Here is a 46331-nt window from a genome sequence, read left to right as displayed (position 1 = left end):
GCCCACCCCCGCCACCGGGCGGCGGCGCACCCCACGGCACACCCCCTCCTCCGCCGCCGCCAGGCGGCCCAACCCCCTACCCACCTCCGGCCCACGGCGGCCCACCTCCAGCCCACGGCGGACCGCCCCCGGCCCACGGCGGGCCACCTCCGGCTCCCGGCGGACCGCCCCCGCCCGCTCCGCACTACCCGCCCGCGGCGCACGGGCACCCGGGCCCGCCGCCGATGCCCGTCCACCATGCCCCGCCCGGCTACCGCGGCCACCGCGGCCACGGCGTAGCCGCGGCCGGCCTGGTGGGCGGCGCCGCCGCTGCCGGGATAGCCGGCGGCATGGCCGTCGGCGCCATGGGCGACGCCGCCGGATACGCACAGAACGCCGCGGGCTACGTCGCCGGCGCACCCGTCGACGCCTTCGGCAACGCCGTGGCCGGCTACGCGGGCAACGTCGCCGGCAACGTGATCGCCGACGCCGCCGGCGGAGTGGCCGGAGACATCGCCGGCGACGTCGCCGGCGAACTGGCCGGCGGAGCCGCCGAAGTCCTCGGCGGCCTCCTAGGCGGCCTCTTCGGCTGACCAGACCGGTTCTGATCCCCGAGCAGATCGACGGGTTGACCGAGCGGTTCGCCCGTCGAGAACGCCACGCTCCGGCTGAAGACGCTGCCGGCACGCTGCCCTGAACTGGAAGCCGTCTCCGCCTGCGTGGACTCCTTCGCGAAGGTGATGGCCCAACTAGACGGACGCCTGTACTGCTCTACCACCTGACAACCGCACGCCGCCGCACGCCCGCAGCACCCCAGCCGGCCCCCTCCACCCCCACCCACGCCCGGCCACCCACACCGATGGACGCCGACCGGGGCTGACATCGCGCGGTCCACGCTGACTGCTCCTGTTTGGCGGCTAATTCGTTCGTCCAGCGCAGGTGCGGTGGGGGTGCCTGGGGCGGGGGTGTGGCGGGTGGAGGGAAATGGGGGGCGATTCGGACGAGATGCGGTGGGGGGTCGGCCAATCCGGCCGCGGGTGGTTATCGTCGAGAGCGCAGCCCGCTTCTCGAGGAGTCACATGACCACCGTGATCCTGGTCCTGCTCTGCCTTGCGATAGCCGGGCGCGAGCTTTATCTGGCCTCCGACAAGCGGCTCCCCCAGGCTCAGGCGGAGCTGCGGAACCTGCGGAAACAGCTCAACGACCTCGTCCGGGAGCATGAGGCCCTCAAGCGGGTGGTCGACGAGGCGACGGAACCGGTCGGCATTCCCATCCCGCCGGCGGAGCCGGAGACGCCGTCGAGCGACGTCGTCGAGCGGCTCGATTCGGTCACCGGCCGGGTCGAGCGGCTGGAGAAGCAGTTCGGCGACTTCTCCGACGAGCTGGCGGGCGTCGACCTCGACCGCGAGGCCCAGCACGCGTTGGCCCGGTCGCTGGACGCGGTCGAGCAGGACGTCCAGCAACTGCACCGGGAGATGCTCGACCGGCTCGACCGGGAGGAGGGCGTCGTCACCGGCGTGCTGCTGAGCGAGGAGGGCGAGGGGGAGGCGCTTCTCGCCGAGGCGTACGAGCAGTGCGCGGCCGAGTGCGGGTTGCGGGTCCGGGTGCGGGACCAGCGGTCGGCGCGGGCCACGGGCACCTACTGGGGGACCGTGTACCAGATGTCCGGAAGGCGGTCGGACGTCCTCGCGGAGGACCTGTTCTCGTACGTCCGCGGCCTGTACGACCCGCAGGACGAGTCCGCGGTCAACGCGTTGCTCACCGAGTTGGCGGCCCTGCGCGGCGGAGGGATCGCGCAGTTCGGGCCGTTCGTCGCGGTCAGCACGCAGAGCGCGCTCCTGTGCGGCGTCCTGCCGGACGAGGGCACGCCACCGACCGAACCGTGGCAGCTCGTGGACCACATCCGCGAGCTCCCCGCCGACCGGCAGCGCGACCTGTCCTGGCTGCGCTCCGACGACTGATCAGGGACGGACGAACCGGGGCGCGCCGGACGCCCGGTCCACGCTGAACGCCAGCAGGCACCGCGGCACCCGCGCCGCGTCGATCTGCAGGCACAGCCCGAGTCCGAGATCCGGGTCGACGAACACGACGCGCCGCAGGGCGTGCAGGGCTCGGCGGGCCCTGGCACGGGTGCGCGGATGTTCCGGCTCCCGCAGCGTCCCCGTGACCACCCGGCCCGCGTACCGCCAGAGCGCCGCCGAATCCAGCACGCGCACCCCCGCGGACGTCAGGTCGGCGACGATCACGACGCCGCTGTCGTCGTCCTCCGCCGTCGGCGAGACGGACAGGCCCCCTTCTCGCGGCAGGTCGCGCGGCGCCTGCGGACCGCCCACCGCGCGGTGGTAGCGGAGCGGATCCAGCGTGTCGATGACGAACGCACCCGCGTAGGGCCTGGACGCACGCGGTGGACGGGTCGGCTCCGGCATCTGCGCCCGGACCGTCCGCACACCCAGCTTGGCGCTGAGGTCGAACACCATGCCGGCGTCGTCCAGCCATGCCGGGACTCCGAGCCTGGCGGCCGCCCTCCGGTCGAGCGCGTCCGTCGTCCGCCGCAGGTCGTCGGCGCGCCGCGTGAGCGTCGCCGCCAGTCCGAGCCCGGGGAACGCGCTCTCCAGCACCGCCAGCGTCGCCCGCCACGTGGTGCTGTCGACGAACTCGGCGACGAACGCGTCGGCCATGGCACCGCGGCGCCCCGGGTCCGCCATGGGCCGCGGTCGCGGCGGCGGCGTCCACCTCGCCGCCTTGGCGGCCCCCGGCGGCGGCTCGGCGGACAGTCCCTTGCGCGGCAGGAACGGCTCGTCGTCTTCCGCACGAGCATGCCGTCCCGTGGCCGGACCACCCGCCCCCTCCCGCAAGGCCTCACTCTCCGCAGCGGGAGGCACCGCCCCCGGCGACGGCCACCCACTTGCGGCCTCGACGCCCGAGTCTTCCCTGGTGGACGACGGCTCACTACCTGGCTGGGCCGCTCCCGAAGAACCTGCGGCCGCCGTCCAATCCGACGACTGCTCGGAAGGCCCAGGACCCGACGCCGTGTGCGGTGTCCAGAGTTCGGACGATCGCTCGGCAGGAGGGGGCTTCCCGGATGGCTGTGCGCCCGCTGATGGATCGGCCGCTGCCGTCCGATCCGTGGACGGCTCAGGTGTCGGCTCGCCGCCCGACGTCGGGTGCGGCGACCACGACTCCTGCTCACCCAAGGACGCCTCACCGCCCGGCTGGGCAGAACCGGCAGGTGGCGTCCAGTCCGTGGACGAGTCGGGAGGCGGCCCGGTACCCGCAGGAGGTTCCGAGCCCTGCGGCGCGCCGCTCTCCGAGGGCCGCTCATCGCCCGGCCGGCCTCCTCCAGACGAAGCGGTTGCCGCCCAATCCGTGAGTGGCTCAGACGCCCCACCGCCCGATGCGGGAGGGACCGGCCCCGACTTCGGGTGCGGCGACCACGACTCCTGCTCACCCAAGGACGCCTCACCGCCCGGTTGGGGTGAACCGGTGGCTGGTGTCCAGTCGCTGGATGGCTCGGGCAGCGGACCAGCACCTGGTGGCGGTGGTGTCGAGCTCGATGGCGGCGACCATGAGGGGCTCTGGTCGCGCCAGGACGGGTCGGTGGGAGGCCCGCCGGCCGGGGCGGGAGGTTCCGAGTCTGACGGCGCGGGCTGCTCACCCGGGGGTTGCCTGCTGCTCGGCCGGGGTGGGCCGGTAGGTACCGGGCCCCTTGGTGGGTGCTGTGTCCAGGGTTGGGAGGACGGGACGCCCGGGGTGGTCTCGGGTTCGGGGGTCCACGCCGGTTGCTGGAGGTCGGGGGCCGTTGTCCAGGGTGCGGGTTCGGTCAGTGTCCGGGGGTCTTGCGACGTTCGCCTGCCCGCCACGTGGACGTCCCCGGGGTGGGGTGGACGCGGGGCGGGGTCCTCGGGGTCGGGTGAGGAGCCGGAGTCCTCGGGTTCGGGGGTGCGACGGTCACGCGGGCCGAATCTCACCTGTCGATCCTGCGCTCAGTTCAAGATCATCGGCAAGCTCATCGGTGGCTTTCCGGCGCGCCGAAGAGGGCCGCGCACAGGGCTTCCAGGCGGTCGGGGCCGTCCTCGGCGGGCAGGACGGTGAGGACGGGACGGGGACGCGGGTCGAGGCGCAGCCGGACGGAGACCTCGCGCCGCATCGGCTCGTCGAGGCCCTGAGCGGCGGCGATGTCCTGGAGGCCCACGGGGACGAGTTCCGGGATCTCGACGACTAGGGGCTGCTCGCCGGCGGGCAGCTCGTCCAGCCAGAGGTCGAGGACGCGGCGGGCGAGGCCGTTGAGGAGGCGGCCCCAGGGGTCGACGAGGCGGTGCGGGACGTCCTCGGTCTGGAGTTCGGGGAGGCCGAAGCGGGCGAGGCCCTTGGTGGTGAAGTAGAAGCCGCCGGGGGCGGCGGTGTGCGGCAGGAGCATCCAGTCGATGAGCCGGAAGGTGCCGTCGGGGTCGGGGAGGGAGCGGAAGAGGTGGTCCTGCGAGAGGACCTGCGGGGTGAGGACGTCGATCACCGGGGCGGCGGAGACGGCGGCCAGGGCTCCGGCGACGGCGCGGGCGGACCATTCGTGCGCCGGCGGGCGGCCCGGGCGGTACGCGGCGCGGACGGCGAGGACGTGTGCGGCGGCGTCGACGGTCTTCAGGGTGGACGGGGAGGCGCCGTAGGCGGCGAGCAGCTCGCCCGGCAGGGGCGGGAAGCCGCTCGCGGGGCGCTGGTCGAGGGTGAGCATGGGGCTGTCGAGCATGCCGAGGACGAGGTCGCGCAGGGGCGGTGACAGGCGCCGGGTGACCTCGGCGTGCGCGAGGGCGGCGGGGTCGGGGATCGGGTCGGCGAGCGCCAGGGCGTAGGTGCCGTAGAGGGTCTCGGGAACCGGCAGCGTCAGAGTCTCACCCAACTCGTTCCCCCGGTGGGCCTCGGTGAAGGTCGACACTTCCGATCAGAACCAAGGGGACGTTGGAAAGTATCTGGCGCGAACGCGACATTTACCTCACAGAACCGCGAGGCGGGCGGATGCCCTGCTCGAACCAGACGATCTTGCCGCCCTCGACGCGGTGCGTGCCCCAGCGCGCCGCGAGGTGGCTGACGAGCTGGAGCCCGCGGCCGGACTCGTCGGTGGCGTCGGCGTGCCGGAGGTGCGGCAGGTCGGCGCCGTCGTCGCGTACCTCGCAGAGCAGCGTCCGGCCCCTGACCATGCGGAGGCCGAGGGAGCCGGCGCCGTGCACGAGCGCGTTGGTGACGAGCTCGCTGACCAGGAGCTGCGCGGTGTCGGTGAGGGATTCCAGGCCCCAGCCGGCGAGCCTGGCGGCGACCTGCGCGCGGACCCACCGGACGGTGCCGGGTTCGGGGTCGAGGTCCCAGGCGGCGATGTCCTGGGCGGGGATGCCGTCGAACCCGACCGCGACGATGGCGGTGTCGTCGACGGGGGTGGGGGCGGCGAGCGTGTCGAGGAGGTCGTCGCAGGTGCCGTCCAGGTCGGCGGACGCGCCGGTGAGGCGCCCGCGCAGTTCCTCCAGGCCCGCTTCGATGTCGCGGTCGCGGCGTTCCAGGAGGCCGTCGGTGCACAGGACGAGCTGGGCCCCGTCCTCGACCTTGACCTCCACGGCCTCGAACGGCTCGCCGCCGACACCGATGGGCACTCCGGACGAGACGGGCAGCACGCGGCTCTCCCCGCCCGCCGACACCAGGACGGGCGGGACGTGCCCGGCGTTCGCGAGCGTGCACCGCCGCTCGACCGGGTCGTACACCGCGTACAGGCAGGTGGCGAGGTAGTCCTCGCCGAGCCGGCGGGCGAGCCCGTCGAGCTGGCGCAGCACCCGGCCGGGCCGCATGTCCTCGGCGGCGAGGGTGCGGACGGCGGTGCGCATCTGCCCCATGATCGCGGCGGCGGTGAGGCCGTGCCCCATCACGTCGCCGACGACGATGCCGAGCCGGCAGCCGGGCAGCGGGATGGCGTCGAACCAGTCGCCGCCGACCTGCGCGGCCTGCCCGGCGGGCCGGTAGCGGTACCGGACGCGGGCCCCGGCGACGTCGGGCGGGACGTCGGGGAGCATGCTGCGCTGCAGTTCCTCGGCGACGTGGACCTCACGCCGGTACAGCCGCCCGTTGTCGATGCAGAGGGCGGCGCGGCGGGCGATCTCGTCGACCATCGCGAGGTCGAGCTCGTCGAACCCGGGCCGGTCGGGCCTGCGGAGCAGCTTGAACGTGCCGAGCACCCGGCCGCGGGCGATCAGCGGGGCGATCAGCAGCGTCCGGCCGGTGAACAGGGACCCGAGGTCCCGGTCGCCGAGCGCGGCGGAGAACCGGGCGGCCTGCTCGGCGTCCACCCGCGGAAGGTGGACGGGACGCCCGGTCCGCATGGCCTGGACGAACGGCGTGCCGGACGGCAGGAGCAGCGCCTCGTCCTCGGGGACGGCCTCGTCCCAGCGGCCGGGCTCGTCGTTGTGGACGACGGCGACGCGGCGCATCGGCGTGGTCTCGTCGACCTCGTCGGCGGGCGGCGCCGAGTCGGTGACGACGCCTTCGAGCAACTCGACGGCCGCGAAGTCGGCGAGGCGCGGGACGAGCACCTCGGCGAGCGTCCGGGCGGCCTGCAGATGGTCGAGGGAGCTGCCGATCTGCTCGCCGGCCGCGCTGATGTAGCTGAGCGGTTCCAGTGAGCGCGCGATGTCGTCCGGCGCATGGGAGGGCCGGTCGTCCGCGGGCCGCGGCGGCGGCACGCAGGGAGTCGTCCGCGAGACGAGGGCCGGGGGCGGGACGGGGTCGGAGTGCGGGACGATCGGCAGGCGCATGGTCAGGCCCAGGGAGACCGCCGGGGAGCCGAGGCCGAGCACCCGGGACGTGATCCGGGCGGCGGCGGGCGGGTCCAGGGCTGGGAGGAGGGCTGCGAGGCGGGTGGCGAAGGGGCCGGTGAGGGGGTCCGGTTCATCGCCGGACGGGGGCGCGAGGGCGGGCTCGACCCGCAGCAGGCGGGCGGCGTGGCGGCGGTCCCGGTCGGACGGGGCGAGCAGGAGGTCGCCGATGGTGATGCCCATGCCGTTGCGGCGGAGCCCGCGCAGGTCGGCGGCGAGCGCGAGCACCCGGACGCCGTGGTCGCCCAGGTCGCCGTCGATCGGGTAGACCCACCAGCCGACCTCGGCGGGTGCGCCGTCGTCGACGCGCGTCAGGGTGCTGGCACCGCACCAGACGTGTCCGAACTCCGCCGGCTCGAAGGCGCCGCGGTGTTCTCGGGGGAGGCCGAGCAGGGCGGCGGGCCGACGGCCGACGGCCTGCGCGCGCCCGGCGCCGAACAACTCCGCGGCGGTGCCGTCCCAGTGGCTGATCCGGCCGCTCTCGTTCAGCGTGATGGCGCTCATCCTCGCCACTCCCAGCAGGTCCGCGATGACCATGCGGGTCCCCCTCTCCCGGCGCGGGGTTCCGTTCCGTCCCCGCGACTCCCGGTGAAGGGGAAGTTACCTGCTGTGAGAATGGTTCGCTGAGACTCTCCGAAAATGTATCGGGTGAGCGCTCACTCATTGCCGTCCGCACATGCTAGCGTCCAGGGCGAAGGGACGGTGACGCGAGGTTGGCGACAGGCACGGAGACGATGCGGGAGCGGATCCTGGCCGCGGCGGTCACGGTGATCCGGTCGCGCGGGATCGTCGCCGCGACGACCAAGGAGATCGCGCGCAGCGCGGGCGTCTCGGAGGGCAGCCTCTACAACCACTTCGCGAACAAGACCGCCCTGTTCGCGGCCGCCCTCGCCGAGGTGACGGGGACGGCGCGGGCCGCGATGGCGACGCTGCTCGCCTCCGCCGGCCGGAACACGGTCGAGGAGAACCTCGTCCGCCTCGCCACCGAGATGGTCGGCTTCTACGGCGAGCTGCTGCCGATGACCGGGCCCGTGCTGGCCGATCCGGAGCTGATCGCGTGGCTTCGGGACGACGGCCCCGCCAAAGCACAGAAGGAGGCGGCCGCCAAGGCGCGCGGGCGGGCCGGAGGTGGCCAGGCCGCCGCCGCGGCGCCCGGCGGTCCTCCCGCGGGGCATCCCGGAGGGGCGGCGGCCGGGCCGGTGATGGGCCACACGGCGTTGATCGGGTACCTGGAGGCCGAGCAGCGGGCGGGCCGGCTGGCGGCCGGCGCGCCCCTGCCGTACATCGCGGCGGCCCTGCTCGGAGGGTGTCAGCAGCACGCCTTCCTCACCCGGCTGGCCGGGCCGGAGGCGGTCGAGGCGGGCGCCGGGCTGCCCGCCGCCGCGGAGGAGTTCGCGGTGCGGCTCGTCCGGGCGGTCCTGGCGGGCCACACCGGCACCCCGTGACCGAAAGCGGGCATAAGGCACTCACGCCCCATTGACGACACTCGCCTCCCGGCGGACGATCGCGCGACCCCCGTTGTGATCCCTGCCAGGAGGGCGCAATGCCGCGCAACCTTTTCCGGCCGCGCGATCTGTTTCGGAACAGACGACTCACCCCCACCCTCGCCACGGCGGCGCTCCTCATCGGGATGGTCACGGCCGCCCCCGCCGCCGCGGCGCCGAAGAACCCGCCGTCCGGCGCGGCCGTGGACGTCTACGCCGCCGACCTCACCCAGGACCAGGTGCGGGTCCTGAACCGGTCCGCCCTCGACCGCGAGGACGTCAGCGTCACCAAGAGCGCGAAGAAGGACCGCGTCCACGTCGAGGCCGTCCTCAGCGGCACCGAGGCCGCCGCGCTCAACAAGCTCGGCCTCGGGCTGACGGTCAAGAAGGTGGACGGCAAGGACGCGCGCCAGCGGTCCCTCGCCGCCGCACCGAAGGTGTTCCGTCCTTACAGCGGCCCCGGAAACCTCCGCGAGGAGCTGCTGAAGGTCGCCGCCGACCATCCGTCCATCGCGACCGCGGTGGACATCGGGAAATCGGGCGAGGGCCAGCCGATCACGGCCGTCCGCGTCACCAAGGACGTGCGGCACAAGCACCACAAGCGGCCCGTCGTCGTCTACCAGGCCGCCCAGCACGCCCGCGAGTGGATCACGCCGGAGATGGTCCGCCGGCTGCTGCACCACTACGTCGGCGGCTACGGCACGGACGCCCGGCTCACCAAGATCATCGACACGACGGAGCTGTGGTTCGTCCCGGTGGTGAACGTGGACGGCTACGACCTCACGTTCGAGGAGGGCTTCCGGCTCTGGCGCAAGAACACCCGCGACAACAACGGCGACGGCCAGATCACCGGCGCGGACGGCGTCGACCTGAACCGCAACTTCCCCTACAAGTGGGGCTACGACAACGAGGGCTCGTCCGACCAGCCCACCAGCCAGACCTACCGCGGGCCGTCCCCGACGTCCGAGCCCGAGACGGCGGCGCAGGTCGGCCTCTACAAGCGGCTCCGGCCGGCCTACCTGATCAACTACCACTCGGCGGCGGAGCTGCTGCTGCACGGCGTCGGCTGGCAGGCGCTCACCCGCAGCCCGGACGACGCGATCCACGACGCGCTCCTCGGCGACATCGACCACCCGGCCGTCCCCGGCTACACGCCCGAGCTCGGCGCGCAGCTCTACACCACCAACGGCGAGACCGACGGCCTCGCGGACAACGCCTACGGCGCCCTGTCGATCACGCCGGAGATGGCGACCTGCACCACCGCCGCGAACGAGGACCCGGACGACGCGTGGGAGCCGGGCGACTGCGGCAGCGACTTCGAGTTCCCGGACGACGAGGCGCTGGTCCAGAGGGAGTTCCAGAAGAACCTGCCGTTCGCGCTGGCGGTCGGGCAGTCCGCGCACACGCCGGACGAGCCCGTCTCGCCGGTCGGGCGCACCACGCCGGACTTCGAGACGGACGCGTTCAGCACGTCCTACGGCTCGTCGCAGGAGGTCGCGTCCGTGATCCGCAGGTCGCTGCGGGGCAAGGAGCTGCGCTACCGGATCAACGGCGGCCGGACGCGCCACGGGCACCTGCGCGAATGGCGCGGGGGCGAGCGCTTCGGAGACGAGAACGACACCTACTACGCCGAGTACCGCGGCGAGATCGGGCGGCAGCGTCCCGGTGACAGGGTCGAGGTGTGGTTCACCGGCCGGAAGGGCCACCGGCAGGTCGAGAGCCCGCACTTCACCTACACGGTTCGGGACCGGCACAAGGCCGATGTCCTGGTCATCGCGGACGAGGACTACACCGGCATCAACCCGACGTACCCGGCCGGGACGAACCAGCCCCGCTACGCCGCGCAGTACGCCGACCTGGTCAAAGCGGCCAAGCACCGGCCGCTGGTCTGGGACATCGACAAGAACGGCGTCCCGCACGACCTCGGCGTCCTGAAGCACTTCAAGGCCGTCGTCTGGGAACTCGGCGACAACCGCCTGACCCAGGATGCGGCCGACGACCCGGTGAAGACCTTCCTCGGCGACGCCCCCGACTCGCAGGTGGCCGACCGCGCGAAGGACCTGGTGCTGTCGGTCCGGTCGTACCTGAACGAGGGCGGGAAGCTGCTCCACACCGGTGAGACGACCGGCTACTACGGTCCGATCAGCCGGCTGAACGGCGGCGGCATCTACTACGGGCTGAAAGGCCACCCCGAGAAGCCCTGCGTGGTCACCGGAAACTTCCGGGACGACTGCGAGCTGCTGTCGGACGACTTCTTCCAGTACTACCTGGGCGCCTACGACAGGCAGCGCGTCGGGGCTCCGACGGGTTTCACCGGGTCCAAGTCGCCCTTCGACGGGGTCACGGCCAAGGTCGGCGGCACCGCGACCAACCCCGTGAACGAGGCGGGCGGCTTCCAGGTCACCTCGACCGTGCTGCCCAAGGCCGACTTCCCGCAGTTCACCAGCTGGAAGGCCGGTGACTACACGGGCGCGGCGGCACCCACCGAGCCCGTCGAAGGCCAGTGGTACGTCGCGGGCCCGCACCAGGACGGCTCCTACCGGAGGCTGACCCGGACGATCGACCTGTCCGCGGTCACCGCCGCGCAGGCGCCCACCCTCCAGGCCCAGCTCTCCTACAGCACCGAGACGGGCTTCGACAACATCATCGTCGAGGCGCACACCACGGGCGCCGAGGACTGGACGACGCTGCCCGACAAGAACGGGCGGACGAGCACGACCGTCCCCGAACAGTGCGAGCAGGGCTACTACCTCGCCATGCACCCGTTCCTCACCCACTACCTCACGGGAGGCAACCCTTGCGGGAACACCGGGACGTCCGGTGCGTGGAACGCGTTCACCGGCAACTCCAACGGCTGGGTCCCCGCCGCGTTCGACCTGTCCGCCTACGCGGGCAAGAAGATCGAGGTGTCCATCTCCTACGTCAGCGACCCCGCCACCGGCGGGACCGGACTGTTCATCGACGACACCAGGCTGACGACGTCCGGCGGCCAGATCGACGCCGAAGGCTTCGAGACCGGCCTCGGCCCGTGGGCGATCCAGGGCGCCCCCGCCGGTAGCCCCGGCAACGGCACCGAGTTCGTCCGCTCGCAGGCCCTGATCGACTCCGTCTCGTCGGTGGCGACCAGGGACACCGTCCTCCTCGGATTCGGCATCGAGCAAAGTCCTGAAGGGCGGATCCTGGTGACCAGGGCCCTGAAGCACCTGCTCGACTGACCCCTCACGTCCCCGGGAACCCGCCGCCCGCGGGCTCCCGGGGACTTCGCCGTATACCGCCCGATGAGCACCGCTTGATCCGCGCCGGTACCCGGTGTGACAGACAACACGCGTTTCCTGGCAACCTTTTGGCCCGTTCCAGGCGTCTTACATAGCAGGAAGACCCCACCGGCGGGTGGGGAGCGCCGATCGGGCATGGCCCGCGACGTCCCTGACACCGGGGTCGCTCTGGCAACGCCGAAGCGCGCACACAACCCTCGGCCCACCTACCACGCGAGGCCGAGGCCCCTCCGAACCCGCCGGGAACGGTGGCACGTACCACTTGACGGGGGGCGGTTCATCCGCCCGGTCCGCGCGTGCCCCCGAACACGCGCCATGCAATCCGCCCTCACCGGGCACTACTACGGGGAGCGACGATGACCGCTGTCACCACGCCTGTCCGCCGCACGAGCCGCGACGCCGCGGGCGCCGCGACGGCCGAGAACGCGCGGCGCTACGAGCGCGACGTCCTGCCGCTCGCCGACCCGCTGTACGCCAGCGCCGTCCGCATGACCCGCAACTCCGCCGACGCCGAGGACCTGGTCCAGGAGACCCTGGCCAAGGCCTACGTGAACTTCCACCAGTTCCAGGAGGGCACGAACCTCAAGGCCTGGCTGCACCGCATCCTCACCAACAACTTCATCAACACCTACCGCAAGAAGCAGCGCGAGCCCCAGCGCGCCGGCTCCGAGGAGCTGGAGGAGTGGCAGATCGCGCACGCCGAGGCGCACTCGTCCGGGTTCCGGTCCGCCGAGTCCGAGGCCCTCGACCGCATCCCCGACTCCGAGGTCATCGCCGCCCTGCGCGCCCTGCCGAAGGACTTCCGGGACGCCGTCTACCTCGCCGACGTCGAGGGCTACCCCTACAAGGAGATCGCCCAGCTGATGGGCACCCCCATCGGCACGGTCATGTCCCGCCTCCACCGCGGCCGCAAGCAACTCCGCGAAACCCTCTCCGACCATGTGCTTGCTGCTTAGCATTTCTCTCCTCCTTCGGGCCTGGCGGCCCTCCATCGTCGAGAAACGCGGGCGATCGCTGGCATCGCTCCGACTCGCCTAGCGGCTCGCTGCGCGATCAGGTTCTCGCTTCGCTCGCCCCTGCCTTCGGACGCGATCGCAACCATTGAGGTTGTGGCGTGGTCCGGCCGTGGCTGGGCGCCGTACCGGGCCTTACTTCGTGATCGTGATCCCGCAGCTGCCCCGTGGCTGCGGGATCGCCCGTTTTCATGCACGTTCCGTCATGGCGTCGATACACTTCGCGACGAAGTCTCTTCGCGTCGGGAGTGTCGATGCCTAATCTGGCCGCCGGTGTGGTCGTGGGTGCCGTGGTCGCTCTCCTGGTGGCCGCGCCTCCCGGGGCGGAGACGTCGCTGCGGCTCTCCGTCACGCATCCGGGGCAGCAGTCCTCCGGGGCCAGGGCGGTCACGTTGCGTTGCGACCCGCCTGGGGGCGGGCATCCGGACGCGGCGCGGGCGTGCCTGGAGCTGAGCGGGTCTGGCGGGGCGTTCGAGCACGCGCCGGACGGGCGTATGTGCGCCGACGTGTACGCCCCCGTCATCGCCCAGGCCAAGGGGCGGTGGCGCGGGAAACCCGCGCGGTTCAGGGCCGAATACGGCAACGACTGCGTCATGCGGTCGCGCACCGGCAGCGTCTTCGCGTTCTAAACATGCAGGTCGTGACGTGATATCGAACGGTCCGCATAGGCGCGCCGACCGTGGGTAGGGCGCGCACACGGGCCACGCGAGCCGCCGGCTAGACGGGAGGATGTGCGCGCGATGCCACCAAAGGTCGGTGACGTGATGACGGCGTCACCGAAGTCGCTTCCGCTGGACGCCACTCTGTACGAGGCCGCCCGCCTCATGCGGGACCAGGGCATCGGCGACGTGCTCGTCACCTTCGCGGGACGCCTCTGCGGTCTCGTCACCGACCGCGACATCGTCGTCCGCGCGGTCGCCGAGAGCCGCGACACCGCGCTGACGCCGCTCGGCGACGTGTGCACGGCCGAGCTGACCACCATTCACCCCGAGGACGACACCGACACCGCGGCCCGGCTGATGTGCGAGCAGGCCGTCCGGCGGCTGCCCGTCGTGGACGCCGAGCAGCGCCCCGTGGGCATCGTGTCGATCGGCGACCTCGCCGTCGCGAACGGCGAGGTCGGCCCCCTCCCCGAGATCAGCAAGGCCCCGCCCAACAACTAGGACCCCCGATGCCCCCACCGGGACACGCGCCCCCGCCCTGGCAGTCCGCCCGCCAGGATAATCTCGAAAAGGTGACGTCCACCGAAACGGTCCTCACGGACCAGCTCGCCCTGGAGATCGCCCGGCTGGGGATGGTCGGCGAGTCCTCCGACGTGGGCACCCTGCACCGGGTGACCGACCTCGCCGCGCGCGCCGTGCCGGGGTGCGCGGGCGCGAGCAGCGTGCGCTGGGCGCTGCCGGACGGCGCCGCGGTCGACCAGCCCGAGCCGCTGGCCTCCGCGGCGAGCCATCCCGACCTCGCCGAGGTCGTCGACCGGCAGCTGTCCCGCGGGCACGGCCCGATCTTCGACGTGGTGCAGGGCCGGGCCGTCCTGACGTCCGACGACATCCTCGGCGAGACCCGCTGGCCCGAGGCCATGTCGGACATGCTGCGCCGCGGGGTGCGCTGCTTCACCACCACCCCGCACCTGAACCCGCCCGTCATGGTCACGCTCTCGCTGTACGGGGTGAGCCCGAAGGCCCTCGGGCACGGGCAGCACGCGATCGCCGCCCTGCTGATCGCGCAGGGCAGCGCGGCCGTGTCGAACTCCCGGCAGTACGACGACGTGCACCGCACCGCCGTCCAGTTGCAGGCGGCCGTCGAGGCCCGCGCGATCGTCGACCAGGCCAAGGGAATTCTCATGCACGCGCTCGGCTGCGACGCCGACGAGGCGTTCGCCGAGATGCGCCGCATCTCCCAGACGCGTCACGTGAAGCTCACCGCGCTCGCCCAGCGTATCGTCGGTCATCAAGGGCTGCCCTAGGTGCGGATGTGGAGCATAGGCTGCGTGGTGCGGCCCCGACGATCGTGGTCCGGCCCTGCCCGGGCGCGAGCCGCCCTGGTTCCACCGCTTGACGCGGACGAGAGGAGACCAGATGCACGATCAGCGTGACCAGCTCGAACCCGGGTCCCTGCCGCAGGAGATCTCGGAGCTCGAAGGGCGCATCGGCGAGCTGCGGCAGGCCGCCGGCGTGCCCGAACCCGACCTGCGCGCCACGCTGGACGCCGCCCTGGTCGAGCTGGAGCTCGCGCTGACCGTGATGCGCACGATGGGCGGCGGGCAGGCCGGCGAGGCCGGCGACTCGACCGCCGCCGAGAACGAGCGCCGCGTGCTGCGGACCGTCTTCCAGGACGCCCCGGTCCCGCTGTTCCTGCTGGACCGGACGGCGAGCGTCCGGCGGGTGAACCGGCAGGCGGCCGCGCTGCTCGGCACGTCGTCGGGATACGTGTCGGGCAAGCAGTTCACGGCCTTCTGCGACCTGGCGACCCGCGCGGCGGTGCGGTCGCAGCTCGCGGCGGCGGTCCGGACGGGACGGCGGCGCCGCGTCAGCGTCCGCTTCCTCGGCCGCGACCACCCGGTCGACGCCGTGGTGACGATGGCCCGGGTGTGGATCCGCGGCGAGCCCGACCCGATGGTCGTGGTGGCCGCCGGGCCGACGACGACCCCCGCGAGCGACGAGGCCGCCACGAGCCCCCGCGCCAAGGGCGGGCGGGCGCGGACCGTCGAGGGCGGGCCCGGCGACGACGAGGCCGTGGCCACGATCGTGCACCGGATGGACGTCCTCGCGACCGCCAGCGAGCTGCTGCTGGACGAGCCGGTCTTCAACGAGACGGTGGCCGTCCGGCGGTGCGCCCGGCTGCTGGCCGCCGAGCTGGCGGACTGGGCGTTCATCGACCTGACCGGCCCGGGCAACGGAGTCCCGGGCGGGCCCCCGATGGGCGGCGTGCACGCGGCCGGGACGGCGCCGAGGCTGCGCCGCCAGGTCGTGATGGGCCCGGAGGACGAGCGCTCCGTCGAGGCCGCGCGGCTGCTGGAGCAGGTCGACCCGGCCGAGGACACGCTGCCGCACACGGTGTTCGTCACCCGGCAGAGCGCGCTGCGGCCGCACGTGGAGAACGTCGACGTGCTCGGCGTCTGCCCGGACGGGCAGCCCGTCTGCGCCAAGATCGGCGCGACGTCGCTGCTCAGCGTCCCGATCGAGGACGGCGACCGGGCCATTGGAACGATCACGCTGGCGACGGGCGGCGAGTACGGGCCGTTCGACCTCATGGACCTCGGGGTCGTGCAGCGGCTCGGCCGCTACCTGGCCTTGGTGATCCGGGCGGCGCGGCTCTACCGGCGCCGCGCCGAGGTGGCCGACACCCTGCAGGCGGGGCTGCTGCCGAAGCGGCTCCCGGCCATCCCGGGCGTGAGCGTGGCGGCGCGCTACCTGGTGTCCACGCACGGCGCGGACGTCGGCGGCGACTTCTACGACGTGTTCCGCACCGAGACAGGGTGGGGCCTGGTCCTCGGCGACGTGTGCGGCAAGGGCGAGGACGCCGCGGCCGTGACGGCGACGGCCCGGCACTGCGTGCGGCTCGCGTCGCGGTGGAAGGCCCGCCCGGCCGACGTCCTCGGCATCGTGAACGAGGCGCTGCTGGACGAGGACCGGTTCGTCACGGCCGTGATGGCGGGCGTGACGCTGGAGACCGAGCGGGTCATCGCGTCGCTCGGCACCGCGGGGCATCCGCCGGCCATCGTGGTGCGCGCCGACGGGGTGATCAGGTCGGCGTCGCGGGGCGGCGTCCCGCTCGGCCTGTTCGAGGACTTCGAGGCCGGGCTCGACACGATCGACCTGTCCGTGGGCGACACGCTGATCCTGCATTCGGACGGGGTGCTGGAGGCGTGCGACATGACGCGGCAGGAGTTCGGCCAGGAGCGGCTGCTGGAGACGCTCGCCGCGCACGCGGGCAAGGGCCCGGAGGAGATGCTCGCCGCCGTGGAGAGCGCGCTGCTCGCCTACTGCGACGGTGATCTGCGCGACGACGTGTCGATGCTCGCGCTGAGGGTGGAGCCGCCGAGCCTCGACTAGGCCGCGCCTCTGGACTGATCCAAACTTTGCCGGGTAAATGGCATTTATGACCGTCGACCCCGCGGACAAGCCCCGCAACGAGACCGAGCACGAACGGCTCGACCGCCAGTTGATGGAACTCCTGCAGGGCTTCCGCGTGGCCACCACCGGTGTGCAGGTGCTGTTCGCGTTCCTGCTCACCGTCCCGTTCTCCACCAACTTCGACCGCAAGGTCGACGACACGGGCAGGATGCTGTTCTACATCGCGCTGTTCGGCGCGGCACTCGCCTCGATCTGCTTCATCGCCCCCGTGTTCCAGCACCGGATCCTGTTCCGGCTCGGGCAGAAGCCGCTGCTGATCCACCGCGCGAACCAGTTCGGCATCCTCGGCGCGTTCGCGCTGGCGATCTCCATCACCGCGTCCACCACGCTGATCGTGCACGCGATGTCGGACGTGGACGGCGCGGTGATCGCCACCGCGGTGGTCGTCCTGGTGCTGTGCGGATGGCTGTGGTTCGTCCAGCCGTACCTGGCGAGGCTGAAGGCGAGCCGCTCGATCGGAGCCGACGGCTCCTGACGCGCGGCCCGCCCCCTGGTACGCCTCTAGTACGCCTTGCCGAAGATGACGCGCTTGCCGTAGGCGGACGGGCGGCCGCACTTCACGCAGTCGCCGGTCTCCTCAGGCGCGTCGGCCGGGATGACCCGGGGGGTCGCCGCGGTCTCGGCCTTGATCTCGTCCTCGCACGCGCCCTCACCGCAGTGGAACGCCCGCGCCCAGCCGGTCGCGACCTGCTCGGCGAACGCGTCCCAGGAGTCGACGACCGCGGTGTGGTCCTCGCGGAACCTCTCGGCCCTGGCCAGCAGGAACGACTGGAAGTCGGCGAGCATCCCGGGCAGCAGCTCGGGGACCTTGTCGAGCGGGATCTGCTCCTTGCCCTGCCCCTCGACGGTCGGCAGCCGCCGGACGACGGTCGCGACGCCCGCCTCGATGTCGCGCTTGCCCAGCTCGACGCGGATCGGGACGCCGCGCATCTCCCACTCGTTGAACTTGAAGCCGGGCGACAGCTGCGGGCGGTTGTCGTCCACGTGCACGCGGACCCCGGTCGCCTTGATCGCGGCGCCCAGCCGGCGGGCCTCGGCGGCGGCCTGCTCGCCCTGCTCCTTGCGCCCGATCGGGACGACGACCACCTGGTAGGGCGCCATCCGCGGCGGCAGGACGAGCCCCTTGTCGTCCCCGTGCGCCATGATCACGCCGCCGATCATGCGGGTGCTCATGCCCCAGGACGTCGTGTGGGCGTGGGTGAGCTTGCCCGCCTCGTCCTGGTACTGGATCTCGAACGCCTTGGCGAAGTTGGTGCCGAGGTAGTGCGACGTGCCGGCCTGGAGCGCGCGGCCGTCCCGCATCATGCCCTCGATCGTGTACGTGCGGACGGCCCCGGCGAACCGCTCGCCGGGCGTCTTCTCCCCCGCCACGACCGGGATCGCCGCGAGCTCGCGCGCCACGCTCGCGTAGGCGTCCAGCGCCCACATCGTCTCGCGCATCGCTTCGTCCTCGTCGGCGTGCGCGGTGTGGCCCTCCTGCCAGAAGAACTCGGTGGTGCGCAGGAACAACCGGGGCCGCATCTCCCAGCGGACGACGTTCGCCCACTGGTTCAGCAGCAGCGGCAGGTCGCGGTGCGAGTCGATCCACTTGGCCATGTACTCGCCGATGACCGTCTCGGACGTGGGCCGCACGACGAGCGGCTCCTCCAGGTCCTTGCCGCCGGCGTGGGTGACGACCGCGAGCTCCGGCGAGAAGCCCTCGACGTGCTCGGCCTCGCGCTTGAGGTAGGACTCCGGGATGAACATCGGGAAGCACGCGTTGTCGTGGCCCGCGTCCTTGATGCGCCGGTCCAGGTCGGCCTGGAGCAGCTCCCACATCCGGAAACCGTACGGGCGGATGACCATCGTGCCGCGCACCGGTCCGCGGTCGACGAGCTGGGCCTGTACGACCACCTCGTTGTACCAGGCGGAGAAATCCTCGCTCTGCGGCGTCACACCTTCTCGGCTCACGGCATACAAGGGTACTGACCGGCGGCACCAGGTCATGACACTTCGCGCCACCGGGCGCTTCGCTACCCTCGCGGGATGCGCTGGTCCCGGCTGTTCGTGCCCACCCTCCGCGACGATCCCGCCGAGGCGGACGCGCCGAGCCACCGGCTGCTCCTGCGGGCGGGCTTCGTCCGGCAGCTGACCGCCGGCCACTACTCGCTGCTGCCGATGGCCGTCCGCGTCCGGGCGAAGATCGTCCAGATCGTCCGCGAGGAGATGGACGCGATCGGCGCGCAGGAGATGCTGCTGCCGGCGCTGCATCCGGCCGAGCCGTGGCGGCGGTCGGGCCGCTGGGAGCTCATGGGGCAGGAGATGTTCCGGCTCCGCGACCGGCGCGGCGCCGAGCATGCCCTCGGCATGACGCACGAGGAGATCTTCGCGACGGTCGCGCGGGAGCTGAGCTCCTACCGGCAGCTGCCGCAGCAGTGGTACCAGTTCCAGACGAAGTTCCGGGACGAGCCGCGCCCCAAGGGCGGCCTCATGCGGACCCGCGAGTTCACCATGAAGGACGCCTACAGCTTCGACATCGACGGCGCGGGTCTCGACGCGTCGTTCGACGCCTACCACGGCGCCTACGTGCGGATCTTCGAGCGGCTGGGCGTCCCGGCGCTGCCGTGCGAGGCGTCCAGCGGCACCATGGGCGGCTCCGGCTCGACCGAGTTCATGTGCCCCGCCGAGGTGGGCGAGGACCTCGTCGTCCACTCCCCCGGGTGCGGGTACGCGGCGAACATCGAACGTGCCGTGTCCGTGCTGTCGCCCGTGCAGGACGGGCCGGGCCTTCCGGCGCCCGAGCGTTTCGACACGCCCGGCGTCCGCACCATCGAGGACCTGCTGGCGTACGACGCCCCGGCCGACCGGCAGATCAAGACGCTCGTCTACGTCCTGGACGGCACGCTCACGCTGGTCCTGCTCCGCGGCGACCATCCGCTGAACGAGCAGAAGCTCGTGGACGCGACCGGTGCCGCCGGGATCCGCGCCGCCGAACCGGCCGAGATCCGGGACGCCCTGGGCGCGCTCCCCGGCAGCCTCGGCGCGGTCGGAGTCGCGCTCCCGGTGATCGCCGACGAGGCGCTGCGGAGCCGCCGCGCCATGTTCACCGGCGCCAACACCGACGACGTCCACCTGCGCGGCGTCGAGGTCGACCGGGACATCGAGGTCGGGACGTGGGCCGACCTGCGGGAGGTCGCGGAAGGGGAGCCCTGCGTCCGCTGCGGCGAGCCGCTGCGGATCCTGCGGGCGATCGAGGTCGGGCACATCTTCAAGCTCGGCGACCGGTACTCCCGCGCGCTCGGCGCCGAGGTCCTGGACCCGGACGGGCGGCGCGTCCCGCTGGTCATGGGCAGCTACGGCATCGGGGTGGAGCGCGCGATGGCCGCGATCGTAGAGACCCACCACGACGAGCGCGGCATCGTCTGGCCGCCCTCCGTGGCGCCGTTCCAGGTCGCGGTGGTCGCCGCGCAGTCCGATGACGCCGCCGTGGCCGGGGCCGCCGAGGACGTCTACACCGGGCTCGCCGGCGCCGGTGCGGAGGTGGTGATCGACGACCGTCCCGAACGGGCGGGCGTGAAGTTCCGCGACGCCGAGCTGACCGGCATCCCGTTCCGCGTGACCGTCGGCCGCCGCGGCCTGGCCGAGGGCGTCGCCGAGGTCACCGTGCGGGCCACCGGCGAGACGTCCAAGGTCGCGCTGGACTCCGTCGTGGAGCACGTGCGGTCGCTGCTCATGTAATTCGTTTGACGCTGTCCGCGGGCCTCTCGAAACTCGGGGACCATGGGACACGTCGAGGTGGGGCACATCCGCCATGTACTGCCGGACGGCCGGACGCTCCTGGACGATGTCTCCTTCCGGGTCGGCGAAGGCGTCACCGCGGCGCTCGTGGGCCCGAACGGCGCCGGGAAGACGACCCTTCTCCGGCTGATCGCGGGCGACCTGGCGCCCCAGTCCGGGACCGTCGCGCACAGCGGCGGCATCGGCGTGATGCGCCAGTTCATCGGGAGCATGCGGGACGACTCGTCCGTCCACGACCTGCTCCTGTCGCTGGCGCCGCCGCGGGTGCGCGAGGCCGCGGCCGCGGTGGAGGCGGCCGAGCTGGCGATGATGGAGCGCGACGACGAACCGGCGCAGCTCCGCTACGCCACGGCCCTCGCGGGCTGGGGCGACGCCGGCGGCTACGAGGCCGAGGTCCTGTGGGACGCGTGCTGCGTCGCGGCCCTGGGCGTCTCCTACGACTCGTGCCGCTGGCGGGAGGTCCGGACCCTGTCGGGCGGTGAGCAGAAGCGCCTCGCCCTGGAGGCGCTGCTCCGCGGCCCCGACGAGGTCCTGCTGCTGGACGAGCCCGAGCCTTCGACCGCCACCTGATCTTCGGCGCCGACGGCTCCGTCTACGAATCCGCCGAACCCGTCTGGGACGAGCCCCGCGTGGCCCGCCCCCGCTGACCCGACGCCGACCGGTTGCCTCGATCGGCGGCCGTGCGGGTCAGAGATCCAGTTCGTCCTGCTTGACGCGGCTCAGGAGCCGGGCGAACCCCTCGGTGGTGAGGGCCAGGTACCCGGCGTCGGGCGCCTTGCTGTCCCTCACACCGCACCCCTCGGTAAGGGCCGCGACCTCCACACATTCCTCACCGGACGCGTTGCTCCGGCTGGACTTGCGCCACTCGATCACTGAAAGCCCTCCATGGTCCGCTCGATATGAGCACGTGAGGTGGACGCCGACAACGCTTCGGAGCCGATGAGGTCGAAGCGCCGATGGAGATCGTCCAGCCTTGTCGGGTCATGGGTCAGTCTGCCACCCGCGTTGGCGTCCATGTAGGCCGCGGAATTCTCCGTCCCATAGAGGATTGCGAACGAGCCGTCCAGGCCGATGTGCGCGCCGACGCTGCGGGGCACGACGCGCAGGATGACGTTGCGTCGGTGGCTGAGCGTGATGAGGTGGGCGAGCTGTTCTCTCATGACCTCCGGTCCGCCGACGGGCTGGTCGAGTGCCGACTCGTTGATCAGTGCCCGCAGCTCGGGCGGCCTGTCCCGGTTCAGGACCTCCTGCCGGGCGATGCGCGCGTCGACCGTCGCCTCCACGTCCTCGATGATCTGGCCGTCTTCCAGGAGCGCACGGGCGTAGTCGACCGTCTGGAGCAATCCGGGAATGATCGCGAGAGCCCAGTAGCAGATGCGGGAGGCTCGCGCCTCGATCGGCGTGTACCGGTTCCACCAGCCCGGGTCGTGCGCCCGCTCCGCAAGACGGCGAAGTCGGGTGAAATGCCCGCATGTACGCCAAACTCTGTCCAAAGTTTCGGCGTGCTTCAGAGGCAGGTTTTCGCGAGCCGATTCCCAGTTCGAAACCTGAGCCTTTGTGACGCCAAGGATCGTGCCCACCTCGGTCTGCGTCATATTCCGCTCGACCCGCCATATCCGCAGGTCAGATGCCAGCCAATGCCAATGATCGTGATCAGGATCGAGATCATTCCGCGCGCCCATATGTGATCCCTTGAGTACAGATTGTCGTATTGAACGGAATGAACCGTAGCGCGAGCCGTCACGCTGTGACCGGAGAACGCGCGAGGAGGGAGCGGAATGCTCGCATTCAAGGCAAATGTCGAGGAGATCAAAGCGGCTCGGGATTATGTCGCGGTGCTCGCCGCGCAATGGCCCGTCGATGCCTATAACGTGCGGGTGGTGGTCTCGGAACTGGTCAGCAACGCCGTCCGGCATGCGGTGACCGATGAAGTGCGGGTGGACGCGTACGCGGACGGCGACGTGCACGTGGTGACGGTCTGGGACGCCGATGGAACGCTCCCGGTGCCGCGCGGTGCCGGTCCGGATGCGCTGAGCGGCCGGGGGCTGGTGATCGTCGAGGAGCTGACGTCCTGCTGGGGCGCGCTGCGGGACGAGGCGGGCGGCAAGGTCGTCTTCGCCGAGTGGAGCGCCGCCCCGCCGACGTGCCCTCCCGCGAGACGCACAAGCCCGAAGATCGGCGGCAGGCGGACGATCGACGATCCGATCATGATCAACGGCTGGGACTTCGGTCCGGGGCAGCTCCTGACGCCCGGAGACGTCGCCACGATGTTCCGCGTCGACCCCAAGACCGTCACCCGCTGGGCCGACGACGGGAAGCTGGCGTCCGTTCGCACGCTCGGCGGCGTCCGCCGGTTCAGCCGCCGGCAGGTCGAACACCTCATGTTCGGGGGCGGTGCGAAGTGACGGAAAGGGCGGGTAAGGACCTCGTTCTGACCGGGGCGAGTGCGGTGGAACCGGTGTTCCCATGGTCGGGTAGGGGCGGCGCGCTGCGGCTGGGCACGCGTACATCCCCGCTGGCGATGGTGCAGGCGCGCGGTGTCGCGGCGCGTCTGGAGGAGCTGGCGGGCGTTCGGGTCGAAGTCGTCGGCATTCAGACGGCCGGGGACCGGCACCGGGGTCACCTGGGTGATCTGGGCGGCAAGGGCGCGTTCATGCGGGAGATCGACCGGGCGCTGCTGACAGGCCGCGTGGACGTCTCGGTGCACTGCCTCAAGGACGTGCCCGGCGATGTGCCACGCCCGGACGGCCTGGTGTTCGCCGCCTACGTCGCACGCGAGGACACGGCCGATGTGATGCTCTTTCCGATGGCGAGCAAGGTGCAGAGCATGGCCGATCTAGCACCGGGCGCGCGGGTGGGGACGTCGGCCGTGCGGCGGCGTGCGCAACTCGGGCGGATCCGGCCCGATCTGCGGGTGGAGTACCTGCGCGGCAACGTCAACTCACGACTCGGGCGACTGGACGCGGGCGAGGAGTTCGACGCGATCGTGCTGGCGCGGGCGAGCCTGGCGAGGCTCGGGATCGACCGGGCGGGCGAGGCGCTCGACATCGTCCCGGCCGTGGGGGCCGGTGTCCTGGCCGTGGACTGCCGACGCACCGATACCGACATCGTGGAGCTGGTGCGGCTGCTGGACGACGGCGACACTCGGCGGTGCGTGAGCGCGGAACGCACGATGCTGCATGGGCTCCAAGGGCACTGCAACAGCCCGATCGCGGGACATGCCAGGCTGGAGAGGGACGGGCAATTGACCTTGCGCGGGATGGTCTTCACCCGTGACGGGTCCGCGTTCGTGCACTCGCAGGAGTGGTCGGCGCCGGACAAGGGCGAGGATCTCGGCGCTTACGTGGCGGGCGACCTGTTGCGCAAGGGCGCGCGTGACCTGATCGGCGGTATCCCGCATTGAGGCTCTCCGCGGCGCGACGATGAGTTCTGCGACCCGGGATGGTCGGTATCTGTGGCGAAGTCATGCCGGACGCCCAACGGAGGGAGCAGTCATGACCGGAGTACGGGTCCTCGTCGGCACGCGGAAGGGCGCGTTCATCCTCACCGCGGACGGGGCGCGCAAGGACTGGGAGGTCAGCGGGCCGCACTTCGGCGGCTGGGAGATCTACCACGTGGCGGGGTCCCCGGCCGACCCGTCGCGGCTGTACGCGTCGCAGTCCACGGGGTGGTTCGGCCAGCTGATCCAGCGGTCGGACGACGGCGGCTCCACCTGGCGGCCGGTAGGCAACGAGTTCGCCTACGAGGGCGAGCCCGGCACCCACCAGTGGTACGACGGCACGCCGAGACCCTGGGAGTTCAAGCGGGTCTGGCACCTCGAACCGTCGGCGGCCGACCCGGACACGGTCTTCGCCGGGGTCGAGGACGCCGCCCTGTTCCGCTCGGACGACGGCGGCGCGTCCTGGCGGGAGCTGCCGGGCCTGCGCGAGCACGGGTCGGGGCCGTCCTGGGCGCCGGGCGCCGGCGGCATGTGCCTGCACACGATCGTGCGCGACCCGTCCGACACCGCGCGGATGTACGCGGCGATCTCCGCGGCGGGCGTCTTCCGCACCGACGACGCGGGCAGGACCTGGGAGGCGATCAACCGCGGCCTGCGCTCGGAGGGCATCCCCGACCCCGATGCCGAGGCCGGCCACTGCGTGCACCGCATCGCGATGCACCCGGCGCGTCCCGAGGTGCTGTTCATGCAGAAGCACTGGGACGTCATGCGCAGCGACGACGCGGGCGGGACGTGGCACGAGATCAGCGGCGACCTGCCGAGCGACTTCGGGTTCCCGGTCGCGGTCCACGCGCACGAGCCCGACACCGTCTACGTGGTGCCGATCAAGAGCGACTCCGAGCACTACCCGCCGGAGGGCCGGCTGCGCGTGTACCGCAGCCGCACCGGAGGGAACGAGTGGGAGCCGCTGACCGACGGCCTGCCGCAGCAGAACTGCTACGTCAACGTCCTGCGGGACGCGATGGCCGTCGACCCGCTCGACGAGTGCGGCGTCTACTTCGGCACGACGGGCGGGCAGGTGTACGTGTCGGCCGACGCCGGGGACTCCTGGGCGCCGATCGTCCGCGACCTCCCGGCCGTGCTGTCGGTCGAGGTCCAGGCCCTGCCATGATCCGCGTCGTGCTGCCCGCGCATCTGCGGGTCCTCGCCGGTGTCCGCGGCGAGGTCGAACTGGACGTCCCCGGCCCGGTCACGCTGGCCGCGGTGCTGGACGCGCTGGAGGCCCGCCATCCGGTGCTGCGCGGGACGATCCGCGACCGCGCCACCGGCCGCCGCCGCGCCTTCGTCCGCTTCTACGCGTGCCAGGAGGACCTGTCCCACGACCCTCCCGCGACCCCGCTGCCCGAGCCGGTGGTGAAGGGGACCGAGCCGTTCATGGTGGTGGGCGCCATGGCCGGCGGGTGACCGGACGGGGAGTAAAGCCCTGTTCACGGTGAGGAAAGTGTGGATAAAGTGCCTCGCGTGCGGGTGGTCGTTACTGGTGCGGCGGGGTTCATCGGAAGCCATGTGGCCGAGGCGCTGTCGGGGGCGGGGCACGAGGTGCTCGCCGTCGACGCGCCCGGACGGTCGCTCGCCCCGCACGTCGCGCGCCGGACGTGGGCGCACGTCGCCGCCGGGCCGGGCGTGACCGCCGCCGAGATCGACCTCGCGGTGGACCGCCTCGACGACGTCGCCGCCGCGGACGTGCTGGTCCACCTGGCCGGACGCCCCGGGGTGCGCGACTCGTGGGGGCCGGGCCGGGCGGTCGTGGAGCGCGACAACGTCCGCGCCACCCGGCGGCTTCTCGAGGCCTGCCTGCGGAGACCGGCCGGGCTGCGCCCGAAGGTCGTCGTCGCGTCCAGCTCGTCGGTGTACGGGACGGCGGGGACGCGGCCGAACCGGGAGGACGATCCGCTGAACCCGGCGAGCCCGTACGCGGCCAGCAAGGTCGAGGTGGAGCGGCTGGCGGTGCGGGCCGCGGGCGGCGGGCTGCGCACCGTCCTGCTCCGGTACTTCTCGGTCTACGGTCCGCGGCAGCGGCCCGACATGGCGTTCCACCGGTTCGTGGAGGCCGCGCTGGACGGGCGCCCGCTGCCCGTGTTCGGCGACGGCCGCGGCTCCCGGAGCTTCACGCACGTCCGGGACGTGGTCGCGGCCACGCTCGCGGCGGCGGCCGCGGACCTGCCGCCCGGCATCGCCGTCAACGTCGGGCACCGCGAGCACGTGGCGGTGCGGGACGCGATCGCGCTGCTCACCCGGACCCTGGGCGTCCGGACCGAGATCCGCCGGGAGACACCGGTGGCCGGGGACGCCGCCCGGACCTGGGCCGACACGACCCGCGCCGAGGAACTGCTCGGCTGGACGGCCGCCACCGGCCTGGCAGAGGGGCTCGCCGAGCAGATCGCCTGGCACCGCGCCCGCCGGGCCGTTCCGGAGCGGGCGGGGGTCGGATGACGCACAGGGCGGCGTATGTCGCGTTCGACCGGTTCCCCTCGAGCAAGGGCTCCGCCGTGCACATCGCGCAGATGGCCGACGAGCTGTTCGACCACCATGGCGGCGGGCTGCTCGCCGCGATCGGCGGCGGCGACCTGCCCCGCTACCAGCGCGAGGGGACGCGGGAGATCGCCCGGTTCGACGAGGCGGTCCCGAACCTCATCGACCGGGCCGAGGCGTTCTCCGCCTGGGTGGCCGCGCACCTCGAACCGCACTGGGACACCCTGGAAGTCTGCCACGTCCGCGACCCGTGGAGCGCGCTGCCCGCGGTCGCGGACGACCGCCGCCACCGGGTCGTCTACGAGGTCAACGGGCTGCCGTCCATCGAGATGGCCCACACGTGGCCGTGGGCGGCGCCGGCGACGCTCGCCAAGATCCGCGAGCTGGAGCGGCACTGCCTGGAGCGCAGCGACGCGGTGGTCGTGCCCTCGCGCGTGATCGGCGACGCCGTGCGGGCGCGCGGCGTCCCCGAGGACCGGATCCACCTCGTCCCGAACGGCGCCGAGATCCCCGGCGAGACGGCGCGTCCGGCGGGCGCGCCCGCCCGCTACCTGGTGTACGTGGGCGCGCTGCAGCCCTGGCAGGGCCTGGACGTGCTGATGCGCGCGTTCGCGCGGCTCGCCGACCTCGACGATCTGCGGCTGGTGGTCTGCTCGTCCGTCCCGGAGCGGCGGGCGAAGCCGGTGCGGCGGCTGGCCGAGCGGCTCGGGGTGGACGGCCGGATCGTCTGGCGGTTCGCGCTGCCGCACCACGAGGTGGCGGCGTGGCTCGCGCATGCCGAGGCGTCGCTGGCGCCGCTGACCGGCTGCGCCCGCAACCTCGACCAGGGCTGCGCGCCGCTGAAGGTGATCGAGTCCATGGCGGCGGGCGTGCCGGTCGTCGCCTCGGACCTGCCGGCCGTCCGGGAGCTGATGGCGGACGGGACGCACGGGCGCCTGGTCCCGGCCGACCGCCCCGCCGAGCTGGCCCGGGCCGTCCGGATCCTGCTGGAGTACCCGGACGAGGCGGCCGCGATGGGGCGCGCCGGCCGGCGGCACATCGAGGAGAGCCTGACCTGGGCGCGGTCGCGGGAGCGGCTGGCCGGCGTCTACCGCACGATCGCACGGGTCCGATAGGGGGTTCGTCATGTTCTGGCGCAAGCAGAAGGCCGCCATCGAGCGGTTCCATCCCCTCCACAGGGCGCTGACGCTGGAGAAGGGCTTCACGGTCTCGCTGCGGCGCGACGACTGGGAGCCGGTGATCCAGAGTCTCGCCCAGCACGGCAGCGTCATCAGGCGCCGCAAGTGGCGGCTGACCGGGCAGGTCCCCGGCGTCTTCGTGCCGATGCTGCGCGTCCTCACGGCCGACATGCCGCCGGAGGGCGTGCTGTCGGTGGCGCTGGACATCCGCGGCACGAACGTCCCGGAGAAGAACGGGCCGCAGCAACAGCTGCCCTCCCAACGGCCGATCTCCAAGCTGCGGCAGTGGTACGCGTTCGACCCGTGGCTGCGGATGCGCGCGGAGCTGCGCGACGGCAGCGTCCTCGAACTCGTGCTCACCGACCGGGTCCGCAAGCGCAAGTACAACAAGCGGAACCCGCGCGGGAAGGTCAAGCTCAAGTTCAAGACGAAGACGGTGCACCTGGTGCGGGTCACGCGTCGGCTGGCGAAGGGCGCGGCCGTCCAGCAACCTGGGACGCCTCCGCCGCCCTGGCTCCGGGTGCAGGTCAAGCAGGGCAACCGGATGGTGATCCGCGCGAACGCGAAATTCCTCGGGCCGCTGGAGGAGCGCGCCATCGTCAACCGCGTCCTGGACGTCTCGACCGAACCGTTCCGCTGGACGCCGCCCGGCGTGGCCGCGAGGAGGGCCCGATGATCCGCTGCACCGTGACCACCGGGTTCTTCGTGCTCGGGCGCTGCGGCCAGGCCGCGGTCGCGTCCTGCCCGCAGTGCGGGCGGCCGGTCTGCGCCTCCCACGCCGGGCCCGGCGGGCTGTGCCCCGAATGCGGCGTCGCCCACGGGTACCGGACGGACGACCCGCACCACCCGGCCTGGGTGGGGCACCGCCGGCGCCGGTACTACCACAGAAGCTCGCAGACCTACAACGACGCGTACTGGTACTCGACGTTCGACGAGTACGACCGCGGAACGTTCAACCCCGGTGACGACTACTCCCACGGCGGTGACTGGGGGCCGGACGACGACACCGGGTTCGTGGACAGCTGATGCCGCGCGTCCTATGGATCACCGAGCACTACCCGCCGAGCCAGGGCGGCATGGCGCAGTCGTGCGACCGGATCGTGCGCGGGCTGCGCGCGGCGGGCGCCGAGGTCGACGTCGCGCACCTGACCCGGCGGTCACGTCCGTGGGGCGTGCGCCGCGAGCAGGGCGGACGGCTGATCACCGCGCCGCTCGGGGACGATCCCGAGCATGCGCTGCGCCGCCTGTGGACGACCATCACCGCCGAGAACCTGACCGGCTACAGCCATGTCGTCGCGTTCGGCGGCACGTACGCGATGCTCGCCGCGCCCGTCCTGTCGGCGCTGGTGGGCGCGCCGCTGGTCACGCTGCTGCGCGGTAACGACATCGACGTCGGCGCCTTCTCGATGCGGCGGCGCGGCGTGCTCGCGGACGCGCTGCGCGCCTCGTCGCGCGTGTGCGTCGTCGCCCGGTCGCACGCGCCGCTCGTGTCGGCGCTGGCCCCGGACGCGGAGGTCGCCTTCGTCGCGAACGGCGTCGACACCGCGCAGTGGCGGATCCTGCCGTCCGAGCGGGAGCAGGGCCGGGCCTGGCAGGAGGAGAACGTCGAGCCGGGACGCCGGACGATCGGGCTCATCGGCCAGCTCAAGGTGAAGAAGGGCGTGGGCTTCTTCCTGGACGCCCTGGCGGCCTCGGGCCACGCCGGGGCGTTCCACCTGCTGCTCGTCGGCGAGGTCGAGGAGTCGGTCAGGGAGTGGCTGGCCGGACGGGAGGACATCGCGCATTCGTTCCTGCCGTTCCTGGAGCGCTACGCCCTCCCGGCCGTGTACGCGAGCTGCGACCTGGTGGCGCTGCCGTCGTTCTACGACGGAATGCCGAACGTGGCGCTTGAGGCGGCGGCGCTCGGCGTACCGCTGATCGCGTCGGACGCGGGCGGCCTCGCGGACGTGGCGGACGACGAGATCGGCTTCACCTTCGCCGCCGGCGACGCGCACGCCTGCCGGGCGGCGATCGACCGGGCCGCACGGGCGGGCGGCGAGGAGCTGGCGAAGCTCGGCGCGGCGGGCGCGGAACGGATCCGCCGCGACTTCACCCCGGCCGCCGAGACCGCCGGCTACCTGGCCGTCCTCGACGCGGTCCGGTGATCGTCTGCTACGCGGCCGGGGACGGGCTGGGGCATCTGACGCGGCTGCGGTCCGTCCTGCACACGCTGCGCGTCGGCGGGCCGGTCACCGTCGTCACCGGGTCGCGGTTCGCGGCCGATCCCCGCGTCACGGGCGGCCTGCGCGTCGTGGAGACCGCCGACCTCGCGGCCCTTCGGCCGGACGAGCTGATCGTGGACGCCTTCCCGGCCGGGCTGAAAGGCGAGCTGACCGTCCCGCCCGGCGTGCGGACGACGCATCTGGCGCGGCTGCTGCGCTGGGACGCCTACCGGCCGCTGCTCCCCGCCGAGCCGCCCCGCTTCGACCGCACGTTCGTCCTGGAGGACCTCGACGAGGCGCACCTCGCCTACCTCCGCGAGGTCTCGGACGAGGTCCTGCCGCTGACGCTCGTCGATCCCCCGTCGGAGCCGGTGGACGTCGACGGATGGCTCATCGTGCACAGCGGCCCCGACGCGGAGACGCTCGAACTCGTCGCCTACGCGCGTGACATGGCGTCCGCCGAACGGGTCCGCCCGGCGATGACCCTGGTGTCGCCCCGCAAGCCGGACGGTCTGCCGCCGGACGTCGCGTACCTGGACGCCTACCCCGCCTGCCCGCCGGGTCCGAGCGTCGAACGGATCGTCACCGCGGCGGGGTTCAACGCCGTCCGCCAGTACGCGCCGTGGCGGGAACGGCACCGGATGCTGCCGTTCCCGCGCACTCTCGACGATCAGTACAGGCGCGCCGCCCGCGCGAGAAGCGTCAGAAGTAGGTAGAGGTCAGGTCGCCCGTCGGCCAGGTCTTCACCGCGTTCGCGGCCTTGTGGAGCAGCGAGTCGATGGCGCCGTAGCTCGGCGCGTCGCCCTCCTGGCGCTGGTCGAACAGGACCGCCCACGACAGGCCGTCATACCGCCGGACCAGCAGCGTGTACGTGCCGGGCAGGCTTCCGTTGTGCCAGGTGTTGGTGCCGCCGGTGACGGGACGCACCTGCCATCCGCACCCGTAGTACCAGCCGTCGTCGTTGATGCCGATCTCGGGCTCGGCGAACGCGCGCTTGATGGACGCCGACGTCAGCACGGTCGTCCCGCCGTCGTAGATCCCGGCGAACCGGGTCAGGTCCATGGCGGTGGCCAGCCAGCCGCCGTGCGAGTCCATGTTCTCCAGGTTGAAGGCGCCGTACGGGTAGGGCACCTTCGTCCCGCTGTTGTCGAACACGGTGGTCCCGGTGTAGCCGGACTTGTAGGGCACCTCGCCGGGCGCCTTGGTGAGCGTCTGCCCCAGACGAATCCGCGTGATCTGGCGCGGTGCCAGCACGGTCTGCTGGACGTAGTCCTCGTACTTCTGCCCGGTGACCCTCTCGATGATCCGGCCGAGCAGCAGGAACCCGTAGTTGGAGTACGCGTACTTCGTCCCGGGCGCGTGGTCGAGCTTGCTCGCCGACACGTACTTCATGATGTTCGCCTGCGACACCGGCAGCGACACGCCGAGCGTCGCCGCGATCTTGGCGTCCTGGAACATCGGGTCGGGCGTGATGTCGCGGTCCCAGCCGCCGAGGTGCTGGAGCAGCCGCAGCACCGTGACGTCCTCCAGCCGCGGATCGGCGGTCGTCGACAGCCCCAGCAGCGTCGCCGCCCGGTCGGTGAGCTTCAGCTTCCCGTCCTGGACGAGCCTCAGCACGGCCGTCGCCGTCACCGGCTTGGAGATGCTGGCGATGCGGAAGGGGGACGTCGGCTGTGTGGTGAGCGCGTCGTCGTCGGTGTAGGTGTAGCCGCGCGACAGGACGAGCTTCCCCTTGCGGACGACGGCGAGCTGCCCGCACGGAATGTTCCGCTCCTGCATGAAGGCCTTGAGCGTCGAGTCGAAGCTGCCTAGACCCGAGAGCGCCTTGCCGGTCACCCGCCACGAGCGGGCCGCGGCGACCGCGCCCGCCGTCCTGGACGAGCCGGTGGAGCATCCCGCGAGCAGCGCGGGGGCCGCCACCAGCCCCGCCGCCCTGCCGAAGTCCCGCCTGCTGAGTGCGTTCATCCCGTCCCCCTGAAGATCGACTGCCCAGATGCGACGATCACGACTGTCCGGAAATGCAACGATCACGCACCCTAGTGCATGTTGATCTTCAGGGAGTGCTACGCGGGCAGGCGGAGGTCGAACTCGATCTCCACGTCGTCGGCGAGGCGGAGGGCGCCGAAGAAGGCCGAGTACGGCGTGATGCCCCAGCGGCTCTGCGTCACGGTGGTGCCGCCGCGCACCCGGTCGCCCTCCCGGACGGCCCGGATCCGCACCGGCTTCGTCCGCCCCATGATCGTGAGATCGCCCTCGACGGCGTCCTCGCCGATCCCCGTCGACACGAACCGGATCGCCGGGTGCCGCCGGACGTCGAGCACCTTCCGCAGGTTCTTCTTGATCTCGGCGCGGTCCTGGTCGCTCAGCGGCTTGACGCCCCCGGTGCCCTCCCGCACCTCCAGCCCGTCCACCTCGACGGTCACCTCGACGGACGAGGCGTCCAGCGGCTCGCGGGCCTCGACCGACGCCGACCAGCGGGTCGCCTCGATGGTCAGGTCGTGGCCCGCCCGCCGGCCGAGGCCGCTGCGGCCGGTCCGGACGAGCAGCCGGCCGGCGTCCGGGCCCAGCTCGAACGTTCCCTCCATGCTCTCCACCCTCCCACCCGGCGTTCCGGGGTTCGTAGCGGGGTCAGCGGCACGTCACCTCGGGCTGGGGACGGTACTCGGTGTGGAACTTCTCCCGGCGGACCTTGCGCCCTCCCGCGAGCAGCGTCCGCCACACGTCGATCTCGAAGCCCTTCCGCCCCGTCATCGGGACGCACCGCCGCCCGCGCCCGGCACCCGTCCCGTACGGCGTGAACCCGTACCGCTCCGAGGCGCGCGACCTGACCTCGTACCTGCGGTCGCCCCACAGGTTCACGGTCAGCGACGACCCGGTGTAGGTGACCTGGATGCGCACGGGCGAGCCGGTGTCGTTCTTCCAGGTGAAGTCGAGGCCGGGATAGGAGACCGCGGCCTCCCTCCCCTCGGGGTACTCCGGCATCCACATGGTGTGGGCGCGGGCCTTCCGGATGTCGAGCCCGGCCTGGAACACGGCGTTGAACAGCGTCGTGGAGACCTGGCAGATGCCGCCGCCCACGTCGTTCACCAGGCGCGCGCCGATGATGGCCGGCGCGGGCACGTACCCGCGGCTCCTGGTGCGAGGCCCCACGACGTCGTTGAACGAGAACGTCTCTCCCGGCTCGACGACGTGGCCGTCCAGCCGCCGGGCCGCGAGCTCGATGTTGCGGACGCGCGGCTCGCCCGGCGTGAACTGCGTGGTGTAGGTGCTCATCGGCTGGCCCGGCGCCGCCGCGTCGGGGACGGGCCCGCCGGGGCCGGCGCGGGCGGCACGGCCGGCTCCCGCGCGGGCGGCCTGCTCGGGGACGGCGAGCGCCGCCGCCCCGTGCTCCCTCGGGAACTCCAGGTACGCGAGCAGCAGCAGCCCCGTCGTCGCGAGGGCCCCCGCCACGATCGGCCACCACCGCCGGGCGCACTCCCGTAACGGCGGCTGGCTCCGCCGGTCCGCCCGTCCTCCATGACTCAGCCGGTTCCGGCCAGGCCGGGTCCGCCCCACAGCTCACACCCCCCGAGGATCCCCCAGGGTGATCCTCCATGGCGTGCGGCCGCCTCCCCCGAACTACGCCCGAGTGTTTACCGGACACAGACGAACATCCGGGGAACCCGGGGGCCGGAGGTTGCCTCAGCGGGCGCGGGCGCCCTCCCGGAGCCGCTCGGGGTCGATCTCCCGGCCGGGCCGGCGCCGCAGGTACTCGGCCTCCAGCTCGTTCATGCGGCGGGTGTGCTCGCCGTAGGCCTGGTCGGCGGCGTGCCGGAGTGCGTCGAGCCTCGTCTCGTACAGGTGGCCGAGCTCACGGAACAGGTCGTCGTCGCTGAGGTCGCCGGGCGGGACGCCCAGGTCACGGCTTGTCATCGTGGGGTTCCTCCTTCACGGGCGTCCCTCCCCTACCCGGACGCCGTCCGGCGAATCGTCGGTTTCGTCCGCTGCGTGCCGTGCGTTCAGCGGCCCGTGCGTTCAGCGGGCGGCGGGGCGGAACACCGCCAGCGCGCCGGCGTGCTTGCCGAACCGCACCGCGCCCGGCAGCGACGACACCTCGCCGTCCCGGGCCAGCCGCAGCGCGCCGTCCATGGCGATGACCTCCAGGCCGGTCGTCCGCCACGCGTGGTAGCCCGGCGCGAGGTGCAGGTGCCCGGCGAGGACGGCGGCCATCGCGCGGGCCCGGGGCACCCGGCCGCCGGTGGTGATCATCCGGATGTCGAGCCGCCCGTCGTCGAGCCGCCCGCGCCAGGTGGGCGCGGCGCCGTGCGAGCCGAAGACGCCGTTGCCGACGAACCCCAGCCAGACGCGCCGGCGCCGGCCGTCCACCATCAGCTCGACCGGCTCGGAGCGCCGCAGCGTGCGGACGGCGGCGACCGCGAGCGCCGGCCACTTGCCGATCCGCCGCTGCAGCCGCTCGCGCCGGTCGACCAGCTCGGCGTAGGCGCCGAAGCTCGCCGTGTTCAGGAACGGCCTCTCCTCGCCGCGTCCCGGGCCCGCGGCCATCGGTGCGACGTAGGAGACGTCGACCCTGCCGACCTCGCCGTTCCGGTAGGCCGCGATCGCCTGCGCGGCGGACTCCACGCCGAGCGCGCGGGCGAAGTGGTCGAACGTCCCCACCGGGACGACGAGCAGCGGCACGCCGTGCCGCACCGCGGCCCGCGCGGCGGCGTTCACCGTCCCGTCCCCGCCGACGGCGGCCAGGGCCGCGGCCCGCTCGGCCGCCTCCGCGAACGCCTTGTCGACGTCCTCCCCCGGCTCCAGCCGGACGATCTCCGCCGCGGGCAGCTCGTGCTCGATCAGCGCGACCGCGACCTCCCCGCGCTTCGGCAGGAGCCCGGCTCCGGCGTCCCCCTCGGGACCCGCCTCGGGGTTGACCACCACGACCAGGCCGCGCCCGTCGCCGGTGACCTCGGCCCGCTCGTCCTCGGCGCTCGCCACGCGCGCCGCCGGCGGATGGGCGGGCCAGACCACGCGCGTGCCGACCGCCGCGAGCGCGCCGATCCCGAGCCCGGCGAGCACGTCGCCCGGGTAGTGCGCGCCGGTGTAGACGCGGGCGAAGGCCACCCCCGCGGCCGCCGCCGCGACCGGGACGGTCACCGCCCGCGGCGCCTCCAGCGCCACCCCGGTCGCGAACGCCGCGGCGGACGCCGAGTGGCCGGACGGGAAGGCGTGCGAGGTCGGCAGCTTCCAGCGGATCCGGATCGGCGGCACGAGGTCCACGACGGGACGCTTCCGGCGGAACGCCTGCTTGCCCAGGATGTTCACCGCCGGGCTGGCCACCGCGATCGCGAGGGAGCCGCGCAGCGCCGCCCGCCGCAGCCTCGGCCGCCTCGCGAGCCCGAGCGCCCCGGCCGTCCCGAACCACAGCACCCCGTGGTCGGCGCACCGCGACAGCCGCGGCAGCACGTACTCCAGGCCGCGCAGCCGGGACGCCGCCACCCGGTCGAACGCCCACCGGTCGACCCGGCCCAGCCTGCGCAGGAGCCGGACGCGCGCCAGTCCGCGCCGGGGTTCCGGCGCCGGCCGCCGCACGAGCGGGAACACGGACCGTGACGGCACGGCGCTGCGCCGTGAGTGGTTGACGCGCATGGTCCGGGTATCCCCAAGGACGCCGACATGATTCCGTAAAGATCTCAAATCGGGGGTCACATGCGGGCGAACGTCACTCTCGACTCACCGACTGCAATAGGCTTCGCGGCATGAGTCACCCGGAACGGCTCGGTTCCCCGGGTGGCGAGTCGGTCGGAACGATCGCGGAGCTTCCTCACGTGAATCAGACGCTGGCCGACTACGCCGCACGGCACGGGCTGAGGCAGAGCGCTGCGCGCCCCCCGCTGCGCAAGTACATCCAGTCTGTGTGGGCTCGCCGCAACTTCATCTGGGCGTTCGCCTCCGCGAAGAACATCTCGATGTACACCGACTCCCGGCTGGGTCAGGTGTGGCAGCTGCTGACGCCGCTGCTGAACGCGGCGGTCTACTACCTGATCTTCGGCCTGCTGCTCGGCACCAGCCGCGGCGTCCCGGACTTCATCCCGTTCCTCGTGACGGGCGTCTTCCTGTTCGGGTTCACGCAGCGGTCGGTGACGGCCGGGGCGAAGTCGGTCGGCGACAACCTCTCGCTCATCCGGGCGCTGCACTTCCCGCGCGCCACACTCCCGCTGGCGATCGCGGTCGTCGAACTCCAGCAGCTCCTGATGGCCCTCATCGTGCTGTTCGCGATCGTCTTCGCGTTCGGCGAGCCGCTCGACTTCAACATGCTGCTGTTCGTCCCGGTCGTGACGCTCCAGCTGATGTTCAACGTGGGCATCAGCATGGTGATGGCCCGGCTCGGCGCGTTCAACCGCGACATCACCCAGCTGCTCCCGTTCATCATGCGGACGTGGCTCTACGCGTCCGGCGTCATCTTCAGCCTGCCGTCGATGATGCAGTCCGGCCACAAGCTGGCCGAGTACCCCTGGCTCGGCGAGCTGATGAAGGCCAACCCGGCCTACGTGTACGTCGAGCTGAGCCGGCACGTGCTCCTCGGTGAGTACCGTGACTACGTCACCGGTGACCTGGGGATCCACGAGACCGCGCAACTGTGGCTCTACGCCGTCGTCTGGGCCCTGGTGATGCTGGTCGGCGGCTTCATGTACTTCTACCGTGCCGAGGAGCGATACGGCCGTGGCTGACACGAAGGTGCGCGGGACGATCGAGATCGACCCGACCCGGGAGCCGATCGTCGTCGTGGACGACCTGCACATCGTCTACCGGGTGTTCGGCGCGGGCGGCAAGGGCAACGCCGCGTCGGCGTTCTCCCGCATCCTGCGCCGCCAGCACCGCCCCTCGATGACCGAGGTGCACGCGATCAAGGGCCTGTCCTTCGTCGCGTACCGGGGCGAGGCCATCGGGATCATCGGCACGAACGGCTCCGGCAAGTCGACGCTGCTGAAGGCCATCGCCGGGCTGCTGCCGCCGCACCGGGGCGGCGTCTACACCGACGGGCAGCCGTCCCTGCTGGGCGTGAACGCGGCCCTGATGAAGGACCTCACCGGCGAGCGCAACATCGTCCTCGGCTGCCTGGCCATGGGGATGTCCCCGGCCGAGACGAAGGCCAAGTACAAGGAGATCGTGGCCTTCGCCGGGCTCAAGGACGGCTTCATCCAGTACCCCATGCGGACGTACTCGTCCGGCATGGGGGCGCGGCTCCGGTTCGCGATCGCCGCCGCCAAGACCCACGACGTGCTGCTGATCGACGAGGCCCTCGCCACCGGCGACGCCAAGTTCAAGGTCAAGAGCAAGCGCCGGATCGAGGAGCTGCGCAAGGAGGCCGGGGCGGTCTTCCTCGTCGCGCACCAGCTCGACACGGTCAAGGAGATGTGCGACCGCGTCATCTGGATCGACGAGGGCCGGATGCACATGGACGGCGACCCCGAAGAGGTCATCGCCGCCTACATCGAAGCCACCGGAAAGTAGCGCGACCGCGCGGCAGCCTGATACGCATGGGGCTCGTGTGACCTGCGTCACTGTAGTGGCGCAGAGTTACCGGATCGTCTCTCGATGAAGCGTCCCGGCGGATTTACCGTCGGGGGGAGACCTTCATCGGTGAGGGAGAGCTCCCATGTCCGACCGGCTCAGAACGCCCCGCGAGGGGACCACCCCCGACACCCTCCGATCCGGCTCCGGCGGAGTGAGCAGACGCGGCTTCCTGTCCTCCACGGCCCTCGCGGCAGGCGGGTACGGCCTGCTGGCGGGGTGCGCCAGCGAGAAGAGCGGTCCCCAGGCGAAAAACTCCGGGGACGCGCCGAAGGAGGTGTTCACCGCCCCCGCGAAGAAGCTGAGCGGCTCCCTCAGCATCCTCATGTGGAGCCACTTCGTCCCCCGGCACGACAAGTGGTTCGACAAGTTCCTCGCCGACTGGGGCAAGAAGGTCGGGGTCGAGGTCCGCGTCGACCACATCAACACCGTGGACGTCCCCAGGCGGGCCGCGTCGGAGATCCAGGCGGGCCGCGGGCACGACCTCATCCAGCACATCGCCCCGTTCTCGCAGTACGAGCCGTCCGTCCTGGACATGACCGACGTCGTCCAGGAGGCCACCAAGCGGTGGGGCAAGCAGCTGGAGCTGTGCCGCAAGTCCAGCTACAACCCGAACACCCGGCGGTTCTACGCCTACTGCCCCGGCTGGTCGCCCGACCCCGGTGACTACCGCAAGTCCATGTGGCAGAAGGTGGGCCTGCCGAACGGGCCGGCGAGCTGGGACGACCTGCTGCGCGGCGCCGCGGAGATCAAGAAGCAGACCGGGGTGCCGTGCGGGATCGGGCTGTCGCCGGAGACCGACTCGAACATGGCGGCGCGGGCGCTGCTGTGGTCCTACGGCGGGTCCGTCCAGGACGAGAACGAGCGGGTCGTCCTCAACTCGGACGCGACCATCGAGGCCGTCGAGTTCATGGCGCGCCTGTTCAAGGAGGCCGAGACCAGCGAGGTCTTCTCCTGGACGCCCGCGTCGAACAACCAGGCGCTGATCGCCGGGAAGTCGTCCTACATCCTGAACTCGATCTCCGCGTGGCGGACCGCGATGGGCACCAACCGGACGATCGGCGACGACATCTTCTTCGTGCCCGCCCTGCGCGGGCCGAAGGCGGCGATGGCGGCGCAGCACGTGATCCAGCAGTGGATCGTCCCGAAGTACGCGGCCAACCCGGACGCCGCGAAGGAGTTCCTGCTGCACTACACGGCGAACTTCCCGGCGGTGACATACCACTCGGAGATGTACGACCTGCCGGGCTGGCCGTCGATCGTCCCGCAGCTGAACGGCTGGCTGGACAACGACCCGTGGGGCGCCAAGCCGGCGAACAAGCTGGCCCTGATGAAGACGGCGACGTCGTGGAGCGCCAACATCGGCTACCCGGGACCGTCCAACCCGGCGATCGGGGAGATCTTCAACACCAACGTGCTGCCGACGATGTTCGGCCGCGCCGCCCGCGGCCAGGCGTCCCCGCGGCAGGCCGTCGAGGAGGCGGAGGACCGCGTCAACGCGATCTTCAAGAACTGGCGCGGCCGCGGCCTCGTGGGCGGCTGACCCCAAGTGAAGACGGTTGAGGTCAAGGGGCTGGTCAAGACCTTCGACGGGCATGTGCGCGCGCGGCGCCGGCGGGACCGCGCGCGGGGCACGGCGGTGCGCGCGCTTGACGGCGTCGACCTCGCGGCCGAGCCCGGGGAGTACCTGGTGCTGCTCGGGCCGTCCGGGTGCGGGAAGACGACGCTGCTGCGCACGATCGCCGGCCTGGAGCAGCCCACGGAAGGCGACGTGCTGATCGACGGGAACGTGGTGAACGGGCTTCCGCCGCGGGTCCGGCAGATCGCGATGGTGTTCCAGTCGTACGCGCTCTACCCGCACAAGTCGGTGTTCGACAACATCGTCTTCCCGCTGCGGGCCGAGGGCATGGAGCGGGACGAACGGGACAAGAAGGCGCGGTGGGCCGCGGAGCTGCTGGAGATCGAGCCGCTGCTGCGCCGCAAGCCGCGCCAGCTGTCGGGCGGGGAGCGGCAGCGGGTGGCGCTCGCGCGGGCGCTCGTCCGGGATCCGGCGGTGTTCCTGCTGGACGAGCCGCTGTCCAACCTCGACGCGAAGATGCGCGCGACCGCGCGGGACGAGCTGAAGCGCTTCCAGGAGCGGGTCGGGACGACCACCATCTACGTCACCCACGACCAGGCGGAGGCGATGGGGCTCGGCGACCGGATCGCGGTGCTGGAGCAGGGCCGCGTCCGGCAGGTCGGGACGCCGCAGCAGGTGTACGACGACCCGTCCGACACGTTCGTCGCGACGTTCATCGGGTCGCCGCCGATGAACCTGGTCCGGCGGGACGGCGTGCTGGTCGGGTTCCGTCCCGAGCATCTGCTGCCCGCCGAGAACGTGCCGGCGGGGTCGCGGCTGACGATGCCTCTGCGGGTCGAGCGGATGGAGTACCTGTCGGGCGACCGGCACGTGTACGGGACGGTGACCGGCGTCGGTGAGGAGACCCGCGTCATCGCCCGGCTGCCCGCCACCGTGGCGACGCCGCTGGAGGCCGGGGAGACGCACCGGTTCGCGGTGCCGTCGGAGCGGCTGCGGTTCTTCGACGCCGGGTCGGGCGCCCGGACGGCGGCGGTCCCGCTGGAGGACGCGCCATGACCCACGCGCGGACGGGCCCGAAGCCCGCCGCCGCGGCGGCGCCCGAGGCGCGGGCCAGGGCGGGGCTCGCCGACCGCGAGGGGTTCCTCGCGTGGGTGATGCTGCTGCCGTCGGTCGTCTACATCATCGCGCTGGTCGGGGTCCCGTTCCTGCTGGCGATCGCGTTCGCGTTCTCGGACGTGACGACCGGCGACCCGTCCTTCGACTTCGTCGGGGCCCGCAACTTCGACGAGATCTTCGCGGACGCGGTGTTCTGGCGGGCGCTGCGGAACACGCTGGTCTTCACGCTGGTGAGCATGGTGCTGATCGTCGTGTTCGGGAAGATCCTCGCCAACATCCTGGTCGCCGACTTCCGCGGCAAGTGGTTCGTCCGGTTCCTGGTACTGCTGCCGTGGACGACGCCGGTGGCGCTGTCGACGATCTCGTGGCTGTGGTTCCTCGACTCGATCTACTCGCCGGTCGACTGGGTGCTGCGCCATCTCGGGCTGATCGACGCGAACGTCGTGTGGCTGGGCCGTCCGGGCACGGCGATGGCTTCGGTGATCGCGGTGCAGACGTGGCGGCTGACGCCGCTGGCCGCGGTGATCGTGATGGCCGGGCTGGTGGCGATCCCCCGCGACATCGACGAGGCGGCGCGGATCGACGGCGCCGGCTTCTGGCGGCGGATGTTCGAGGTGACGATCCCGCTGACGCTGCCGGTGATCGCGGTCGCCGGGCTGTTCGGCGCGATCATGACGTTCACCGACATGACCGTCCCGTACGTGCTGACCCGGGGCGGTCCGACGCACTCGACGGACGTCCTCGCGTCGTGGGCCTACTTCCGCGGCATCGAAGGCGGCGACGTCGGGCAGGGCGCGGCGATCGCGCTGTTCCTGTTCCCGCTGCTGCTCGCTGGCGCGGTCGCGATCCTGCGTGCGGTCCGAAGGCTGGAGGCCGGATGACGGAACGCAGCGAGCGCAGCGAGACGGCGACGGCCACCGCCGCGGAGACGGCGGCCGCCACCGCCGCGCGGGAGATGGCCGGGCTGCGGCGCAAGTACGCGCGGCGGCACGCGGCCGCCCGGGCCGGCGTCTACACGGCGGCGGTCCTGGCGGCGCTGGTGTGCGCGCTGCCGTTCCTGTGGAGCGTGGTCAGCGCGTTCAAGATGAACCAGGACCTCTACGACCCCGAGAGCAACCCGTTCTACTTCAACGAGCCCGCGACGCCCGACCATGTAACGTTCCTGTTCTCCGACACGCCGTTCCTGACGTTCGTGGTGAACTCGCTGATCGTCGGCGCGGCGGTGGTGGCGATCACGCTGCTGCTCGCGCTGCCGGCCGCGTACTCGCTCGCGCGCCTGGACCGGCCGTGGGGGACGCCGATGGGCATCGCGATCTTCATGGTGTACCTGGTGCCGCCGTCGCTGCTGTTCCTGTCGCTGACCCGCGTGGTGGTGGCGCTGCACCTGGAGGACACGCTCTGGTCGATGATCGTCGTGTACCCGACGATCACGGTCCCGGTGTCGGTGTGGCTGCTGATCGGGTTCCTCAAGGCCGTCCCGAAGGACGTCGAGGAGCAGGCGATGGTGGACGGCTACAGCCGCCTCGGCGCGTTCCTGCGGACCGTCCTGCCGCTGGTGTTCCCCGGCATCGTCGCGGTCGTCGTGTTCAGCTTCACGCTCACGTCCAGCGAGTTCGTGTACGCCCTGGCGTTCGTGTCGGCGAGCCCGGAGATGGTGGTCAGCACCGGCGTGCCGACCCAGCTGGTCCGCGGGGACGTGTTCTTCTGGCAGTCGCTCCAGGCGTCCACCGTGATCACGGCGGTGCCGATCGCGTTCCTGTTCAACCTGTTCCTGGACCGCTTCGTCACCGGCTTCACCATGGGAGCCGTCAAGACCTGAGGGGCCCTGATAGAGATGGAGGGACACGAAGATCTGATGTAGGAGGTCGCCATGCCCGGAAAGCCGCCGCTTCCGCACGAGTACCTGCCCGAGGTCCCGTCGTTCACCGTCACCAGCGACGACATCGCCGACGGCGAGCGGCTCCCGGACAGGCACGTCTTCAACGACTGGGGTTTCAAGGGCGACAACCGGTCGCCGCACCTGCGCTGGTCGGGCTTCCCCGCCGAGACCGAGAGCTTCGCGGTGACCTGCTTCGACCCGGACGCGCCGACCGGAAGCGGCTTCTGGCACTGGTCGCTCTTCGACATCCCCGCGACGGTGACCGAGCTGGCCACCGGCGCCGGCACCGAGGACTCGACGATCGGCGTGCACGCCCGGACCGACTACGGGACCAAGGCGTACGGCGGCGCCGCGCCTCCGCCCGGCGACCCCCACCGCTACGTGTTCACCGTGCACGCGCTGGACGTGGAGTCGCTGGGCCTGGACTCCGACACGTCCCCGGCCGTCGTGGGCTTCAACATCACCGCCCACACCCTGGCCCGCGCCACGATCGTCGCCCTCTACGGCTCCTGAGCCGCCGACCGTTTCCGAGGCCGTCCCGCAGCACCACGGCGGGACGGCCTCGGCATGTCGGGACGGCCTCGGCATGTCGGGACGTGTCTCACTTCGTCCGGCCGGTCTTGAGCCGGCGGTAACCGGGGTGGACGCCCCTGCTCAGCCCCTGCTGCTCGGCCATGCGCTCCAGGAGCTCCTTCACCTGCCGGTGCTCGTCGTCGGACAGCGCCTGGCACATCTCCTTCTCGTGCGCCATGCCCGCCTCCGCGAGCCCGCCCAGGAGGGTGAGTCCCTTCTCGGTCAGGTAGAGCGCGTAGAGGCGCCGGTCGTCGGGGTTGCGGCGGCGCTCGATGAGCCCGCGCTCCTCCATCTCGTCGGCGAACGGGACGAAGCGGCTCGGCGGCATGCCGAGTTCGCCGGCGAGCTCCCGCTGGCTGCGGCCGGGGGCCCCGGCGAGCATGCGCAGCAGCCCCGCCTGCGGCGGCGTCAGGTCCAGCTCGGCGATCCGCTCGGCGAACCGGGCCGTCGCGTGCGCGCCCAGCTGGGCCAGCAGGAACGCCACCCCTACCGGGATCGGGGGACGCCCCTCCTCATCATTCATTCCCATGTGTACATGATAGCTGCTTGACAATCGTTCTGTCTTGTAATCATTATCGGCCGTATAGCGATGAGCCGCACGACCACGAGGAGACGTCATGACCACCGCTTCCGCCCCCGAACGCCCGGCGACCTCCGGCCGCAGGCCGCAGTCCGGGCCGCCGCCGCTCGTCCCCGCCCTGTCGTTCACCGCGCTGACCATCGCCTACGTGGTCGCCAACCGGGCCACGCCGCGTCCCGACGCGGCCGGCGCCGAGGTGCTGCGGTACGCGCAGGAGCACGGCACCGCGATCAACGCGGGCTCCTGGCTGCTGATGGGCTCCGCGATCCCCCTGGCCCTGCTGGCGGCCGTCCTGTACCGGCGGCTGCGCGCCCTCGGCATCACCGCGCCCGGCTCGGCGATCACCCTGGCCGGCGGGCTGCTGGCCTCCGTCGCGCTGGTGCTGAGCGCGATGTTCCTGTGGACGGGCGGGCGGCTGCCCGCGGACGCGAGCCCGGCGCTCGCCCGCGCGCTCGCCGACCTGGCGTTCCTGGCCGGCGGCCCCTTCTACGGCGCCGGCTTCGCGCTGCTCGTCGCCGGGCTCGCGGTGACCGGGCTGCTCGCCCGGCTGCTCCCGCGCCCGCTGACCTGGATCGGGCTGGTCCTGGCCGTCGCCGGGATGGTGTCCACGCTGACCCTGGTGGCGGACGCGTTCATGCCGCTGCTGCCGCTCATCCGCTTCGGCGGCCTCATCTGGCTGGTGGCCGTGGTGGCGCTGCTGCCCCGCACGCGCCACAAGCGTGTCTAGCCGCCCGCGGGGAGGCCGTCCCGGAGCGCCGGGGCGGCCTCCGGCGTCTCCGCGGGCGCACCGGCGAGGACGTCGCCGATGGCGGTCCGCCGGTAGAGGACGGACCGGCCGCTGCGCTCGCGCGTGACGAGCCCGGCCGCGCGCAGCACCGCGAGGTGGTCGCCGATCCCGCCGACGCTCATCCGCAGCCGCGCGCTCAGCCACGTGGTCGTCGCCGGGTCCGCCAGCAGCCGGAGCAGGTCGGCGCGGGTGCGCCCCACCAGCTGCGCGAGCGCGTCGGAGCCGTGCCGCGGACGGGTCTCCCAGAGCGCCGCCACTCCCCTGGCGCGGTACATGAGCGTGTAGGGCCAGTCCTGTTCGAGCGCGGCGCCCAGATCGGAGAAGACGACGGGCACGAACGTCAGCCCGGCGCCTCCGAGCCGGAAGGTGGCGTCGGCGCGGATGTCCGCCTCGATGACCCCGTCCCGCCACCGCACCTGCCGGGACAGGCCGTCCAGCGCCTCCGCCCAGCCGTAGGCCGCCAGCCGCCCCGCCCGGTGCACGATGTCGCGTTCCAGGATCGACCGCAGCACCGGCCAGTCGGGCCCGAGCAGGGCGCGCCAGGCGGTCTCCAGCCCGGTCGCGAGGCGTTCGGCCACGTCGGGGGCGTCCAGCACGTCCCGGACGGCCGCGTCCGGCTCCGGCAGGCCGGCCAGGTTGCGGGCGATCTCCCGGCGCGCCTGGTCCAGCGGCGTCGCCCGCACGACCGCGAGCTGGTCGGGGACGGTCAGGTTCGGCCGGGCGGGCGGCGGGACGACGAAGTCGGCCATGTACCCGTGCGGGCGGCGCAGGAAGGCCAGCGCGCGGATCGCCGGGTCGCCGGCGATCCGCCGGTACGCGGGGCGGGCGCGCTCCACCCACGGGCCGAGCGGCCCGACCGGCATCCGGCCGGCGAGCAGGCCGAGCGCGCCGTGCACCTCGACCAGCGGCGCGATCCCGAACCGGCTGGCCGCGAGGTCGCCCGGTCCCACCTCGATGCGATACATGTTTCGCTCCTCCCCGAAACATTGTCCAGCAGAGGGGCGGCGGCTCCAGAGTCGGCGCCATGACCGCTCCCCCAGCCGCTCCCCCGGCCGCTTCCGCGCGCTACCGCGACGTGTTCGGCGTCGCCGAGTTCCGGACCCTGTTCTCCCTCCAGACGCTCCAGGTCGGCGGCGACTCGGTCCGCACGATCGCGCTGTCGGTGCAGACGTTCGAGCGGACGGGCTCGTCCGTCGCGGCGGCGCTCGTGTTCGCCGCCGGGATGCTCCCGCACGTGGTGGGCGGCGCCCTGCTGCTGTCGCTCGCCGACCGCATCCCCGCCCGGCGGCTCCTCACCGGCTACCACCTGCTGCGGCTGGCGGTCACGGCCGCGCTCGCGGTGGGCGGGCTCCCGGTGCCGGCGGTCATGGCGCTGCTGGTCGTGGCCGGGCTGTTCGCCCCGGTGGGCGGCGCGGCCGTCCAGGCCCGGCTGCCCGCCCTGCTGCCCGGGGACGGCTACGTCCTCGGCCGGTCGCTGTTCACGATGACCAGCGCGGGCGCCCAGATCGCCGGGCAGGCGGCGGGCGGGCTGCTGCTGTCGCTGGTGGCGCCGTCCGGAGCGCTGTGGCTCGCGGCGGCGGGCGCCGCGGTCGCCGCCGGGCTGGCGCGGTTCCGCCTCCCGGAGACCCCCGCGGCGTCCCGGGCCCCGTCCTCGGGGACGGCGCGGACCACGTGGCGGGTCAACCGGCGCCTGCTGGGCGACCGGACCACGCGCGGTCTCCTGCTGGCCGGCTGGCTGCCGATCTCCCTGTCGGTCGGCTCCGAGGGCGTGGTCGTCCCGTACGCGGACGGCCTGGGCAGCCCCAACGGGGCCGGCCTGCTGCTGTCGGCCGCCGCGGCCGGGATGTTCGCGGGCAACCTCGTGGTGGGCCGCTGGATCCGGCCGGACCTGCGCGAGCGGCTCACGCTGCCGCTGGCCGCGCTGACCGGCGCGCCGCTCCTGCTGTTCGTCCTCACGCCGGGGCTGCCGGCGGCGTGCACGCTGATGGCCGCGGGAACGTTCGGGCTGGGCTACGAGCTGGCCGTGCAGCGCCGCTTCGTGGACGCGGTGCCCGAGGCGATCCGCGGGCAGGCGCTCGGCCTGTACGGAAGCGGCCTGATGACCGGCCAGGCCGCGGGGATCGGCGCGGCGGGCGCCCTCGGGGAGTTCCTGGCGCCCGGCGGCGTCATGGTGCTCTGCGGCGCCGCCACGCTGCTCGCCTGCCTGGCCCTGGCCCGCCACCTCCGGTGACGGGCGGGTGGCGTGCCGCCCTCCTGGGAGCGCGACACGCCACCGATGCGACGGCTACTTCTGCCAGGGGAAGCGGTCGGTGAAGGCGGGTTTGAGGTCGTCCAGCCAGACGGCGTCGGGGTCGTAGTGGGCGAAGAAGGGCTTGCCGACCAGGTCGGCGTCGCGGCACTGGAT

At 72.5% G+C, this 46331-nt stretch carries 43 protein-coding genes and 2 pseudogenes; 32 read left to right on the top strand and 13 right to left on the bottom strand.

Going from position 1 to position 46331, the window contains the following annotated elements:
* Nucleotides 1-224: 224 nt before the first annotated feature.
* On the top strand, nt 225-572 hold the full coding sequence (locus tag ABGB11_RS40675; protein WP_347640941.1) for a hypothetical protein: 348 nt from the start codon (nt 225-227) through the stop codon (nt 570-572).
* Nucleotides 573-1058: 486 nt separating this feature from the next.
* Nucleotides 1059-1940, top strand: a complete 882-nt coding sequence (locus ABGB11_RS40670) for a hypothetical protein (RefSeq protein ID WP_347640940.1) — start codon at nt 1059-1061, stop codon at nt 1938-1940.
* On the opposite strand, the gene ABGB11_RS40665 is transcribed toward ABGB11_RS40670, so the two are convergent.
* The 3 genes from ABGB11_RS40665 to ABGB11_RS40655 form a co-directional block, all read right to left on the bottom strand.
* Nucleotides 1941-2834 carry a hypothetical protein gene (locus ABGB11_RS40665; RefSeq protein WP_347640938.1) on the bottom strand — a complete coding sequence of 298 codons (894 nt, stop codon included), beginning with the start codon at nt 2832-2834 and terminating at the stop codon, nt 1941-1943.
* A gap of 1151 nt (nt 2835-3985) precedes the next feature.
* Nucleotides 3986-4870 (bottom strand): hypothetical protein, encoded by an 885-nt coding sequence (locus ABGB11_RS40660; RefSeq protein WP_347640937.1) that lies wholly within the window; start codon nt 4868-4870, stop codon nt 3986-3988.
* 88 nt (nt 4871-4958) lie between these two features.
* Nucleotides 4959-7361 (bottom strand): SpoIIE family protein phosphatase, encoded by a 2403-nt coding sequence (locus tag ABGB11_RS40655; protein WP_347640935.1) that lies wholly within the window; start codon nt 7359-7361, stop codon nt 4959-4961.
* 176 nt (nt 7362-7537) lie between these two features.
* On the opposite strand from ABGB11_RS40655, the gene ABGB11_RS40650 reads away from it, so the two are divergent.
* The 8 genes from ABGB11_RS40650 to ABGB11_RS40615 all read left to right on the top strand — a co-directional run bounded on the left by ABGB11_RS40650 (nt 7538) and on the right by ABGB11_RS40615 (nt 17207).
* Nucleotides 7538-8269, top strand: coding sequence for a helix-turn-helix domain-containing protein (locus tag ABGB11_RS40650; protein ID WP_347640934.1), 732 nt, complete (start codon nt 7538-7540; stop codon nt 8267-8269).
* 98 nt (nt 8270-8367) lie between these two features.
* Nucleotides 8368-11523, top strand: a complete 3156-nt coding sequence (locus ABGB11_RS40645; RefSeq protein WP_347640933.1) for a M14 family zinc carboxypeptidase — start codon at nt 8368-8370, stop codon at nt 11521-11523.
* Nucleotides 11524-11939: 416 nt separating this feature from the next.
* Entirely contained in the window at nt 11940-12539 is a 600-nt protein-coding gene (locus ABGB11_RS40640) for a sigma-70 family RNA polymerase sigma factor (protein ID WP_347640932.1), read from the top strand.
* Between the two features lie 311 nt (nt 12540-12850).
* Nucleotides 12851-13225 (top strand): SSI family serine proteinase inhibitor, encoded by a 375-nt coding sequence (locus ABGB11_RS40635; RefSeq protein WP_347640931.1) that lies wholly within the window; start codon nt 12851-12853, stop codon nt 13223-13225.
* 135 nt (nt 13226-13360) lie between these two features.
* Nucleotides 13361-13759, top strand: a complete 399-nt coding sequence (locus tag ABGB11_RS40630; protein ID WP_347640930.1) for a CBS domain-containing protein — start codon at nt 13361-13363, stop codon at nt 13757-13759.
* A 71-nt stretch (nt 13760-13830) separates the two neighbouring features.
* Nucleotides 13831-14562 (top strand): ANTAR domain-containing protein, encoded by a 732-nt coding sequence (locus ABGB11_RS40625; RefSeq protein ID WP_347640929.1) that lies wholly within the window; start codon nt 13831-13833, stop codon nt 14560-14562.
* Between the two features lie 112 nt (nt 14563-14674).
* Nucleotides 14675-16651 (top strand): SpoIIE family protein phosphatase, encoded by a 1977-nt coding sequence (locus tag ABGB11_RS40620; protein ID WP_347640927.1) that lies wholly within the window; start codon nt 14675-14677, stop codon nt 16649-16651.
* Nucleotides 16652-16697: 46 nt separating this feature from the next.
* On the top strand, nt 16698-17207 hold the full coding sequence (locus ABGB11_RS40615; protein ID WP_347640926.1) for a DUF6328 family protein: 510 nt from the start codon (nt 16698-16700) through the stop codon (nt 17205-17207).
* A 26-nt stretch (nt 17208-17233) separates the two neighbouring features.
* Here the strand turns inward: ABGB11_RS40615 and proS are convergent, their stop codons facing one another.
* Nucleotides 17234-18682, bottom strand: a complete 1449-nt coding sequence (proS, locus tag ABGB11_RS40610; protein WP_347640924.1) for a proline--tRNA ligase — start codon at nt 18680-18682, stop codon at nt 17234-17236.
* A gap of 75 nt (nt 18683-18757) precedes the next feature.
* Between proS and ABGB11_RS40605 the strand changes: the two genes are divergently transcribed.
* Nucleotides 18758-20449, top strand: a complete 1692-nt coding sequence (locus tag ABGB11_RS40605; RefSeq protein WP_347640923.1) for a proline--tRNA ligase — start codon at nt 18758-18760, stop codon at nt 20447-20449.
* A gap of 42 nt (nt 20450-20491) precedes the next feature.
* A pseudogene (locus tag ABGB11_RS40600) lies at nt 20492-21061 on the top strand (ATP-binding cassette domain-containing protein); the annotation flags it as partial.
* Between the two features lie 135 nt (nt 21062-21196).
* Here the strand turns inward: ABGB11_RS40600 and ABGB11_RS40595 are convergent.
* Both ABGB11_RS40595 and ABGB11_RS40590 read right to left on the bottom strand, forming a co-directional pair.
* The gene (locus ABGB11_RS40595) at nt 21197-21382 is read right to left on the bottom strand and encodes a DUF397 domain-containing protein (protein ID WP_347640922.1); all 186 of its coding nucleotides are present in this window, start codon (nt 21380-21382) and stop codon (nt 21197-21199) included.
* Nucleotides 21379-22191: a helix-turn-helix transcriptional regulator gene (locus ABGB11_RS40590; protein ID WP_347640921.1), complete on the bottom strand. Its 813-nt coding sequence runs from the start codon at nt 22189-22191 to the stop codon at nt 21379-21381. The genes ABGB11_RS40595 and ABGB11_RS40590 overlap by 4 nt, the downstream gene beginning before the upstream one ends.
* Before the next feature lie 96 nt (nt 22192-22287).
* On the opposite strand from ABGB11_RS40590, the pseudogene ABGB11_RS40585 reads away from it, so the two are divergent.
* The 11 genes and pseudogenes from ABGB11_RS40585 to ABGB11_RS40535 all read left to right on the top strand — a co-directional run.
* Nucleotides 22288-22608, top strand: a pseudogene (locus ABGB11_RS40585) (ATP-binding protein); the annotation flags it as partial.
* Nucleotides 22609-22716: 108 nt separating this feature from the next.
* Nucleotides 22717-22914: a BldC family transcriptional regulator gene (locus ABGB11_RS40580; RefSeq protein WP_347640942.1), complete on the top strand. Its 198-nt coding sequence runs from the start codon at nt 22717-22719 to the stop codon at nt 22912-22914.
* Nucleotides 22911-23912 carry a hydroxymethylbilane synthase gene (hemC, locus tag ABGB11_RS40575; protein ID WP_347640919.1) on the top strand — a complete coding sequence of 334 codons (1002 nt, stop codon included), beginning with the start codon at nt 22911-22913 and terminating at the stop codon, nt 23910-23912. Before ABGB11_RS40580 ends, hemC begins: the two co-directional genes overlap by 4 nt.
* 91 nt (nt 23913-24003) lie before the next feature.
* On the top strand, nt 24004-25119 hold the full coding sequence (locus tag ABGB11_RS40570) for an exo-alpha-sialidase (protein ID WP_347640918.1): 1116 nt from the start codon (nt 24004-24006) through the stop codon (nt 25117-25119).
* Complete coding sequence (locus tag ABGB11_RS40565) at nt 25116-25412, top strand: MoaD/ThiS family protein (RefSeq protein ID WP_347640916.1); 297 nt, start codon at nt 25116-25118, stop codon at nt 25410-25412. The genes ABGB11_RS40570 and ABGB11_RS40565 overlap by 4 nt, the downstream gene beginning before the upstream one ends.
* Nucleotides 25413-25469: 57 nt before the next feature.
* The gene (locus ABGB11_RS40560; protein ID WP_347640915.1) at nt 25470-26441 is read left to right on the top strand and encodes an NAD-dependent epimerase/dehydratase family protein; all 972 of its coding nucleotides are present in this window, start codon (nt 25470-25472) and stop codon (nt 26439-26441) included.
* A complete protein-coding gene (locus tag ABGB11_RS40555; protein ID WP_347640913.1) occupies nt 26438-27595 on the top strand; it encodes a glycosyltransferase family 4 protein in 1158 nt (385 codons plus the stop codon). Before ABGB11_RS40560 ends, ABGB11_RS40555 begins: the two co-directional genes overlap by 4 nt.
* A gap of 10 nt (nt 27596-27605) precedes the next feature.
* On the top strand, nt 27606-28334 hold the full coding sequence (locus ABGB11_RS40550; protein WP_347640912.1) for a hypothetical protein: 729 nt from the start codon (nt 27606-27608) through the stop codon (nt 28332-28334).
* Nucleotides 28331-28684: a hypothetical protein gene (locus ABGB11_RS40545; RefSeq protein ID WP_347640911.1), complete on the top strand. Its 354-nt coding sequence runs from the start codon at nt 28331-28333 to the stop codon at nt 28682-28684. Before ABGB11_RS40550 ends, ABGB11_RS40545 begins: the two co-directional genes overlap by 4 nt.
* Nucleotides 28684-29802 (top strand): glycosyltransferase family 4 protein, encoded by a 1119-nt coding sequence (locus ABGB11_RS40540; protein WP_347640909.1) that lies wholly within the window; start codon nt 28684-28686, stop codon nt 29800-29802. The genes ABGB11_RS40545 and ABGB11_RS40540 overlap by 1 nt, the downstream gene beginning before the upstream one ends.
* The gene (locus ABGB11_RS40535; protein WP_347640908.1) at nt 29799-30575 is read left to right on the top strand and encodes a hypothetical protein; all 777 of its coding nucleotides are present in this window, start codon (nt 29799-29801) and stop codon (nt 30573-30575) included. The genes ABGB11_RS40540 and ABGB11_RS40535 overlap by 4 nt, the downstream gene beginning before the upstream one ends.
* Here the strand turns inward: ABGB11_RS40535 and ABGB11_RS40530 are convergent.
* The 5 genes from ABGB11_RS40530 to ABGB11_RS40510 all read right to left on the bottom strand — a co-directional run bounded on the left by ABGB11_RS40530 (nt 30562) and on the right by ABGB11_RS40510 (nt 35457).
* Complete coding sequence (locus ABGB11_RS40530) at nt 30562-31824, bottom strand: serine hydrolase domain-containing protein (protein WP_347640907.1); 1263 nt, start codon at nt 31822-31824, stop codon at nt 30562-30564. The two genes, ABGB11_RS40535 and ABGB11_RS40530, sit on opposite strands and share 14 nt — an antisense overlap.
* Nucleotides 31825-31922: 98 nt before the next feature.
* Nucleotides 31923-32444: a YceI family protein gene (locus ABGB11_RS40525; protein WP_347640905.1), complete on the bottom strand. Its 522-nt coding sequence runs from the start codon at nt 32442-32444 to the stop codon at nt 31923-31925.
* Nucleotides 32445-32487: 43 nt separating this feature from the next.
* Nucleotides 32488-33309, bottom strand: a complete 822-nt coding sequence (locus ABGB11_RS40520; RefSeq protein ID WP_347640904.1) for a VanW family protein — start codon at nt 33307-33309, stop codon at nt 32488-32490.
* Nucleotides 33310-33540: 231 nt separating this feature from the next.
* Nucleotides 33541-33771 (bottom strand): DUF6158 family protein, encoded by a 231-nt coding sequence (locus ABGB11_RS40515; RefSeq protein WP_347640903.1) that lies wholly within the window; start codon nt 33769-33771, stop codon nt 33541-33543.
* Between the two features lie 102 nt (nt 33772-33873).
* A complete protein-coding gene (locus tag ABGB11_RS40510) occupies nt 33874-35457 on the bottom strand; it encodes a diacylglycerol kinase family protein (RefSeq protein WP_347640902.1) in 1584 nt (527 codons plus the stop codon).
* Between the two features lie 209 nt (nt 35458-35666).
* On the opposite strand from ABGB11_RS40510, the gene ABGB11_RS40505 reads away from it, so the two are divergent.
* From ABGB11_RS40505 to ABGB11_RS40475, 7 genes are all read left to right on the top strand, one after another.
* The gene (locus ABGB11_RS40505) at nt 35667-36569 is read left to right on the top strand and encodes an ABC transporter permease (protein WP_347640901.1); all 903 of its coding nucleotides are present in this window, start codon (nt 35667-35669) and stop codon (nt 36567-36569) included.
* The gene (locus ABGB11_RS40500) at nt 36562-37353 is read left to right on the top strand and encodes an ABC transporter ATP-binding protein (RefSeq protein WP_347640900.1); all 792 of its coding nucleotides are present in this window, start codon (nt 36562-36564) and stop codon (nt 37351-37353) included. Before ABGB11_RS40505 ends, ABGB11_RS40500 begins: the two co-directional genes overlap by 8 nt.
* 145 nt (nt 37354-37498) lie before the next feature.
* Nucleotides 37499-38956 carry an extracellular solute-binding protein gene (locus ABGB11_RS40495; protein WP_347640899.1) on the top strand — a complete coding sequence of 486 codons (1458 nt, stop codon included), beginning with the start codon at nt 37499-37501 and terminating at the stop codon, nt 38954-38956.
* A 6-nt stretch (nt 38957-38962) separates the two neighbouring features.
* Nucleotides 38963-40048: an ABC transporter ATP-binding protein gene (locus ABGB11_RS40490; RefSeq protein WP_347640898.1), complete on the top strand. Its 1086-nt coding sequence runs from the start codon at nt 38963-38965 to the stop codon at nt 40046-40048.
* Nucleotides 40045-40989 carry a sugar ABC transporter permease gene (locus ABGB11_RS40485; protein ID WP_347640897.1) on the top strand — a complete coding sequence of 315 codons (945 nt, stop codon included), beginning with the start codon at nt 40045-40047 and terminating at the stop codon, nt 40987-40989. The genes ABGB11_RS40490 and ABGB11_RS40485 overlap by 4 nt, the downstream gene beginning before the upstream one ends.
* The gene (locus tag ABGB11_RS40480) at nt 40986-41927 is read left to right on the top strand and encodes a carbohydrate ABC transporter permease (RefSeq protein ID WP_347640896.1); all 942 of its coding nucleotides are present in this window, start codon (nt 40986-40988) and stop codon (nt 41925-41927) included. Before ABGB11_RS40485 ends, ABGB11_RS40480 begins: the two co-directional genes overlap by 4 nt.
* A 51-nt stretch (nt 41928-41978) precedes the next feature.
* Nucleotides 41979-42500, top strand: coding sequence for a YbhB/YbcL family Raf kinase inhibitor-like protein (locus ABGB11_RS40475; RefSeq protein ID WP_347640894.1), 522 nt, complete (start codon nt 41979-41981; stop codon nt 42498-42500).
* A gap of 88 nt (nt 42501-42588) precedes the next feature.
* Here the strand turns inward: ABGB11_RS40475 and ABGB11_RS40470 are convergent, their stop codons facing one another.
* Nucleotides 42589-43089 (bottom strand): MarR family transcriptional regulator, encoded by a 501-nt coding sequence (locus ABGB11_RS40470; RefSeq protein WP_347640893.1) that lies wholly within the window; start codon nt 43087-43089, stop codon nt 42589-42591.
* Between the two features lie 88 nt (nt 43090-43177).
* On the opposite strand from ABGB11_RS40470, the gene ABGB11_RS40465 reads away from it, so the two are divergent.
* Nucleotides 43178-43867 (top strand): DUF4386 domain-containing protein, encoded by a 690-nt coding sequence (locus tag ABGB11_RS40465; RefSeq protein ID WP_347640892.1) that lies wholly within the window; start codon nt 43178-43180, stop codon nt 43865-43867.
* Here the strand turns inward: ABGB11_RS40465 and ABGB11_RS40460 are convergent.
* Entirely contained in the window at nt 43864-44892 is a 1029-nt protein-coding gene (locus tag ABGB11_RS40460; protein ID WP_347640891.1) for a winged helix-turn-helix domain-containing protein, read from the bottom strand. The two genes, ABGB11_RS40465 and ABGB11_RS40460, sit on opposite strands and share 4 nt — an antisense overlap.
* Before the next feature lie 59 nt (nt 44893-44951).
* Here ABGB11_RS40460 and ABGB11_RS40455 point away from each other — a divergent pair, with 59 nt between their 5' ends.
* On the top strand, nt 44952-46157 hold the full coding sequence (locus ABGB11_RS40455) for an MFS transporter (RefSeq protein WP_347640890.1): 1206 nt from the start codon (nt 44952-44954) through the stop codon (nt 46155-46157).
* The last annotated feature ends 174 nt before the right edge of the window (nt 46158-46331 follow it).

Origin of the sequence: Actinomadura sp. B10D3 (assembly GCF_039871695.1) — a bacterium.
Lineage (GTDB): Bacteria > Actinomycetota > Actinomycetes > Streptosporangiales > Streptosporangiaceae > Spirillospora > Spirillospora madurae.
The sequence above is the reverse complement of the archived record's forward strand: the minus strand, read 5'-3'. Positions and strand labels throughout refer to the sequence as shown.

Excerpts from the sequence above, each read along its gene's own strand:
- ABGB11_RS40675 (WP_347640941.1), top strand. The coding sequence starts at position 225 with ATGCCCGTCCACCATGCCCCGCCCGGCTACCGCGGCCACCGCGGCCAC.
- ABGB11_RS40670 (WP_347640940.1), top strand. The coding sequence starts at position 1,059 with ATGACCACCGTGATCCTGGTCCTGCTCTGCCTTGCGATAGCCGGGCGC.
- ABGB11_RS40655 (WP_347640935.1), bottom strand. The coding sequence starts at position 7,361 with ATGGTCATCGCGGACCTGCTGGGAGTGGCGAGGATGAGCGCCATCACG.
- ABGB11_RS40645 (WP_347640933.1), top strand. The coding sequence starts at position 8,368 with ATGCCGCGCAACCTTTTCCGGCCGCGCGATCTGTTTCGGAACAGACGA.
- ABGB11_RS40640 (WP_347640932.1), top strand. The coding sequence starts at position 11,940 with ATGACCGCTGTCACCACGCCTGTCCGCCGCACGAGCCGCGACGCCGCG.
- ABGB11_RS40635 (WP_347640931.1), top strand. The coding sequence starts at position 12,851 with ATGCCTAATCTGGCCGCCGGTGTGGTCGTGGGTGCCGTGGTCGCTCTC.
- ABGB11_RS40630 (WP_347640930.1), top strand. The coding sequence starts at position 13,361 with ATGACGGCGTCACCGAAGTCGCTTCCGCTGGACGCCACTCTGTACGAG.
- ABGB11_RS40620 (WP_347640927.1), top strand. The coding sequence starts at position 14,675 with ATGCACGATCAGCGTGACCAGCTCGAACCCGGGTCCCTGCCGCAGGAG.
- ABGB11_RS40615 (WP_347640926.1), top strand. The coding sequence starts at position 16,698 with ATGACCGTCGACCCCGCGGACAAGCCCCGCAACGAGACCGAGCACGAA.
- ABGB11_RS40605 (WP_347640923.1), top strand. The coding sequence starts at position 18,758 with ATGCGCTGGTCCCGGCTGTTCGTGCCCACCCTCCGCGACGATCCCGCC.
- ABGB11_RS40590 (WP_347640921.1), bottom strand. The coding sequence starts at position 22,191 with ATGGGCGCGCGGAATGATCTCGATCCTGATCACGATCATTGGCATTGG.
- ABGB11_RS40580 (WP_347640942.1), top strand. The coding sequence starts at position 22,717 with ATGATCAACGGCTGGGACTTCGGTCCGGGGCAGCTCCTGACGCCCGGA.
- ABGB11_RS40570 (WP_347640918.1), top strand. The coding sequence starts at position 24,004 with ATGACCGGAGTACGGGTCCTCGTCGGCACGCGGAAGGGCGCGTTCATC.
- ABGB11_RS40565 (WP_347640916.1), top strand. The coding sequence starts at position 25,116 with ATGATCCGCGTCGTGCTGCCCGCGCATCTGCGGGTCCTCGCCGGTGTC.
- ABGB11_RS40555 (WP_347640913.1), top strand. The coding sequence starts at position 26,438 with ATGACGCACAGGGCGGCGTATGTCGCGTTCGACCGGTTCCCCTCGAGC.
- ABGB11_RS40550 (WP_347640912.1), top strand. The coding sequence starts at position 27,606 with ATGTTCTGGCGCAAGCAGAAGGCCGCCATCGAGCGGTTCCATCCCCTC.
- ABGB11_RS40545 (WP_347640911.1), top strand. The coding sequence starts at position 28,331 with ATGATCCGCTGCACCGTGACCACCGGGTTCTTCGTGCTCGGGCGCTGC.
- ABGB11_RS40540 (WP_347640909.1), top strand. The coding sequence starts at position 28,684 with ATGCCGCGCGTCCTATGGATCACCGAGCACTACCCGCCGAGCCAGGGC.
- ABGB11_RS40530 (WP_347640907.1), bottom strand. The coding sequence starts at position 31,824 with ATGAACGCACTCAGCAGGCGGGACTTCGGCAGGGCGGCGGGGCTGGTG.
- ABGB11_RS40525 (WP_347640905.1), bottom strand. The coding sequence starts at position 32,444 with ATGGAGGGAACGTTCGAGCTGGGCCCGGACGCCGGCCGGCTGCTCGTC.
- ABGB11_RS40515 (WP_347640903.1), bottom strand. The coding sequence starts at position 33,771 with ATGACAAGCCGTGACCTGGGCGTCCCGCCCGGCGACCTCAGCGACGAC.
- ABGB11_RS40495 (WP_347640899.1), top strand. The coding sequence starts at position 37,499 with ATGTCCGACCGGCTCAGAACGCCCCGCGAGGGGACCACCCCCGACACC.
- ABGB11_RS40485 (WP_347640897.1), top strand. The coding sequence starts at position 40,045 with ATGACCCACGCGCGGACGGGCCCGAAGCCCGCCGCCGCGGCGGCGCCC.
- ABGB11_RS40480 (WP_347640896.1), top strand. The coding sequence starts at position 40,986 with ATGACGGAACGCAGCGAGCGCAGCGAGACGGCGACGGCCACCGCCGCG.
- ABGB11_RS40475 (WP_347640894.1), top strand. The coding sequence starts at position 41,979 with ATGCCCGGAAAGCCGCCGCTTCCGCACGAGTACCTGCCCGAGGTCCCG.
- ABGB11_RS40470 (WP_347640893.1), bottom strand. The coding sequence starts at position 43,089 with ATGGGAATGAATGATGAGGAGGGGCGTCCCCCGATCCCGGTAGGGGTG.
- ABGB11_RS40465 (WP_347640892.1), top strand. The coding sequence starts at position 43,178 with ATGACCACCGCTTCCGCCCCCGAACGCCCGGCGACCTCCGGCCGCAGG.
- ABGB11_RS40460 (WP_347640891.1), bottom strand. The coding sequence starts at position 44,892 with ATGTATCGCATCGAGGTGGGACCGGGCGACCTCGCGGCCAGCCGGTTC.
- ABGB11_RS40455 (WP_347640890.1), top strand. The coding sequence starts at position 44,952 with ATGACCGCTCCCCCAGCCGCTCCCCCGGCCGCTTCCGCGCGCTACCGC.